The 55670-nt window shown below is 73.9% G+C and carries 50 protein-coding genes, 2 pseudogenes and 1 riboswitch (1 of these 53 running past the window's edge); of the genes and pseudogenes, 26 read left to right on the forward strand and 26 right to left on the reverse strand.

All coding sequences use genetic code 11. The features are described from left to right. Positions 1-61: the end of a C40 family peptidase gene (locus tag ACZ7DL_RS26080; RefSeq protein ID WP_470777520.1), read on the forward strand. Its footprint begins 1661 nt before the window's first position; 61 of the gene's 1722 nt are visible here — the last part of the coding sequence; its start codon lies beyond the left edge, outside the window; the stop codon is at positions 59-61. A gap of 237 nt (positions 62-298) precedes the next feature. Continuing rightward, entirely contained in the window at positions 299-1663 is a 1365-nt protein-coding gene (locus ACZ7DL_RS26085) for an FAD-dependent oxidoreductase (RefSeq protein ID WP_470777521.1), read from the forward strand. Positions 1664-1828: 165 nt separating this feature from the next. Here the strand turns inward: ACZ7DL_RS26085 and ACZ7DL_RS26090 are convergent, their stop codons facing one another. Further along, on the reverse strand, positions 1829-2833 hold the full coding sequence (locus ACZ7DL_RS26090) for a hypothetical protein (RefSeq protein ID WP_470777522.1): 1005 nt from the start codon (positions 2831-2833) through the stop codon (positions 1829-1831). After that, positions 2830-3225: a PadR family transcriptional regulator gene (locus tag ACZ7DL_RS26095; protein ID WP_470777618.1), complete on the reverse strand. Its 396-nt coding sequence runs from the start codon at positions 3223-3225 to the stop codon at positions 2830-2832. Before ACZ7DL_RS26095 ends, ACZ7DL_RS26090 begins: the two co-directional genes overlap by 4 nt. Positions 3226-3774: 549 nt before the next feature. On the opposite strand from ACZ7DL_RS26095, the gene ACZ7DL_RS26100 reads away from it, so the two are divergent. After that, entirely contained in the window at positions 3775-5085 is a 1311-nt protein-coding gene (locus ACZ7DL_RS26100) for a hypothetical protein (protein ID WP_470777523.1), read from the forward strand. A gap of 26 nt (positions 5086-5111) precedes the next feature. Next, complete coding sequence (locus ACZ7DL_RS26105) at positions 5112-5399, forward strand: DUF1232 domain-containing protein (RefSeq protein ID WP_470777524.1); 288 nt, start codon at positions 5112-5114, stop codon at positions 5397-5399. 156 nt (positions 5400-5555) lie between these two features. Here ACZ7DL_RS26105 and ACZ7DL_RS26110 read toward each other — a convergent pair whose 3' ends face one another. After that, positions 5556-6809, reverse strand: coding sequence for a hypothetical protein (locus tag ACZ7DL_RS26110; RefSeq protein ID WP_470777525.1), 1254 nt, complete (start codon positions 6807-6809; stop codon positions 5556-5558). Positions 6810-7115: 306 nt separating this feature from the next. Between ACZ7DL_RS26110 and ACZ7DL_RS26115 the strand changes: the two genes are divergently transcribed. Together ACZ7DL_RS26115 and ACZ7DL_RS26120 are read left to right on the forward strand one after the other, a co-directional pair. After that, on the forward strand, positions 7116-9605 hold the full coding sequence (locus tag ACZ7DL_RS26115) for a SpoIIE family protein phosphatase (RefSeq protein ID WP_470777527.1): 2490 nt from the start codon (positions 7116-7118) through the stop codon (positions 9603-9605). Between the two features lie 173 nt (positions 9606-9778). Further along, positions 9779-12517, forward strand: coding sequence for a SpoIIE family protein phosphatase (locus ACZ7DL_RS26120; protein WP_470777529.1), 2739 nt, complete (start codon positions 9779-9781; stop codon positions 12515-12517). A gap of 180 nt (positions 12518-12697) precedes the next feature. Here ACZ7DL_RS26120 and ACZ7DL_RS26125 read toward each other — a convergent pair whose 3' ends face one another. Both ACZ7DL_RS26125 and ACZ7DL_RS26130 read right to left on the reverse strand, forming a co-directional pair. Continuing rightward, positions 12698-12934, reverse strand: a complete 237-nt coding sequence (locus ACZ7DL_RS26125) for a hypothetical protein (RefSeq protein ID WP_470777531.1) — start codon at positions 12932-12934, stop codon at positions 12698-12700. A 160-nt stretch (positions 12935-13094) separates the two neighbouring features. Next, a complete protein-coding gene (locus ACZ7DL_RS26130) occupies positions 13095-14930 on the reverse strand; it encodes a glycoside hydrolase family 15 protein (protein ID WP_470777533.1) in 1836 nt (611 codons plus the stop codon). Positions 14931-15172: 242 nt separating this feature from the next. Here ACZ7DL_RS26130 and ACZ7DL_RS26135 point away from each other — a divergent pair, with 242 nt between their 5' ends. Next, positions 15173-15379, forward strand: a complete 207-nt coding sequence (locus tag ACZ7DL_RS26135; RefSeq protein ID WP_470777535.1) for a hypothetical protein — start codon at positions 15173-15175, stop codon at positions 15377-15379. A 121-nt stretch (positions 15380-15500) separates the two neighbouring features. Here the strand turns inward: ACZ7DL_RS26135 and ACZ7DL_RS26140 are convergent, their stop codons facing one another. The 5 genes and pseudogenes from ACZ7DL_RS26140 to ACZ7DL_RS26160 form a co-directional block, all read right to left on the reverse strand. Beyond that, complete coding sequence (locus ACZ7DL_RS26140) at positions 15501-15989, reverse strand: DUF5709 domain-containing protein (RefSeq protein WP_470777537.1); 489 nt, start codon at positions 15987-15989, stop codon at positions 15501-15503. Positions 15990-16072: 83 nt separating this feature from the next. Then, positions 16073-16264 (reverse strand): hypothetical protein, encoded by a 192-nt coding sequence (locus tag ACZ7DL_RS26145; RefSeq protein ID WP_470777623.1) that lies wholly within the window; start codon positions 16262-16264, stop codon positions 16073-16075. Continuing rightward, a pseudogene (locus tag ACZ7DL_RS26150) lies at positions 16250-16370 on the reverse strand (proteasome subunit beta); the annotation flags it as partial. The gene ACZ7DL_RS26145 and the pseudogene ACZ7DL_RS26150, both read right to left, overlap by 15 nt. 106 nt (positions 16371-16476) lie before the next feature. Further along, a complete protein-coding gene (locus ACZ7DL_RS26155; RefSeq protein ID WP_470777539.1) occupies positions 16477-17424 on the reverse strand; it encodes a lysylphosphatidylglycerol synthase domain-containing protein in 948 nt (315 codons plus the stop codon). Continuing rightward, positions 17421-19001, reverse strand: coding sequence for a hypothetical protein (locus ACZ7DL_RS26160; RefSeq protein ID WP_470777541.1), 1581 nt, complete (start codon positions 18999-19001; stop codon positions 17421-17423). The genes ACZ7DL_RS26155 and ACZ7DL_RS26160 overlap by 4 nt, the downstream gene beginning before the upstream one ends. A 167-nt stretch (positions 19002-19168) precedes the next feature. Here ACZ7DL_RS26160 and ACZ7DL_RS26165 point away from each other — a divergent pair, with 167 nt between their 5' ends. Next, positions 19169-19552 (forward strand): BlaI/MecI/CopY family transcriptional regulator, encoded by a 384-nt coding sequence (locus tag ACZ7DL_RS26165; RefSeq protein ID WP_470777543.1) that lies wholly within the window; start codon positions 19169-19171, stop codon positions 19550-19552. Positions 19553-19733: 181 nt separating this feature from the next. Here the strand turns inward: ACZ7DL_RS26165 and ACZ7DL_RS26170 are convergent, their stop codons facing one another. Both ACZ7DL_RS26170 and ACZ7DL_RS26175 read right to left on the reverse strand, forming a co-directional pair. Next, on the reverse strand, positions 19734-22106 hold the full coding sequence (locus tag ACZ7DL_RS26170; protein ID WP_470777545.1) for a glycoside hydrolase family 65 protein: 2373 nt from the start codon (positions 22104-22106) through the stop codon (positions 19734-19736). After that, a complete protein-coding gene (locus ACZ7DL_RS26175; RefSeq protein ID WP_470777546.1) occupies positions 22103-22843 on the reverse strand; it encodes an HAD family hydrolase in 741 nt (246 codons plus the stop codon). Before ACZ7DL_RS26175 ends, ACZ7DL_RS26170 begins: the two co-directional genes overlap by 4 nt. A gap of 85 nt (positions 22844-22928) precedes the next feature. On the opposite strand from ACZ7DL_RS26175, the gene ACZ7DL_RS26180 reads away from it, so the two are divergent. From ACZ7DL_RS26180 to ACZ7DL_RS26205, 6 genes are all read left to right on the forward strand, one after another. Next, on the forward strand, positions 22929-23591 hold the full coding sequence (locus ACZ7DL_RS26180; RefSeq protein WP_470777548.1) for a nucleoside/nucleotide kinase family protein: 663 nt from the start codon (positions 22929-22931) through the stop codon (positions 23589-23591). Positions 23592-24153: 562 nt separating this feature from the next. Beyond that, entirely contained in the window at positions 24154-24438 is a 285-nt protein-coding gene (locus ACZ7DL_RS26185; RefSeq protein WP_470777550.1) for a hypothetical protein, read from the forward strand. Positions 24439-24530: 92 nt separating this feature from the next. Next, positions 24531-26366: an ArnT family glycosyltransferase gene (locus ACZ7DL_RS26190; protein WP_470777552.1), complete on the forward strand. Its 1836-nt coding sequence runs from the start codon at positions 24531-24533 to the stop codon at positions 26364-26366. Between the two features lie 77 nt (positions 26367-26443). After that, positions 26444-27361, forward strand: a complete 918-nt coding sequence (locus ACZ7DL_RS26195) for a MurR/RpiR family transcriptional regulator (RefSeq protein ID WP_470777554.1) — start codon at positions 26444-26446, stop codon at positions 27359-27361. Positions 27362-27762: 401 nt separating this feature from the next. Further along, positions 27763-28143, forward strand: coding sequence for a hypothetical protein (locus ACZ7DL_RS26200; RefSeq protein ID WP_360737813.1), 381 nt, complete (start codon positions 27763-27765; stop codon positions 28141-28143). Between the two features lie 270 nt (positions 28144-28413). Then, positions 28414-30813 (forward strand): SpoIIE family protein phosphatase, encoded by a 2400-nt coding sequence (locus ACZ7DL_RS26205; RefSeq protein WP_470777619.1) that lies wholly within the window; start codon positions 28414-28416, stop codon positions 30811-30813. 173 nt (positions 30814-30986) lie between these two features. Here ACZ7DL_RS26205 and ACZ7DL_RS26210 read toward each other — a convergent pair whose 3' ends face one another. Together ACZ7DL_RS26210 and ACZ7DL_RS26215 are read right to left on the reverse strand one after the other, a co-directional pair. Further along, a complete protein-coding gene (locus ACZ7DL_RS26210; protein ID WP_470777556.1) occupies positions 30987-31517 on the reverse strand; it encodes a flavin reductase family protein in 531 nt (176 codons plus the stop codon). A gap of 487 nt (positions 31518-32004) precedes the next feature. Then, positions 32005-32847, reverse strand: coding sequence for an ATP-grasp domain-containing protein (locus tag ACZ7DL_RS26215; protein ID WP_470777558.1), 843 nt, complete (start codon positions 32845-32847; stop codon positions 32005-32007). Positions 32848-33055: 208 nt separating this feature from the next. Here ACZ7DL_RS26215 and ACZ7DL_RS26220 point away from each other — a divergent pair, with 208 nt between their 5' ends. Next, on the forward strand, positions 33056-33262 hold the full coding sequence (locus tag ACZ7DL_RS26220) for a hypothetical protein (RefSeq protein ID WP_470777560.1): 207 nt from the start codon (positions 33056-33058) through the stop codon (positions 33260-33262). Between the two features lie 19 nt (positions 33263-33281). On the opposite strand, the gene ACZ7DL_RS26225 is transcribed toward ACZ7DL_RS26220, so the two are convergent. Beyond that, complete coding sequence (locus tag ACZ7DL_RS26225) at positions 33282-34391, reverse strand: substrate-binding domain-containing protein (protein WP_470777562.1); 1110 nt, start codon at positions 34389-34391, stop codon at positions 33282-33284. A 200-nt stretch (positions 34392-34591) separates the two neighbouring features. Here ACZ7DL_RS26225 and ACZ7DL_RS26230 point away from each other — a divergent pair, with 200 nt between their 5' ends. The 3 genes from ACZ7DL_RS26230 to ACZ7DL_RS26240 all read left to right on the forward strand — a co-directional run bounded on the left by ACZ7DL_RS26230 (position 34592) and on the right by ACZ7DL_RS26240 (position 39120). Further along, positions 34592-35344: a TetR family transcriptional regulator gene (locus ACZ7DL_RS26230; protein WP_470777564.1), complete on the forward strand. Its 753-nt coding sequence runs from the start codon at positions 34592-34594 to the stop codon at positions 35342-35344. Between the two features lie 167 nt (positions 35345-35511). Next, a complete protein-coding gene (locus ACZ7DL_RS26235) occupies positions 35512-35928 on the forward strand; it encodes a Zn-ribbon domain-containing OB-fold protein (protein ID WP_470777566.1) in 417 nt (138 codons plus the stop codon). A gap of 426 nt (positions 35929-36354) precedes the next feature. Next, positions 36355-39120 carry a hypothetical protein gene (locus ACZ7DL_RS26240; RefSeq protein ID WP_470777568.1) on the forward strand — a complete coding sequence of 922 codons (2766 nt, stop codon included), beginning with the start codon at positions 36355-36357 and terminating at the stop codon, positions 39118-39120. A 21-nt stretch (positions 39121-39141) separates the two neighbouring features. Here ACZ7DL_RS26240 and ACZ7DL_RS26245 read toward each other — a convergent pair whose 3' ends face one another. After that, positions 39142-39528, reverse strand: a complete 387-nt coding sequence (locus ACZ7DL_RS26245; protein ID WP_470777570.1) for a PPOX class F420-dependent oxidoreductase — start codon at positions 39526-39528, stop codon at positions 39142-39144. Positions 39529-39634: 106 nt separating this feature from the next. Then, a complete protein-coding gene (locus ACZ7DL_RS26250; RefSeq protein WP_470777572.1) occupies positions 39635-40813 on the reverse strand; it encodes a MalY/PatB family protein in 1179 nt (392 codons plus the stop codon). An 82-nt stretch (positions 40814-40895) separates the two neighbouring features. Between ACZ7DL_RS26250 and ACZ7DL_RS26255 the strand changes: the two genes are divergently transcribed. From ACZ7DL_RS26255 to ACZ7DL_RS26265, 3 genes are all read left to right on the forward strand, one after another. Continuing rightward, positions 40896-41159 carry a hypothetical protein gene (locus tag ACZ7DL_RS26255; RefSeq protein ID WP_470777574.1) on the forward strand — a complete coding sequence of 88 codons (264 nt, stop codon included), beginning with the start codon at positions 40896-40898 and terminating at the stop codon, positions 41157-41159. A gap of 112 nt (positions 41160-41271) precedes the next feature. Beyond that, on the forward strand, positions 41272-42102 hold the full coding sequence (locus ACZ7DL_RS26260; RefSeq protein WP_470777576.1) for an SAM-dependent methyltransferase: 831 nt from the start codon (positions 41272-41274) through the stop codon (positions 42100-42102). A 125-nt stretch (positions 42103-42227) separates the two neighbouring features. Beyond that, positions 42228-43613, forward strand: coding sequence for a S1 family peptidase (locus ACZ7DL_RS26265; RefSeq protein ID WP_470777577.1), 1386 nt, complete (start codon positions 42228-42230; stop codon positions 43611-43613). An 81-nt stretch (positions 43614-43694) separates the two neighbouring features. On the opposite strand, the gene ACZ7DL_RS26270 is transcribed toward ACZ7DL_RS26265, so the two are convergent. From ACZ7DL_RS26270 to ACZ7DL_RS26280, 3 genes are all read right to left on the reverse strand, one after another. Beyond that, the gene (locus tag ACZ7DL_RS26270; RefSeq protein WP_470777580.1) at positions 43695-43880 is read right to left on the reverse strand and encodes a hypothetical protein; all 186 of its coding nucleotides are present in this window, start codon (positions 43878-43880) and stop codon (positions 43695-43697) included. 168 nt (positions 43881-44048) lie between these two features. After that, positions 44049-44744, reverse strand: coding sequence for a L,D-transpeptidase family protein (locus ACZ7DL_RS26275; RefSeq protein WP_470777582.1), 696 nt, complete (start codon positions 44742-44744; stop codon positions 44049-44051). 225 nt (positions 44745-44969) lie between these two features. Further along, complete coding sequence (locus ACZ7DL_RS26280) at positions 44970-46367, reverse strand: aminotransferase-like domain-containing protein (protein ID WP_470777583.1); 1398 nt, start codon at positions 46365-46367, stop codon at positions 44970-44972. A gap of 76 nt (positions 46368-46443) precedes the next feature. Here ACZ7DL_RS26280 and ACZ7DL_RS26285 point away from each other — a divergent pair, with 76 nt between their 5' ends. Further along, positions 46444-47832 (forward strand): pyridoxal phosphate-dependent decarboxylase family protein, encoded by a 1389-nt coding sequence (locus tag ACZ7DL_RS26285; RefSeq protein WP_470777585.1) that lies wholly within the window; start codon positions 46444-46446, stop codon positions 47830-47832. 4 nt (positions 47833-47836) lie between these two features. Here the strand turns inward: ACZ7DL_RS26285 and ACZ7DL_RS26290 are convergent. The 4 genes and pseudogenes from ACZ7DL_RS26290 to ACZ7DL_RS26305 form a co-directional block, all read right to left on the reverse strand. Further along, positions 47837-48324, reverse strand: a pseudogene (locus ACZ7DL_RS26290) (SDR family NAD(P)-dependent oxidoreductase); the annotation flags it as partial. 19 nt (positions 48325-48343) lie between these two features. Beyond that, positions 48344-48469, reverse strand: coding sequence for a hypothetical protein (locus ACZ7DL_RS26295; protein ID WP_470777586.1), 126 nt, complete (start codon positions 48467-48469; stop codon positions 48344-48346). A gap of 80 nt (positions 48470-48549) precedes the next feature. After that, a complete protein-coding gene (locus ACZ7DL_RS26300; protein WP_470777588.1) occupies positions 48550-49179 on the reverse strand; it encodes an MBL fold metallo-hydrolase in 630 nt (209 codons plus the stop codon). Continuing rightward, entirely contained in the window at positions 49179-50267 is a 1089-nt protein-coding gene (locus ACZ7DL_RS26305) for an S-(hydroxymethyl)mycothiol dehydrogenase (RefSeq protein WP_470777590.1), read from the reverse strand. Before ACZ7DL_RS26305 ends, ACZ7DL_RS26300 begins: the two co-directional genes overlap by 1 nt. A gap of 203 nt (positions 50268-50470) precedes the next feature. Here ACZ7DL_RS26305 and ACZ7DL_RS26310 point away from each other — a divergent pair, with 203 nt between their 5' ends. The 3 genes from ACZ7DL_RS26310 (at position 50471) to ACZ7DL_RS26320 (ending at position 52756) form a co-directional block, all read left to right on the forward strand. Beyond that, positions 50471-51238, forward strand: a complete 768-nt coding sequence (locus ACZ7DL_RS26310) for an acyltransferase domain-containing protein (RefSeq protein ID WP_470777591.1) — start codon at positions 50471-50473, stop codon at positions 51236-51238. A gap of 110 nt (positions 51239-51348) precedes the next feature. Further along, positions 51349-51714: a nuclear transport factor 2 family protein gene (locus ACZ7DL_RS26315; protein WP_470777593.1), complete on the forward strand. Its 366-nt coding sequence runs from the start codon at positions 51349-51351 to the stop codon at positions 51712-51714. An 87-nt stretch (positions 51715-51801) separates the two neighbouring features. Then, positions 51802-51881: riboswitch (ZMP/ZTP riboswitch) on the forward strand. A 26-nt stretch (positions 51882-51907) separates the two neighbouring features. Continuing rightward, a complete protein-coding gene (locus tag ACZ7DL_RS26320; RefSeq protein ID WP_470777594.1) occupies positions 51908-52756 on the forward strand; it encodes a bifunctional 5,10-methylenetetrahydrofolate dehydrogenase/5,10-methenyltetrahydrofolate cyclohydrolase in 849 nt (282 codons plus the stop codon). Positions 52757-52759: 3 nt separating this feature from the next. On the opposite strand, the gene ACZ7DL_RS26325 is transcribed toward ACZ7DL_RS26320, so the two are convergent. Both ACZ7DL_RS26325 and ACZ7DL_RS26330 read right to left on the reverse strand, forming a co-directional pair. Then, positions 52760-53749, reverse strand: a complete 990-nt coding sequence (locus ACZ7DL_RS26325) for a CU044_5270 family protein (protein ID WP_470777596.1) — start codon at positions 53747-53749, stop codon at positions 52760-52762. Next, on the reverse strand, positions 53742-54305 hold the full coding sequence (locus ACZ7DL_RS26330; protein WP_470777598.1) for an RNA polymerase sigma factor: 564 nt from the start codon (positions 54303-54305) through the stop codon (positions 53742-53744). The genes ACZ7DL_RS26325 and ACZ7DL_RS26330 overlap by 8 nt, the downstream gene beginning before the upstream one ends. 106 nt (positions 54306-54411) lie before the next feature. Between ACZ7DL_RS26330 and ACZ7DL_RS26335 the strand changes: the two genes are divergently transcribed. Continuing rightward, the coding region (locus tag ACZ7DL_RS26335) for a cbb3-type cytochrome c oxidase subunit I (RefSeq protein ID WP_470777600.1) at positions 54412-55670 on the forward strand (1259 nt) is incomplete at its 3' end.

The following is a 55670-nucleotide window of genomic DNA, read 5'->3' on the forward strand; positions in this document are numbered from 1 at the left end:
CGAGGAGTCGATCTACGGCGCCGGGGAGTCGGCCATCCACCGGATCATCCGTCCGGCCTGACCGCGACCGACACCCCCGGGACGACCGCCTCCGGCGGCTTGGCGTGTCCGCCTACCCCGCCCACCCCCCGCCGGCCCGCACCCGGCCCCGGCCCACCGGGGGCGGTATAAGCAAGTCACAGGAAGGTCATAAGAGCAGCTTATGAGGTCATAGAGCAGACCCCCGTACCAACTTAGGTGTGCCTTAGCTTAGGCTTCCTGATCAAGTCGCCCATTCGCGTTCGAAGGGAACCTGATCATGCCGCGCCCCCTGCGGGTAGCCATCGTCGGAGCCGGTCCCGCCGGGATCTACGCCGCCGACGCCCTGCTCAAGTCCGAGGTGGCCGCCGACCCCGGCGTGTCCATCGACCTCTTCGAGCGGATGCCCGCCCCGTTCGGCCTGATCCGGTACGGCGTCGCGCCCGACCACCCGCGCATCAAGGGCATCATCACCGCGCTGCACCAGGTGCTCGACAAGCCGCAGATCCGTCTGTTCGGCAACGTCGACTACCCGACCGACCTCAACCTGGACGACCTCCGCGCCTTCTACGACGCGGTGATCTTCTCCACCGGCGCGATGGCCGACCGCGCACTGTCCATACCCGGCATCGACCTGGACGGCTCCTACGGCGCCGCCGACTTCGTGTCCTGGTACGACGGCCACCCGGACGTGCCGCGCACCTGGCCGCTGGAGGCCGAGAAGGTCGCGGTGCTCGGCGTCGGCAACGTGGCCCTCGACGTGGCCCGCATCCTCGCCAAGACCGCCGACGAACTGCTGCCGACCGAGATCCCGCCGAACGTCTACGACGGTCTGAAGGCCAACAAGGCCGTGGAGATCCACGTCTTCGGCCGCCGTGGCCCGGCGCAGGCGAAGTTCAGCCCGATGGAACTGCGCGAGCTGGACCACTCCCCCAGCATCGAGGTCATCGTCGATCCCGAGGACATCGACTACGACGAGGGCTCGATCGAGACCCGGCGCGGCAACAAGCAGGCCGACATGGTCGCCAAGACCCTGGAGAACTGGGCGATCCGGGACGTCGGCAACCGCCCGCACAAGCTCTTCCTGCACTTCTTCGAGTCGCCGACCGAGATCCTCGGCGAGGACGGCAAGGTCGTCGGCCTGCGCACCGAGCGGACCGCCCTGGACGGCACCGGCAACGTCAAGGGCACCGGCGCCTTCAAGGACTGGGACGTCACGGCGGTCTACCGCGCGGTCGGCTACCTCTCCGAGAAGCTGCCCAAGCTGCCCTGGGACATCGAGTCCGGCACCGTCCCGGACGAGGGCGGCCGGGTGATCGAGGAGGGCGGCACCCACCTTCGGTCCACCTACGTCACCGGCTGGATCCGGCGCGGCCCGGTCGGCCTCATCGGCCACACCAAGGGTGATGCCAACGAGACCGTGGCCAACCTGCTGGACGACTTCGCCAACGGGCGGCTGCACACCCCGGACGCGCCCGAGCCGGAGGCCGTGGACGCCTTCCTCGCCGAGCGGAACATCCGCTTCACCACCTGGGAGGGCTGGTACAAGCTGGACGCCGCCGAGCGCGCCCTGGGTGAGCCGCAGGACCGCGAGCGCGTGAAGATCGTCGAGCGTGAGGACATGCTGCGGGAGAGCGGGGCGTAAGTCCCGGACCCGACAGGGCCCCAGGGGGCCGGCGCCGATGCGCCGGCCCCTTCTCCGTTCAGCCCTGCGCCGCCTGGACCGGGGGCCGGTCGGAGCCTGGACCGGGGGCACACCCGGTGGGTGGTCGGTTCAGCGCCGGTTTCAGCGCCGGCTTCAACGCTGGCTTCAGCGCCGGACGAGGTCGCGGCCGGCGACCACCGCCAGGGCCGCTGTCAGCAGGACGAGGGCCGCCGTCTGACCGAGGCCGCCGCCCAGGACCACACCGGCTCCGGGCACGTGCAGCCAGGGGTAGAGGGCCGCGATCCGCACCGCCAGGACGAGCAGGCCGAGCACCGCCAGGGCCAGGGCGGCCCCGGGAGGCGTGCGGTCCGTGCGCCGGGCGTGCCACAGCAGCCAGCCGAGGGCGACCACGACAAAGCAGGTGCCGGGCGCCCAGACCGTGTCCGCGACGGCGGGCAGCAGCACCACGGAACCACCGGTCACCACGCAGCCGGCCAGGAAGACCAGTCCCGGGGTGCCCGCGGGCAGGCGGGCCGGAGGCGCGTCCCGGTGCTGGGCGGCGCACAGCGCGAGCGCCGGCAGCCAGGCCAGCAGCGCGGCGGAGGTGTCGTACCACGGTATCCACGGCGCGGTTGCGTCTCCGGTGAGCGCGCCGGTCAGGGGCCACAGCGTGGGCAGGGCCGCGCCGAGCGCGCCGTACCGGGCGAGCCGGCGGTGGTCGTGGAGCAGGGCGAAGTAGGCGACCGTCCACAGCAGGGGCAGCGCCCAGGTGAGCACGGCGACGACCGTGTCGGTCGTGGTCCGTCCGGTGAACCCGCTGAGGAACATCTGCCGCCCCCGCGCACCGTGGGTGAATCCCCAGGTCAGCTCAAGGGCACGGTCCACGACCGCGGTGACGGCGTGCAGCAGCACCGCGAAAACGGCGAAGAGGCGGACGACGGAGCCGAGGAACGCGTACCCGCGGGGTGCCCCGGGCGCACCGAGCCGGCAGCGCAGGGCGAGCGCCGCGATGCTGGCCACCTCGCCGACTGTGGGCCGGCTCTGGTCCTGGGCGTCGCGGTCGAGGCCCCACAGGTACGTCTCGACCATCTCCTCCTCCCGCTCACGCCGGTAGTAGGCGGGGAGCAGGCGCAGGACGGCGCGGTAGCGGGCTTCCAGCAGCGTGGTCATGCGTAGCCTCCCGCGAGTCCGGGTGTGGTGGGGGGTTCGAGGCCGGCCGGGCCCTCGGCGGCGGGGCGGGCCGGGGCGCCGGCCCGGCGGCCGGCGGCGATGCGCCGCTTGGCGGCCCCGGCGCCGGCGGCCATGCGCTCGGCCTCCGCGTCGAGCGCCGCCACGCCCTCGTCGGTGAGCCGGTAGTAGCGCCGCAGCCGGCCCTGCTGCACCTCTTCCCGGTCCAGCACGATCAGGCCGTCCGCGGTGAGCCGGTCCAGCACGCCGTACAGCGTGCCGACCCGCAACTGGACCTCCCCGTCGGACAGTTCCTCCACCTCGCGCAGGATGCCGTAGCCGTGCCGCGGCTGGTCGGCGAGCGCGGTGAGGACGAAGAACGCCGCCCGGGTCATGCTCTTCGGTGTCATGGAGCCATGATATATCGGCTGCCGATATATATCGCGGGAGTGGTACGGGTGGGACGGGTCGGCGTGTCATGGGGTGCGCCGGCTGTCCCGGGCGGGGCGGGTTCGTTCGGGGCGCGCATGGGGAGCGAAGAGCGTTCGGGACGTATGGAGGGTGAAGCGGATCCGCAGGCGCGGGGGGAAAGCGGATCCCGCAGGCGCGGGGAGGGGAAGCGGATCCGGCAGGCGCGGGGGGTGAAGCGGATTCGTGAGGACACGGGGAGGGGGCGAAGCGATCCGGGGGGTGAACGGGGTCCGCCCCTAGCGGATGGACGGGCGGGCCCCGTTCGCCGGACCATTGTGGGTCCGCGTGCGGCGGGCGGGCACGGGTGAACCGCGGTCACCTGATGCGCAGCGCGCACGCCCCGGGCGTGCGGCGCGCACCCCGTGCGCTGGACGCACACCCGGACGACGCGCGGGGCCGGGCCCCGGCCGACGGATCGGCCCGCCGAACGGTGATACTGGGAGACGCACCCGCCCCCATCAGCAGATTGGCTCATGTCGAACTCCGCCACCGACCACGCCACCATCCCGCAGACCCTCTGGGCGGCCCGGGGCCGCCACACGGGTCCCGCTCCCGAGGACGTCGTCCGCCGCACCCTGCGCCGGCGCAAGGAGAACGGGGACATCGACGACTTCGCCGAGCCGCCCGCGGCCGGGGACCCGGCCCCGCAGATCTTCGAGGCACGCTGGCGGGCCGGCGGCACGGTGACCGTGCGGGCCCGGCTCACCCTCGTACCGCGTCGGGACCGGCCGCAGGGGCACGAGTGGCGGCTGGTCGCGGAGGCGGAACAGCCGTGGGACGACGCGTGGCCCTCTCCTGCAACCCTGTTCTGGCCCGAGGGCGGCTCGGGCGAAGGCGACTCGGGCGAGGGCGGCGACGGCTTCTGGGACCATCACGCCACGGTCGCCGGTCTGCGCTTCCGGCAGGTCAACGCGCTGCCCCAGGACGACAAGGAGATGCGGCGCCGGCTGCGGGACGCGGCCCGCGAGGCCTGGTGCGTGAACGTCGTCGTGCACGAGGCGATGACGCCGGACGAGCGGGGCCGGCTGCCGCTGACGGGTCTGCTGCCGGCCGGCCTGAGGCACCGGGTGATCGAGCACCGGGCCGCCCCGCAGCAGCTGCGCGCCGTCAACTGGGCGCTGAAGGACCTCGGCGTGGAGGTGCCGCGCGGCGGCGCGGTGCTGCTGCCACCGGATCCGGCGCCGGAGGACTACGACGGCCGGGACCACAGCGTGCGCAACGTCTTTCTGGACGGCACCGAGCCTGCCGAACTCGTCGCGGCCCTGCGCAACTTCGTCGCCCTGTCCCGACCCCTGCCGCGGGACGCCGAGGAGGCACTGACCGACCTGCGCGAGAACTGGACCCTGTTGACCCTTCAGGAGCAACTGGAGCGCGAGCGGCGGCTGGTCGCCATGTACGCCGAGGCGCTGGAGGCGATGACGAAGTCGCGGGACCTGTACAAGCAGGCCGCCGAGCAGGCGCTGGAGGCGCTGGCCGCCTACCGGGACGTCCCCGCGCCCGCCGTGCCGCAGCAGCGGCCCGGCTCCCGGACACCGGGCGCGCTCCAGCAGCTGACGCGGACGTTCGAACGGCTCAAGCTCACGGCCAAGAGCCGGCAGCAGCCGGCGTCCCCGTCGGACGCCTCGCCGCACGCCACACCGGCCGGCGACGCGCGGGAGAACGACGTGCGGAAGGACGACGCGCGCGAGGACGACGTGCGGAAGGACGACATGCGGGAAGACGACGTGCGGGAGGACGACGGCACGGGCGCCGCCGGCGGCGAAGCGGAGGACCGTTCGGCGTAGCGCTCCGGCACGGAGAGGGAGCCAGGATGGACACGACCACGACTCTGCTGGTGATCGGGGCCGTCGTCGCGGCGGTGCTGCTCGCCGTCGCCGTCGGTCTGCTGGTACGGCTGGTGCGGGCCCGGCGGACGCTGCGGCAGGCCGGGCTGCCGACGGGGCCGCGGTGGGTGTTCTGGGGTGCGGTCGCGTATCTGCTGCTCCCCGTCGACCTGCTGCCCGACCCGGTCTACCTGGACGACATCGGCGTCCTGCTCCTCGCTCTGCGCAGCCTGCGCGCCGCCCGGCCGCTGCCGCGGGAGACGACCGCGCCCTGACCGGCCGCCGCCGCATCCTGGTGCGCTGCGGTGGGTGTTCACCGGCATCCCCGGTTCCCCGACGACCCGGGACGCGACGCGGTCGTCGACGTGATGCGCCGGCCCCGCCCCTCCCGGCCGGGCCGGGCCGAGCCGAGCCGAGCCGCAGTGACGGTCTCAGCGGCCGTCGCCCGCACGGGTGCCACGCCTCGTCAGCCCGGTGCACAGGACCGTCAGGGCCGCGAGCGCCGCTGCCGCGGCCACCGTGCCGGCGAGCCAGGGCGGAGCCAGGGCCGCCGCCTCCAGCCGGGCCGTGGCCGGCAGGCCGAACCGTCCGCCGAGCATCTGCCCGGCGGCCAGCACCGCGGTGACCCCGACGGCGGCCGTCGCCGCGACGAGCCGGGCCGACGCCGCCCGCGAGGTGAGGGCGAGGGCCAGCAGACCGCAGAGCGCCGAGGCGAGCAGGGTGGCCCCGAAGGCACCGCGGGACAGCCCGGCCCAGTAGCGCGGGGCGTGGGCCACCCCGCACAGGACCATCAGCAGCGCGGCACCCCGGCCGTCCCACACGCACACCGCCGGAGCCAGGCCGTCCGCGGCCCGCCTCCGATCCGCCGGCCGCTCCTTGCGGTTCCGCTTCCTGGTGGACCGGACATCGGCGAACCGGACATGGGAGGGCCGGACATCGGCGGGCTTGTCCTTCGCGGGCCGGACCTGTGGGCTCGGCGCCGCCGCTGCCGCTGCTGCCGTCGCTCCGGCCTGGGGCGCGGACCACCCGTCGGCGGGCTCCGGGCTCGCCGGCTCGGGCGGCGGGCGCTCGCTGCTCGCCCGGTCCGCGGCCAGCCGGGTGATCAGCTCGGCGAGTTCCTCGACGGGCCGGTGGACGGCCACCGCCCGCACCGCCGCCTCCCCGCAGTGCGGTTGCACCGGGTTGCGGTGCAGCAACTGCATCAGCCGGGAGACGTCCTCCAAGGGGCGGCGCTCGGCGGCGGCCCGGATGGCCTCGTCGGCGCTGCCGGTGTCCCGCGGCGGCCTGGTCAGCAGGGTCACCAGGCGGGTGACGTCCTCCACGGACCGGTCGACCCCGACCGCGCGCAGCGCGTCGGCCGTGGTCCGTGCGTGCTCGGGTGAGCGCTCCAGCAGGGTGATGAGCCGGATGACGTCCTCCAGCGGCCGGTCGGCTACGGCCGCGCGGACCAGGCCGTGCAGAGGATCGCCGTGCAGGGGACCGCCGTGCAGGGGACCGCCGTGCAGGGGACCGCCGTATGAACTCTCCTCCGCGGGCTTCTCCGCGGGGGAGGTGTCGGGAGGTTCCCCGGCAGGCCGCAGCGGCAGGGTGAGGAGCTGGGGGGACGGGGTGGGGACGCCGGTGGCGGCGGGTGCCGGAGGTATCAGCGAGTCGTCGGGACGGGAGGACGAAGAGCGGGTGGTCATCTCGGCTCCAGGAGAAGGGTGCGGCCGCACCTGCGCCCCCGTATGCGGCCGCGGCATTACGCAGTCCATTACTAGGAGCGGGGCCGGGGCCTCGCCACTCGGGCGCGGCACTGGTGTGAGGCGATCCGGTGGCGATCCGGCGGCCCCTCCCCCGCCTCCCACCACCGGCACCCGTTGCGCACCCTCGGGCCCGCGCCCCTGCGGCCCGTGCCCTCGTCGCCGCCCCTCCCAGGTGCGTTCCGCGCGTCCGGAGGCGCATTCTTGCTGTGTCATCCACCCTGAGGCGCACGGGACGAGGTAGGGCCGATGGCGGGGAGCGGCGAGCAGGGGGGTCGCGCGCAGGCCCAGCTGGCCGCGCTGCTGACCGACGCCTGCACCGGTGCCCTCGGCGCGGCCGGCGGCCGGGTGGCGGGGGTGTATCTGCGGTCCGGCACCCCGGGACTGCTGCGTCTGGCGGTGATCGTGGGGCTGCCCGGCCCGCTGTTCAGGCCCTGGTGGCGGCTGCACGTCGACCGTCCGTTCCCCGTCGCCGACGCCTACCGGCTCGGCGTCCAAGTCGTGCTCCCGAACGCCACCGAGACCATGCGCCGGTATCCGCAGTTCGCGGCCGGTCTGCCGTTCCCGTTCGGGTCCGTGCACGTGCCGGTGCCGGGCGGTACCGAGCCGCTGGGGGTGCTCACCGTGCTGTGCCCGGCGGGGACGGACAGCGCCGACGAGTTCCCCGACCGGGAACGGCTCGCCCGGCTCGCCGAGGGGCTGGGCGCGGAACTGCTCGGCCTGGTCGACGGCGACGAGAGCGCGGTCTTCTGGGAGGGGGAGCCGCAGTGCGTGCGGCCGCCCGCGAGCCGGCCCGCGCGGGCCGCCCTGGGACGGTTCAGCTGGGACCCGGCGACCTCCGCGGTGCGCGCCGACGACCGGCTGCACGCACTCCTCGGTCTGCGCCCGGGCGAGTTCGCGGGGACGGCTCGGGCGCTCGCGGACGCCGTGGCCCCGGACGACGCGCACCGCGTCCTGGCCGCGCTGCGCGACGCGGCCGCCGGGGTGCCGCCCGGCGCGCCGCTGAGCCTGCGGGCCCAGGACGGCACCCCGCGGCTGCTGGACCTGTGGCCGGCCGGTGCCGACGCCGTCGGTCCGGCGGTGGGCGGGGTGGTGTTCGACCCCGGTCCGGCCGTCTCCGCGGACGGTGCGGCCGACCTGCTGCCCCAGGGCGTGTTCTGCCTGGACCGGATGGGGCTGATCGTGTACGTCAACCCGGCCGCGGCCCGGCTCGCGGGCCGGGAGCGGGAGTGGCTGCTCGGACGCCCGCTGTGGGAGGCGATGCCCTGGCTGACCGGGCCGCCGTACGACGATCACCTGCGCGGCGCCCTGCTCTCGCCCGAGGCGGTGCACTTCCACGCACAACGGCCGGCCGAAGGCCGGGACGCACCCGGTGAGGGCGACTGGCTGGCCGTGTCGGTGCATCCCGGCACGGACCTGCTGACCTGCACACTCGTCCCGGCCACCCGCATGGATCCCACGGCGCAGCCGGTCACCGACGCGCACGTCCCGGAGGAGGGCGGCCGTGCGATCGCGCCGCTGTACCGGCCGATCGCGCTGGCCATCGCGCTGACGGACGCGGTGACCGCCCGGCAGGTGTCGGCGGTGGTCATGCAGGAGCTGCTGCCCGCGTTCGGGGGCCGGCGGCTGGCCATCTACCTGCTCCAGGACCGGCATCTGTACCTGGCCTGGGAGACCGGGTTCCCGCAGGGCTTCCTCGCGCCGTTCGACGGCGTCGGCCTGGACGCGCGCATCCCGGGCGTGGAGACCCTGACCACCGGCCGGCCGCTGTTCTTCGAGTCCATGCAGCAGATCGCGGCGTCCTATCCGGGCCTCGCGCTCGACGCCCACGAGGGGGCCCGTGCCTTCCTGCCGCTGATCGCCTCGGGCCGGCCGGTGGGCTCCTGCATCCTCGGCTTCGACCGCCCGCGCAGCTTCAGCACGGAGGAGCGTACGGTCCTCACCGCGCTCGCCGGGCTGATCGCGCACGCGATGGAGCGGGCGCGCCGCTACGACAGCGAGGCGGCCCTGGCTCGGGGGCTCCAGCAGGCTCTGCTGCCGCGCCGGCTGTCGACGCACCCGGGGGTGGAGACCGCGGGCCGGTATCTGCCGGGCACCCAGGGCATGGACGTGGGCGGCGACTGGTACGACGTGGTCGGGGCCGGGGACGGGCTCGCGCTGGTCATCGGTGATGTGCAGGGGCACGGGGTGCAGGCGGCGGCCACCATGGGCCAGCTGCGCAGCGCCGTCCGGGCGTTCGCGCTGGGCGACCGGCCGCCGGACGAGGTGCTGAGCGGCACGAACCTGCTGCTCATCGACCTCGACCCCGGCCAGTTCGCCAGCTGCTGCTATCTGCGCCTGGACCCCGCGACCGGCCTGGCGCGGATCGCCCGGGCGGGTCATCCGCCGCCGGTGCTGCGCTGCCCCGACGGCCGGACCCGGCTGCTGGACATCCCGGGCGGTGTCGTCCTCGGCGTGGACCCGCAGGCCCGGTACCCGGTGACCGAGCTGCTGCTGGAGCCGGACGCGATCCTCGCCCTCTACACCGACGGCCTGGTGGAACGGCCCGGCGCGGACATCGACGAGGGCATCACGGCGCTGCGGCTGGCGCTGTCCGGGGCCGGTGCCGCCGCCGGCCGGCCCGGCGGACGGTCCCTGGCCGACGTCGCCGACCGGCTCACGGCGACCGCCCGGCAGGCCGCCGACCGCCCCGACGACGTGGCCCTCCTCCTCGCCGCCCGCCGCACGGCACCCGCGTGACAGCCGGTGACCGCGCCTGACCGCACCCGGCCGTGCCCGGCCGCCCCGCAGCGGCGGACGGCAGGGGGCAGGCCGCCGCAGCGGCGCGGCCGGCCCCCTGCCGTCCGATCGGCCGTCGCCCGCCTCGGGCGACGGTCTCGCCGGATGGAGCCGGGCAGTGTAGACATGGGCTCATGGTGCGACTGCCCGGCCGGCCCGCGACTAGGCCGCTCCGTTCCCTCGGGCACCCGCGCGCACCGCACGTCCCACCGCGGCTGGAACGCGGTCCGGGCGCCAGCCGGCCGGGGGTGCTGCGGTCGGCGGTGACCGGGCGCAGCGTGGCCGGGCAGGTGTTCCTGCTCCAGGTGGTCATCGTGCTGCTGCTGGTCGTGTCGGCCGCGGTGGCCCAGGTGCTCCAGGTGCGGCACGACAGCGATGTCGAGGCCACCAACCGCTCCCTCGCCGTGGCCGAGACGTTCGCCAACGCGCCCGGCACGGTCGCGGCGCTGCGCTCCGCGCATCCGACGGCCCTGCTCCAGCCGAAGGCGGAGGCCGCCCGCAAGGCGACCGGCGTGGACTTCATCGTCGTGATGAACACCGACGGCATCCGCTACACGCACCCCAAGACCGACCGCATCGGCAAGAAGTTCGTCGGCACCATCGCCCCGGCCCTGGCCGGCGGCACGGTCACCGAGCACATCACCGGCACGATCGGCCCGCTGGTGCAGGTCGTGGTGCCGGTGAAGGACGCGGCCGGCAAGGTGGTGGGCCTGGTCTCGGCCGGGATCACCACCGCCCACGTGGGCGGCGCCGCCGACCAGCAGCTGCCGCTGCTCCTCGCCGCGGCGGCCGCCGCGCTCGCCCTGGCCACCGCGGGCACGGCCCTGGTCAGCAGACGGCTGCTGCGCCAGACGCGCGGGCTCGGGCCGTACGAGATGACCCGGATGTACGAGCACCACGACGCGGTGCTGCACGCGGTCCGGGAGGGTGTGCTGATCGTCGGCGGTGACGGCCGGCTGCTGCTGGCCAACGACGAGGCGCACCGGCTGCTGGACCTGCCCGCGGACGCCGAGCGGCGCAACGTGCTGGAGCTGGGTCTGGACGACGAGACGGCGGGGCTGCTTGCCTCGGGGCGGGTCGCCACGGACGAGGTGCACCTGGTCAAGGACCGCCTGCTGGCGATCAACCAGCGGCCCACGGACCTGCGCGGCGGCCCGCCCGGCAGCGTCACCACGCTGCGCGACTCCACGGAGCTGCGCGCCCTGTCCGGCCGCGCGGAGGTGGCCCGGGAGCGATTGAACATGCTGTACGACGCCGGGGTGGGCATCGGCACCAGCCTGGACGTGACCCGTACCGCGGAGGAGCTGGCACGGGTGGCGGTGCCCCGGTTCGCGGACTTCGCGACCGTGGACCTGTTCGACGCGGTGCTGAGCGGTGAGGAGCCGCGGCCGGGGACGGCGCTGCGCCGCTCGGCCTGTGTGGGCGTCCGCAAGGACGCCCCGCTGTACCCGGTCGGCGAGCGGATCCGGTTCGTGGCCACCTCGCCGCAGGCCAGGGCGCTGACGACCGGGCAGTCGGTCGTGGTGCCGCGGCTGCGGGAGGAGCCCGGCTGGCGGGCGCAGGATCTGGAGCGGACCGACCAGGTGCTGGCGTACGGCATCCACTCGCTGGTCACCGTGCCGCTGCGGGCGGGCAGTCTGGTGCTGGGCGTGGCGAACTTCTGGCGGGGGGAGAAGCCGCAGCCGTTCGACGCCGAGGAGCTGGCCCTCGCGGAGGAGCTGGTGGCGCGGGCGGCGGTGTCCATCGACAACGCCCGCCGGTACACCCGCGAGCACAGCATGGCGGTCACCCTCCAGCGCAGTCTGCTGCCGCGTTCCCTGCCCGAGCAGGGCGCCCTGGAGATCGCCTACCGCTATCTGCCGGCCCAGGCCGGGGTGGGCGGCGACTGGTTCGACGTGCTGCCGCTGTCCGGTGCCCGGGTGGCCCTCGTCGTCGGCGATGTGGTGGGCCACGGGCTGCACGCGGCGGCGACGATGGGCCGGCTGCGCACGGCCGTGCACAACTTCTCGTCGCTGGACCTGCCGCCGGACGAACTGCTCGGCCTGCTGGACGAGCTGGTCGGCCGGATCGACCAGGACGACACCCCGGCCGAGGAGGCGGCGGTGGTGACGGGCGCGACCTGCCTGTACGCGATCTACGACCCGGTGTCCCGGCTGTGCACCATGGCCCGGGCCGGGCATCCGCCGCCCGCGCTGGTGGGTCCGGACGGCGGTGTGGACTTCCCGGACGTGCCCGCGGGTCCGCCGCTGGGCCTGGGCGGGCTGCCGTTCGAGACGGCGGAGCTGGAGCTGGCGGAGGGCAGCCGGCTGGTGCTGTACACCGACGGGCTGGTGGAGGACCGGGAGCGGGACATCGACGAGGGGCTCGGCCTGCTGTGCGACGCCCTGCGCCGGACGCCGGGCGCCTCCCCGGAGGACACCTGCCGTACCGTGCTGGACCGGCTTCCGGCACGGCCGAGCGACGACGTGGCGCTGATCGTCGCCCGTACCCGGGTGCTGGGCGACGACCGGGTCGCGCAGTGGCAGGTGCCGTCCGATCCGGCGGCCGTGTCGGAGGTGCGGGCCTCGGTGACCCGGCGGCTGGCCGACTGGGATCTGGACGAGCTGGCGTTCACGACGGAGCTGATCCTGAGCGAGTTGGTCACCAACGCCATCCGGTACGGGCGCGGCCCGATCGGGGTACGGCTGCTGCGCGACCGCACCCTGATCTGCGAGGTCTCCGACCGCAGCACGACCTCGCCGCATCTGCGGTACGCGGCCGGCACCGACGAGGGCGGCCGGGGACTGTTCCTGGTGGCCCAGCTCGCCGGGCGCTGGGGCACCCGGTACACCCCGCACGGCAAGGTGATCTGGGCGGAGCAGTCGCTGCCCTGAGCGGTGCGGGACCGGCCGGCGCCGGGAGGCTCAGGGCATGACGCGGGGCCCGGCGGGCGCGGACGCGCGGTCCGCCGTGCCGGCCCGCTGCCCCTCAGGGTGCGTGGTCGGACGGCGGCCGGACACGCCCGGTCCGCCGGGCCCTTCCCGGAGTTCCCGGTTCGCCTGAGCGAGGCGGAATCAGCCGCCGTTCAGCCGCGAGCGCAGCAGCTGCTTGCCCAGTTCGGCGCCCTTGCGGCTGTCGGCCTGGGCCTTGCGGAACAGGTCCGCGACTTCGCTGTCCTTGTCTCGCTCGGCGTCCTGGATGTACTGCTCCAGTCGCAGGGCGTTGCTCAGGCACGCCTCGACGTACCAGATGAGGTTGTAGTCCTTGTCGCGGGTGCCGGTGACGTCGCCGGTCTCGCTGGTGCTGGTCATCCGGGGTCTCCTCCTTCTGTCGACCCTGTGCCGATTCGCTTGGGCCCCCCGGGTACCCGTGCGACCTGCGGACACACCGACCGATCGGGGGACAGTCGGCCACTCGTCGGGCACCGCGCCGAAGCGGGCGCCGGGGGCGGGGCGGGACGGGTGGGAGGATTCAGCCGAGGGCGCGGTCGAGGTTGAACGCGGCGCTGATGAGGGACAGGTGGGTGAACGCCTGCGGGAAGTTGCCCTGTTGTTCGCCGGTGCGGCCGATCTCCTCGGCGTACAGGCCGAGATGGTTGGCGTAGGTGAGCATCTTCTCGAAGGCGAGCCGGGCTTCGTCGAGCCGGCCGGCGCGGACGAGTGCCTCGACGTACCAGAAGGAACAGATGGAGAAGGTGCCTTCGTCGCCGCGGAGTCCGTCGGGGCTGGCCTGCGGGTCGTAGCGGTAGACGAGGGAGTCGGAGACGAGGTCCTCGGTGAGGGCGTCCAGGGTGGACAGCCACTTGGGGTCGGTGGGGGCGATGAACTTGGCGAGCGGCATCATCAGCACGGAGGCGTCGAGGACGTCGCTGTCCTCGTACTGAACGAAGGCGCCCCGGCGCTCGGACCAGCCGCGGTCCATGATCCGCCGGTAGATCGCGTCCCGGGCCTGGCGCCAGCGCCGGTGATCGGCGGGCAGCCCGCGGTGGTTGGCGAGGCGGATGGCGCGCTCGATCGCGACCCAGCACATCAGGCGCGAGTACAGGAAGTTCTTGCGGCCGCCGCGGGTCTCCCACACGCCCTCGTCGGGCTGGTCCCAGTGGTCGCAGACCCACTCGACCAGGCGGCACACGTCGTCCCACTGTCCGCTGGAGATGGGCTGCGCCCACTTGTCGTAGAGGTAGATGGAGTCGATCAGGGCGCCGTAGATGTCGAGTTGGAGCTGGTCCACGGCGGCGTTGCCGACCCGGACGGGTGCGGAGCCCTGGTGCCCTTCCAGATGCGGCAGATCGCGTTCCGGCAGGTCGGTGCGGCCGTCGATGCCGTACATGATCTGAAGCGGGGCGGGGGCGGAGCCGTCGCAGGGGGTGATGTGCGTGGTCACGAACCTCATGAACCCCTCGGCCTCGCCGCTGAAGCCGAGCCTGAGCAGTGCGTAGACGGCGAAGGCGGCGTCGCGCACCCACACATAGCGGTAGTCCCAGTTCCGCTCACCGCCGAGCTGCTCGGGCAGGCTGGTGGTGGGCGCGGCGACGATGGCGCCGGTGGGGGCGTAGGTGAGGAGCTTCAGGGTGAGGGCGGAGCGGTGCACCATCTCGCGCCAGCGGCCCCGGTAGCGGGACTGGTGCAGCCATCTGCGCCAGTAGACGACGGTGGCGTTGAACTCCTGCTCCGCCTCGGTGTGGGCGCAGCCGCGGGGCCTCACCTCGTCGTCGAGCTGGTCGACGGCGAAGACGGCCGTCTCGCCCTCGCTCAGCTTGAAGTCGGCCCGCGCGTCGCGGTCGTCATTCTCCATCGCGATGGTGGAGGTGAGCGCGAGGGACCGCTCCGGGGACTCGAACAGGATCACGCCGTCCAGGGAGCGCAGGGTGTGCGGGTCGGCGCCGTAGTTGAAGCGCGGGGCGATCAGGGCCCGGAACGGCACGGTTCCGCGGACGCACACCACACGCCGGATCAGCCGGTGGCGGCGCACCTCGCCCGGGCTTTCGCAGCAGACGGGCATGAAGTCCTGCACCTCGCCGACGCCGTCCTCCGTGAAGAAGCGGGTGATCAGCACGTTCGTGTCGGGGAAGTAGAACTGCTTGGTGCGCGCCGGTACGGAGGCGGCCAGCTCGAAGCGGCCGCCGCGCTCGGCGTCGAGGATCGCCGCGAAGACGCTGGGGGAGTCGAAGGAGGGGCAGCAGTACCAGTCGATCGTGCCGTTGGTCCCGACGAGGGCGACACTGCGCAGGTCGCCGATGAGTCCGTGCTCGGCGATGGGCAGGTAGCGGGCGCTGGGGGCGTCCTGGGCGAACGGCGTCGCAGCCATCGGCGACCTCCCGGTGGTTTTCCCTGCTTGCGGCGGGTTTATCCGCTTGCGAGGCGTTTTCCAGTGTGCGGGGTGTTTTCCAGCTTAGAAGCGAGTGGTTTCCTGTGGCGTGGGAAGGCGCTCGTCACCCGCCCCCGAGGCGCTTCCGGATGCAGGGTGCGCCGCGGGGGGCAATGGTGAGAGTGTGCCCCGTTCGGCGGCACCGGCACGGATGCGGTCATCCGGACCGAGGAGGAGGCATCATGTCGACATCCACACCTGGAGAGTCCCGTATGGCGGACGACGTCTGCACCCCGGACGCCCTGCTCCACTCCGCACCCTCGAGGGATGTCACCCCCGAGGACCTGGTGATGGCGGCGGGCAGGGACGTCACACCGAAGACCCTCGACTGGGCGCGGCGCAAGCTGGAGTCGGAGGGCCCGGCGGCCATCGAGAAGCTGCTGCCCTAGGGCGATCCGGGGAACGACAGACGTAAGCGAACGGGGAGACCGGCCGGGCACGAGCGTGCCCGGCCGGTGTCGTACCCGCTCGCCGTCGCTTCGTCCGCGGGCCCGGCCCTGCGGGCTCGGTCTACTCGGGCAGGGCCGTCTCGTCCGGTACGACATGGACCGCCGCTTCCTCCGCCCCGGCCGCTCCCCCGTCGATGCCCACGTCCTGGGCGATCTCTTCCTTGACGGTGTCCGTGTGGGCGCCCTCGTCCGGGGCGACCAGGCGGCCGGCGCGGGACTCGCCCGCCTCGGGGTCGACCGGTTCGCCCTCGCCGCCGGGCAGGTCACCGACCTCGTCGCCGGCCGGTGGGGTCACGTCCGGGATCTCCTGGCCGAGCCGTTCGTCCAGGGTCTCCCCCGCGTGCTGCTCGGCTGCGGTGGTGCCGTACTTGGTGACGCCCAGGGGGCGTTCGGGCGGGGAGTAGCCCTCGTCCAGCATGTCGTCGTAGGTGCGTTCGTCGAGCGCGTCCTGGAGATCCAGGGGGCCGGCGTCCTCCTGCTCCTCGTTGGTTCCGGTGGGCTGGTAGGCGTCGTCCGCCATCGGCGTCTGCTCCGGCTGCTGGTCGCTCATCGTCGCCTCCTTCTCGGCTCGCGGGCGGTCCCGATCCGCGTTTCCCGTGGCCGGATCGTTAACCCCGCCCAGCCGCGAACGGATCAGTCGGCGGACTGCTCGGCCAGGTACGCCGTCCACTTCTCCTCGGCACGGCCCGTCTTGCGCACCGGCAGGGCGACGGCCGCGGACCGGGAAAGCCCGGCCCGGTCCGGGTCAGACGGTGGCGTGCGGTCCGTCCGGGCGGTCGGCGCGCCGGCGGACCGTCTCGCGGCTGAGTTGTAGAGCCGCACCATGTCGAGGGCGAGCCCGACGGTGCCGGCGAAGGCGACCGGTGTGCTCGTCGGCGGGGTGCACCTTCTCCAGATCGCGCTGGGCGATCAAATTGCCCCTCGTGGCCCGGCTCGGCAGGCCGGCGCTGTCGTGTCCCGAAATGGCTCCCCCTCCTGTCTCCCCTGTCCGTATCCGACTCCTACCTGAACCGGGCGGCCGGGAAGTTCTCCGGCCCTCACAGGGCCTTGCGCCGCACCAGCACCCAGAGCACCAGCAGACCGGGAAGCAGCGGCAGCCACACGGTCAGCAGCCGATAGCCGAGCACCGCTGAGGCGGCAGCGGCGCCGGAGGTGCCGGCGGCGGTGAGGGCGAGGGCGAGCGCGGCGTCCAGGGAGCCGAGGCCGCCCGGGGTGGGCAGCAGGGCGGCGGCGCTGCTGGCGGCGAGGTACAGCAGGGCCACCTGGAGCGGGGCGAGCGGCAGCCCGACGGCCCGGGTGACGGCGATGAGGACCAGCGCGTGCAGCGCGGCGAAGGCCAGCGAACCGCCCCACAGGGCCGCCGCGCGGGCCGGACAGGCGTGCAGCGCGCGGATGTCGGCCAGTACGGCACCCAGCCCGCGCCGGCAGCGCGGCCACCAGGGCGTGACGAGCAGGACCGCCACGAGTGCGGTGGCGCCCAGGGCCGCGGCGAGTGCCGTCGGCGGGACGTGCGGGACGCGGAGCAGTCCCGGGCAGACCGGGGCGAGCAGCGCGATCAGCGTCAGCCGGACGGCGGCGCCCGCGGTCGCCTTGACGGCGAGGGCTGTGGCCGCGCGCCCGGCCGACAGCCCGCAGCGCATCAGGAACCGCAGGTTCACCGCGCCCGCGCCGATTCCCGCGGGCAGCAGGTGGTTGGCGGCGGAGGCGGCGAACTGGGCGGCCGCCAGCCGGGGGCCGGGCAGTCTCGCCACGACGGCGCCCTGCTGGGCGAGCGCGGAGGCCGCCCAGGTGCCGACGGCCGCCGTCGCGCCGACCAGCAGCCAGCCGTGGTCGGCGACCGCCAGCCGCCCGGCCCCGCTCTCCACGGCGGGCCAGTGCCGGCGGGCCAGGTACAGCACGCCGAGCAGCACGGCGAGGCAGACACCGGCGTGCCAGTAGGCGCGCCGCCGGCCGAGGGCCGCGGTGAGTTCCGCCGGGGAGGTCATGAGCCGGTGTCCGGTACGACGTAGTAGAGCCGCACCCGGCCGACGGGTACGGAGGCCCAGTCGCGGGCGTATCCGGGTGGCCCGGCGCCCGTCGGCACCAGCGTGGCGACCGGCATCCGCCGGGCGGCCCGGGTGATGCCCTCGTCGGTGGTGTTGGCGTTGGGCCCGGCCGTCGCGGCCGAGGAGCAGCCGGCGGCGAAGGCGACCGGGATGGCCTCGTGACCGGTGAGCAGGCAGGGCGGCCGGACGCCGTGGCGGTGCAGCTCGGCCACGGTACGGGACCAGGACCGGTGGGCGATGTCGGCGTTGCGGACAGTCCGCAGGACGACGGCGAGCTGCACGGCGAGGTGGGCGACGAGCCCGGCGCAGACCAGCGCGACGACGATCGGGCGGGGGACGGCACGCCGGGCCGGGCGGGGAAGCGTGCGCCGGCCCTGGTGCGCGACCGGGTGCCGAATACGGTGCCGGGCCGGACGACCGGCCGAAGGCTGTCCCGGACTCCCGGCCGGACGCCGGGCCGTCAGCAGGTGGAGCAGCGCGTCGGCGGCCGGGATGGCGAGGAGGGCGTAGGCGGGGAGCAGGAAGCGGGGGGCCGCGTAGCCGATCAGGAACAGGTAGGGGAAGGCGGCGGTCGCCGCGCAGGCGAGCGCCGTCGCCGTGGCCGCCGTACGCCGGGCGCGGACGGCGACGGCCAGCGCGAGGCCGGCGAGCAGCGGCAGCGCGAACCACCAGACGCTGAGCACCGGGTGCGGCAGGGCGCCGGTGCAGGGTCGGCACAGGGTCCGCCCGCCCAGGCTGCGCAGCTGGTCCACGACGGCGAGGTGCCAGCCGAGGCCGCCCTGGATCGCGGAGCCGTCGGACAGCCGGCGCGCCAGGCCGCCGTAGCGCGCGAACGCCTCGACGACCCACTCGGCGACACCGCCGGCGAGCCCGGCGAGCAGGACGGGAGTTGCGGGCCGGTGGCGGCGCGCCAGACCGAGGGCGAGCAGGGGCAGGGCCGCCCAGACCGCGTCCACCGGCCGCATCCACGCCATCAGGGCCGCGCTCGCCGCCAGGCCCCACAGCGCGGCGCGGTCGGTACGAGCGCGCAGGAAGCAGGCGACGGCGGCCAGGGCGCCGACGGCGACCCAGTAGTTGGGCATGGCCTGGGGGCCGTAGAACAGGGTCACCCACAGCGAGGCGAACAGGGCACCGGCAAGGGCGAGGACGCGGACGGGGAACAGACCGCGCCAGGCACGCAGCGCCAGGAAGAGGGCGAGGCCGGACAGGAGGGCGAGGTAGATCCGCAGCAGCGCCGTGGACGACGACCAGGACGCGACGGGTGCGACGAGCAGCGTGATGCCCCGTGCGCGGGGCGCGCTGAAGAAGGCCGCGGGAGCGTGTCCGCTGACCTGGCTGACGTACACGGTCTCGTCCCAGCCGAGGCCCAGGCCGGGCGGTACGAGGAGGAGTTGGGCGAGGGTGAAGATCCCGGCGACGGCCGCGAGCGGCCAAGTGGCGCGCGCGGTACCGGCGGACGTGTGGCGCGAGCGCTCACGGCTCGCCGCACCGAGTGTCGCGTGGGCACTGCCGGCCATGTCCGCCCCTCCGTCCCTACGACCCGTAGGGCCCGCTGTCCACACTGAGCCTCCAGGGCTGAGGACGGGAGCAGCGGAGAACACGGCCAAACTAACGCGAATCCCCCACCCGGGCCCGGCCGGTAGGGCCATCCGGCCGACGGCCCTACGCGCTGTAAGGTTGAGCCATGGCTGGCACAGGGGCCCGCGGCAGGGCAGAGCGGCGCAGTGCCGGGGAGCTGGAGAGCGAGGTGCTGGCCGCACTCTGGGCCACCGAGCGGCCGCTGACCCCGGCGGAGATCCAGCACGAGATCGGCGGCGGTCTCGCCTACAACACGGTCCACACGATCCTCAAACGCCTGTACGACAAAGGGCTGGTGCTGCGGGACGCCGACGGGCGGCGCGGCGCCTACCGGCCGGCCAAGAACGCGGCCGAGCTGACCGCCGAGGCGATGCACGAGGCCCTGGACCGGGGGCCGGACCCGATCGCCGCGCTCCAGCAGTTCGTCACCGGGCTGAGCGCCGAGGAGGAGCGGGCGCTGCGCGAGCTGCTGGCCGGTGGCGGCGCGTGAAGGAGCGGGCGCTGCGCGAGCTGCTGGCCGGTGGCGGCCCGTGAAGGCGCCGGGGGCCGCCGCGCCCCGCCCGGGCCTGCCCGCGGATGCGGCCCGGTCTGCCCGCGGCGGCCCGGCCGCCCGTCGAACGAGGCCCGGTGCCGACGGGCGTGTGTTCACCGGCCCGGTGCCCGGGCGTCGCTCACCCGCCCTGCGGCGCCGGGCCCGCGTTCGGCGCGCGGTGGAGCGGCTGTTCCGGGGCGGGGCTGTGGGCCAGGGGCGGTACGGCCCGCACGGCCGGCTCGTCGGTGCTGATCGTCAGCGGCTCGCCATGGTGGCGGAGCGTCAGCGGCGGGCCGTCCAGCAGCTGGTAGGTCGCCTTGTCCGCACCGATGTCCACGCGCAGCCGGCGTCCGCGGAACTGGAGGTGGAAGGCGAGGCGGCGCAGCCGCTCGGGCAGCCGGGGCGCGAACCGCAGCCGCTCGCCGTCGCGCCGCATGCCGCCGTAGCCGGCGACCAGCGCCATCCAGGTGCCGGCCAGCGAGGCGATGTGCAGCCCGTCCCGGGTGTTGTGCTCCAGGTCCTGGAGATCCATCAGCGCGGCCTCGGCCGTGTAGGCGTAGGCGAGGTCCAGATGGCCGGTCCGCGCGGCTATGACGGCCTGGCAGCAGGCGGACAGGGAGGAGTCGCGCACGGTCAGCGGCTCGTAGTAGGCGAAGTTCCGGGCGATCTGCTCCTCGTCGTACTCCTGCTCGAAGTAGTCGCCGCACGTGTACATCGCCAGGACCAGGTCGGCCTGCTTGACGACCTGTTTGCGGTAGAGGTCGAAGTAGGGGAAGTGAAGCAGCAGCGGGTACTGGTCGGGGCGGGTGCCGGCGAAGTCCCAGCGCTGGTAACGGGTGAACCCGGCATGCTGTTCGTGGACGCCGAGTTCGTCGTTGTAGGGCAGGTGCATGGCGTCGGCGGCGTCCCGCCAGGCCGCGCTCTCCTCCTCGTCCACACCGAGCCGCCGCGCCTCGCGCGGGTGGCGTTCGGCCGCGTCGGCCGCGGCCCGCAGGTTCTGGCGGGCCATCAGGTTGGTGTAGGTGTTGTCGTCGGCGACCGCGCTGTACTCGTCGGGACCGGTGACGCCGTCCAGGTGGAAGACGCCGTGCCGGTCGTGGTGGCCCAGCGAGCGCCACAGCCGGGCCGTCTCCACCAGCAGCTCCACACCGGTCTCCCGCTCGAAGTCGGTGTCGCCGGTGGCCTCGACGTACCGGAGGACGGCGTCGGCTATGCCGGCGTTCACATGGAAGGCGGCGGTGCCGGCCGGCCAGTAGGCCGAGCCCTCCGGGCCGGCGATGGTCCGCCAGGGGAACGCGGCTCCGGCGAGCCCCAGTTGAGCCGCGCGTTCCCGGGCCTCGTCCAGGGTGTTGTACCGCCAGCGCAGCGCCTCGGCGACGGCCTGGGGCGCGGTGTGGGCGAGCACGGGCAGCACGAACATCTCGGTGTCCCAGAAGGCGTGCCCGTCATAGCCGGAGCCGGTCAGTCCCTTCGCCGGGATCGCGCGTTGCTCGGCGCGGGCCCCGGCTTGAAGGACGTGGAACAGCGCGAACCGGACGGCCTGCTGGATCTCCTCGTCGCCCTCCACCTCGACGTCGGCGCGGGCCCAGAAGTCGTCCAGGCACGCCCGCTGGTCGGCGAGCAGGCCCTGCCAGCCGTCGTGCGCGGCGGCGGCGAGCGCGGCGTCGACCTGGTCGGCCATCGCGGGCAGCGACCGGGCGCCGGACCAGCCGTGGGCGACCAGCTTCTCCACCCGCAGGGTCTGGCCGGGCTCCAGCACCGAGGTGACGGTCAGCCGGGCCACGTCGATGCCGCTCTCGCTGCGGCGGGTGGTGCGCTCGGGGCCGGTGACCACGTGGTCGGCGGCCACGGCGACCCTCAGGCCGCTGCGCCGGGTGCGGTGCACCAGCCGCAACCGGTCGCCGGAGGCGAAGCCGTCCTCCTGTTCCAGCGGCGACTTCAGCGCCTTCGCCGCGCGCGGGTCGCCGTCCGGCTCCGGCAGGCTCTCGTTGGCGACCAGCTCGGACTGGATCACCACCCGGCTGCGGCTGCCGACGGCCTCCACCTCGTACGCCACCGCGGCCACCGCGCGCTGGGTCAGCGACACCAGCCGGGTGGAGCGGACCCGGACCGTGGAGCCGGCCGGGGAGGTCCACTCGCAGGTCCGCTCCAGCACCCCGCGGCGCAGGTCCAGGACGCGTTCGTGGGCGACGAGCCGGCCGTAGCGCAGATCGAACGGCTCGTCGTCCACCAGCAGCCGGATGACCTTGCCGTTGGTGACGTTGATGACCGTCTGCCCGGACTCCGGGTAGCCGTAGCCGGCCTCCGCGTACGGCAGCGGGTGCACCTCGTGGACGCCGTTGAGGTAGCTGCCGGGCAGCCCGTGCGGTTCACCCTCGTCCAGGTTGCCGCGCCAGCCGACGTGCCCGTTGGACAGGGCGAACACCGACTCGCTCTGGGCGAGGACATCGAGATCGAGGGCGGTCTCCCGGACGGTCCACGGTTCGACGGCGTACGAGCGGTCGGTGATCACTGCTTGCCTCCCAGTTCGGCGAGATCCCGGACGACGATGTCGGCGCCGTGCGCGTACAGGGCGTCACGCTGGCCCACCCGGTCCACCCCGACGACGTATCCGAAGCGGCCCGCACGGCCCGCGTCCATGCCGGCCAGCGCGTCCTCGAAGACGGCCGCGCGGGCCGCGTCGACGCCCAGGTCGCGGGCGGCGGCGAGGAAGGTGTCGGGGTGCGGCTTGCCCGGCAGCTTGCGCTCGGCGGCGACCAGACCGTCGATGCGTACGTCGAAGAAGTGCTCGGCGCCCACGGAGCGCAGCACGTCCCGGCAGTTGGCGCTGGAGGAGACGATCGCGGTGCGCAGCCCCGCGGCGCGGACCGCCTCCAGATAGCGCAGCGTGCCCTCGTACGCCTCCACACCGCCGGTGCGGATCTTCGCGAGCAGCAGGTCGTTCTTGCGGTTGCCGAGGCCGTGCACGGTCCGGGCGTCGGGCGGGTCGCCGGGGCCGCCCTCGGGCAGGTGGATGCCGCGCGAGGCGAGGAAGGCGCGGACGCCGTCGGCGCGGGGGCGGCCGTCGACGTACTCGTCGTAGTCGGCGCCTGCGTCGAACGGCCGTCCCTGCTCGCCCTCGTAGTCGCGCAGGAACGCGTCGAACGTCTCCTTCCAGGCCGCCGCGTGCACGACGGCGGTCTTGGTGACGACCCCGTCGAGGTCGAAGAGACAGGCCTGGATGGTGTCGGGCAGACCGAGCTGAGTCATACCCAGGACTGTTCCCCGTCGGCGGCACTCCAGTGGGTGGCGCACGCCACACACGCGGCGCGCGGGCGGTGCCACACTCTCTCGTGTGCCGCTGACCTTCGAGGACCTTCTCACCCGCGCCCGCGCGCTGCCCCGCGACGGCCGCCGTGCCCTGCTCGGCATCGCGGGCGGGCCCGGCGCGGGCAAGACCACGCTGGCCGAGCGCCTGGTGTCCGCCCTGAACGGCGACGGCCCGGCCTGGGCCGCGCACGTGCCCATGGACGGCTTCCATCTCGCCGACGCCGAACTGGACCGGCTGGGCCGCCGGGACCGCAAGGGCGCGCCGGACACCTTCGACGCGGCCGGGTACGCGGCGCTGCTGCGGCGGCTGCGCGAGGAGACCGACGAGGTGGTGTACGCGCCGGGGTTCGAGCGGGTGCTGGAGCAGCCCCTGGCCGGCGCGATCCCGGTGCCGCCCGAGGCGCGGCTGGTGGTGACCGAAGGCAATTACCTGCTGCTGACGCGGGGCGCGTGGGCACGGGTGCGGCCGTACCTGGACGAGGTGTGGTTCTGCGAGACCGCCGAGGAGGAGCGGATCCGCCGGCTGGTCGCCCGGCACGAGGAGTTCGGCAAGGAGCACGCGGCGGCCGTGGCCTGGGTGCGGGGCACGGACCAGCGCAACGCCGACCTGGTCGCGGCGACGCGGAAGCGGGCGGACCTCGTGGTGCAGGACACCGCGCTGCCCGCGCCGCCGGTGCCGGAGCTCTGACGCTCAGGCGCTCAGGCGCTCAGGCGCTCAGGCGCTCAGGCGCTCAGCGTCCGTGCGGGTTCGCCGTGCGCGCCGCCCACCGGGTCGACCAGGTGGCGTCGGCCCTCGTCCGGGTCGCCGTAGCCACGCAGGTCGCCGTAGCCACGCGGGTCGGCGGCGAGGGCGGAGGCGGCCTGTTCCCTTCACCCGTCGCACACGCGCCGGACGCCGGATTCTCCCCGGCGGGACACGAACCGGCCCTGGATACGCACCCGTTCCCCCCTCCTCGTCACATGCCTCTCCCGGGACCGCGCAACTTCGCACCGGGGCAGGGGCGTTCCCGAAGAACCCTTTCCGAGAGGCACAGGCATGCCGTCATCTGCCGGGCACCGCTCCCCCGTACTGAACCGGCGCGGGCTCCTCACCAGGTCGCTGACCGCGTCGGCGGGGGTGCTCGCCGTGCCGGCCGTCGCCGCCTGGCTGCCGGCGGCCGACGCGAAGGCCGCGGCCGCACCGGCCGCGTTCGTGGACACCTACCGGACCGACGTCCTCGCCGACCTCACGCGTCGCCGGGCGACTGCGGGTGCGCGGCGCGTACGCCCCGCACGCGGGCACGGTGGAGGTCACCCTGCGGCCCGGCCGCAGGGCGCCGCTGGCGGTCGGGCACCGGGCCGTGCTCGGCGACGCGGCCGTGCCGGCGCTGCGGCTGGACACCGAACGGCCGCCGGCCGCGGGCAGCACCCTGCCGGTCCTGGCCGCGCCCCGGCCGGCCGGGCGGTTCGAGCGGCTCGAGGTGAACCCCGGCGGGCTGCGGTCCGTACCCGTGTACACGGCAGAAGGTCTGTCGGTACGACTCGTGCGGCGGTGACGCCCGCGGGGGCGGGAGCGGTGCGACAGTAGGGCCGTGATCCGGCCCCCGAGCCCTCCCGCCACCGCGCGGCCGGTGCCACCGAGGGACGGATGATGGCGCGCGAACAGCACCCGGTCCTCACACCCGAGGCGCCCGCCGCGGGGCCGGTGGGGCAGCTCCCCGCCGGCCTGGCCGCCGGGCTGCGCCGGCACCGGCGGTGGCTGCTGCCGCTCCTCGTCGCCGTGCTGCTGGCGCAGCTGGCCGCGGCCATGGTCACCACGGCCGTCCAGCAGACCCCCACCATCGACGAGCCGGTGTACGTCGCGACGGCCACCGACTACCTGCACGAACACCGGCTGCGCTACAACCCCGAGCATCCCCCGCTCGGGAAGCTGCTGATCGCCGCCGGGGTGGCGGTGGCGGACCCGCACTACGACCCGTCGTACACCGGCACCCAGGGCGACGTGGGGCGGCATCTGCTGTACGAGTCGGGCAACGACCCCTGGCGGCTGATGCTGTGGGCGCGGCTGCCGGTCATCACGCTGACGCTGCTGGGCGGGCTGGTCGCGTTCGCGTTCGCCCGGGACCTGACGGGCACGGCGGGCGGACTGCTCGCGCTCGCCCTGTACGCCTTCTCGCCCGATGTCGTCGCACACGGCTCGCTGGCCACGCTGGACATGGCGGCGACCGCCTTCGTCCTGACCTCGGCCTGGCTGGCCTGGCGGGCCCGGCGCCGTCCCGCCCGGTACCTGCCACTGGCGGGGGCGGCGCTGGGCGCGGCCCTGGCGACCAAGATGAGCACGCTGCCGGCGGTGCCGGTCCTGATGGCACTGGCAGCGGTGTCGACCGTGCACGCCGTGCGCCCCGGCACGGCGTCGCGGCGAACTGATCCGTTCGCACCGTCCTCCGGCGGGTGCTCGCGACGGGCCGGCCCGATCGCCCGGTTCCGGGGGGCCCGGGGATCGCGCGCGGTCCCGCGGCCGGGCCGGCCGGCGTTCCCGCAGCTCGCCGGCCGGCGGCGGACCGTGCTGGCGGCGGGCGCCGGCGCGGTGGTCGTCGCGCTGGTGGCGGTCGTCGTCGTATGGGCCGCGTACACGGCCGTCGACCCCCGGCTGCGGTTCGTGCCCGCCGAGCCGGTGCCGGACGTGGCCGGACTGCGCGGGCGGCTGGTGGAACTGCTGCCGCTGCCGCCGGCGTACCGGGCCGGGATGCGGGTGCAGTTCGGGCTGGAGGACCACCCCTGGCAGGGCTATCTGTTCGGGCACCTGTACACCGGTTCGCTCTGGTACTACCTGCCGGCCGCCCTGCTGGTGAAGACGCCGCTCGGGCTGCTGGCACTGGGCGGGGCCGGTGCCGTGGCGGTCGTGGCGCGGCGGCGCACCCGGCCCGCGGCGCCGTATCTGCTGCTGCCGCCGGCGGTGCTGCTGGCGGCGGCGATGACGGGATCGCGGGACTTCGGCACCCGGTACGCGCTGTTCGTGCCGGTGTTCCTCGCGGTGGCGGCGGCCTGCGCGCTCGCGCCGCGGCCGCGGTGGAACAGGCTCCTCACCGGCGCGCTGGTGCTGTGGGTGACGGTGAGCTCGCTGCGCACGTTCCCGTACTACCTGCCGTACGCGAACGAGGCGTTCGGCGGGCCGGCGCACACCCACCGGCTGCTGCACGACTCCAACGTGGACTGGGGACAGGACCTGGGGCGGCTCGCCGACCGGCTGAGGGAGCGGTATCCGGGCGAGCGGGTGTGGCTGGTGTACAAGGGCAGCGGAGTGCCGTCGTCCTACGGCATCCGCGCCGCCGATCCGCGGACGGTGCCGCCGGACCGGGTGCACGGGCTGCTGGTGGTGTCGGACTCGGCCGCCGCCAAGGCGCGCGGGAGGCTCGCCGAGCTGATCGCGAGCAGCCGGCCCGTCGGTGAGGTGGGCCATTCGATCGGTCTCTGGCGGCGGTGAGCCCGGCGCCTCAACCCCCTGGTCACGGCGGTCGGTGAGCTATGTTGAGTGCTCGGGCAGAAGAAGGAGGCCGACCCGTGTCCTCGCCGCAACAGGCACGCGCACAGGCATCAGCGATCACATCGGGCAAGGCGGTGCCCGAGGCCGAGGCCGCCCCGACCTCCCGGCTCCGGGAACTCTTCGACGGCCCCCGTCTGTCACCGGGACAGCGGCGCATCGCCCAGTACCTGATCGAGCACATCACCGAGGCCGCGTTCCTGTCGATCACCGAGCTGGCCGACCGGGTCGGGGTCAGTCAGCCCTCCGTCACCCGCTTCGCCGCCGCCGTCGGCTTCAGCGGCTATCCCGCGCTGCGCGAGAGGCTCCAGTCGATCGCGCTGAGCAGCCTCGCCGGCGGCCCCGGCGAGGAGAACCGGGCCAACGAGCTTCAAGCGGCCGTCGACGGGGAGATCCAGAACCTGGAGAACCTGCGGCGCGACTTCGCCGACCCCGACCGGGTCATCCACGTCGGCCGCGAGCTGTCCCGCTCCACCCCGCTGACCGTGCTGGGCCTGCGCATCTCGGTGTCGCTCGCCGAGTACTTCGGCTACGCGGCCCGCCGAATCCACCCGGACGTGCGGCTGGTGACCCGTGGCGGCAGCGTGGCCTACGACGCGCTGCTCCAGTCCCGCGAGGCCGGCGGCAGTTGGGTGCTGGCCTTCGCCATGCCCCGGCACTCCCAGGAGACGCTCAACGCCGTCCGGGTGGCGCGCGGCGCCGGTCTGAAGGTCGCGCTCGTGACCGACCTGGCGCTAGGGCCGCTGGCCGACGAGGCCGACATCGTCTTCGCGACCGGTACCGGTTCGCGGCTGGTGTTCGACTCCTACGCCGCGCCCGGCGTGCTGGCCGCGGCGCTGCTGCAGGCCATGACGGACGCCGATCCGGAGCGCACCCAGGGCCGGCTCGAGAAGTACGAGCAGCTGTCGGAACAGCACCAGTTCTTCCTGCGGGACTGAACGGCCGATCCTTCCGCCCGCCTCGGGCATTCGTGAAGATCTTGCGGTCCCCAACCGCCTGGACGGGGATCATTCACCCCATACTGCGCATGAATGTTTTCATACGTCTTGCAAACCGGTCGGCATATATAAATACTGCTCGGCGGACTCACCGCTCGCAACACCGCCCCGAGAAAGCCGACGGACCGCCCATGCGCACGCATCACCGCACGCAGCGCCGGTTCCCGGCCCCAGGGGCTCCCGCACGGACATCCCCAGCCGCCGTCCCCTACCCACGTCGGCGCCGGGGGTGTACCGGGGCGCGCCGTCTGCGCGACGCGCCTGTGGCGGTCCCGGCCATCCCCTAGGCCGGGGCCGCCCCGAATCCGTCGACACCCTCACGACGCCGCACACCGGAAGCGATGATCATGACCCTGACCAGCACGCGCATCAGCCCCGACTGGCCCTGCCAGGTCAAGACGCCGGGCTCGTACGACTGGGAGCGCTCGGCCGCCAAGTGGCTGCGCGAACTGATCCCCGCGCGCTACGCCAGCTATCCGGCGCTCATCCGGCACCCGGTTCTGCTCGCCCGGCACGCGCAGATCCAGGTGCAGCAGGAGATCCGGGTCGCGCGGACCGCCCTCCAGACCGCGCGGGCCGAACTGCCGGTGCTCGGACTGCCCGAGTCGGTGATCGAGCACACGATCAAGATGTACGCGGCCGAGGTCCTTCAGCTCCAGCACATCGCACGCAGCGTCCGGGCGGTCAGCGAGGCCCTGGCCGGCCGCGGCACGGGCCGCTGACCCTGCGGGGACCCACCCCCGGGGCCCGTCATCGCGTCGGGCCGGTTTCACGCTTCCGTACCCACTTCTTCCCCGTTCCGGGCCTGGTCGGCCCCGGTGGGCCCCTCCACCCCCGCCCCGGCGCGCCGTTCGCCCCTCTCTCGGCACCAGCCGTTCTTCACAGCCGGGGATCTTGTATGAAGGTCGTATGAAGCCTCACCCGGCAGACGAGTGATCGAACGGGGTCAGGTGTGCAATGCTCGTCGCGTGACGAGCGAGCCTCTGCCTCCGGTGGACCCCGACACCGGCGCCGATCTTGCGGCGCTGGCCAAGGTCGTGGCCCGCCAGCGCGCGGAGATGGAACGCCTGCGGGACCTGGCCGCGACCTCGGCGGTCGTGGAGCGGGCCAAGGGCGTGCTGATGGCCGTCACCGGCTGCGCCCCGGACGCCGCCCACGAGGAGCTCCTCGAGCGCGCCAGGAGCGGCAACCGCACTCTGCTCGAACAGTGCTGGCTCACCCTGGGCGCCCTGCCGCCCGGAAGGCACCCCGCCGCCGCGCCCGCGGCTCCGCTTGTGCAGGCGCCTGCCGCCGTGGGCCCGGAGAGCCCGCCCGCCGGCACCCGGGAGCCGGCCGAGGCGCTGGGACGCGTCGGCCGGGACCTGGTCCGGGTCGACTCCCCGCAGGAACTGGCCGGATGCCTGCTGGAGCACCTGCGGCCCGAGGTGGACGCCGACGCGGTGATGCTCTACGAGCGGTTGCCCGAGGGCGGGCTCCTGCTGATCGGCTCCTCCGGAGTCGACCCCACCCTCGCCGCCCAGTGGCGTCAGGTACCCCCGGTGACGGGAGTGGCGGCACTGGACGCCCTCCAGTCCGGGGAGCCGCGCTGGCTGGAGGACATCGCCGTGGACCGCACGCGGTACCTGCTCATCGGCGATCCTCCCGAGCGGTGGCTCACCCAGGCCTGGCTGCCCGTGCCCGCCGGGGAGACCGCGAGCGTCGCCTTCGGGGTGCTGCGCCGGCGGGGCGAGCCGTTCGAGCCGGGTGAGCGGGAGCTGCTGCGGGCCGTGGCCCGGCTGTGCGCGGGCCGGCTGCGGGCCTTCGACAGCCCGCAGGAGGACCCGTCCGGGGCCGTTTCCCAGACCGTGCAGGCCGTGTTCGACGCGCTGCCGGGCGCGGTGATCCTGCTGACTCCGCTGCGCTCCGCCTCCGGCGAGGTGGAGGACTACCGTATCGACGCGGCCAGCCCGGAAGCGGTCGACGTGTTCGGCCGGGCCGGACGGGGCATGGTCGGCAAGCACATCCTGGAGAGCTACCCGTCGGTCGCCGGCGAACCGCTGTGGCACGGCTATCTGCACGCGCTGGAGACCGGGGTGCCGTTCGAGGGCGAGCCGTTCGCCTACCAGGACGTGGTCGGCGAGGTGCCCGTGACCGCCACCTACACCGTGCGCGCGGCCCCGCTGGGCGAGGGCCTGGTGGTCACCTGGCTGCGGCACGACTCGACGGACCGCCAGGAGCAGCGTCTGGCCGACGTGCAGCGGCTCGGCAACCTCGGCTGGGCGAACTGGAACCTGATCACCGAGGAGATCTCCTGGGCCGCGCAGACGTACGCCGTGCTCGGCCGGCACCCCGGACAGAGACCGGTGCGGCTGGAGCGGCTGCCGGATCTGGCCCTGTCGGAGGACTCGGGGCCGCTGGCCCACGCGATCGCCGAGCTCATGTCCGAGGGCCGTCCGTTCGACGTGCCGTTCCGGATCGAGGCACCCGCCGGGGTGCGCCACCTGCGGATGGTCGCGGAGGCCGTCATGGCGCCCGACGGCAGCCCGGTCGAGGTGCACGGCTTCGTCCAGGACGTCACCGCGCAGCGCAGCGCGGAACTCGCGCTGGTGGAGAGCGAACGCGCGATGCTCCTCCAGCGCGGCATCCTCCAGGCCGAGCGGGCCCTGGCGGCCCGGCTTCAGCACGCCCTGCTGCCACTGCCCAGCAAGCCGGTGCAGCTGGCCGGGCTGCGCATCGAGGTCGCCTACCTGCCCTCGCAGGCCGGCATCCACGTCGGCGGCGACTGGTTCAGCGCCATCGAACTGCCCGGCTCCGACGCCCTGTTCGTGGTCGGCGACGTGGCCGGCCACGGCATCGACGCCGTGGCCACCATGGCCCAGCTCAGGTTCACCGCGAAGGGCATGGTCAGCACCGGTTCCTCGCTCACCGGGGCGCTGGCGCGGCTCAACCAGCTGCTGCTGCACTCCCGGGACGGCCAGATCACCGCCACCATGGTCCTGGCCCGCTACGACCCCGGCCGGCAGGTCCTGGCCTGGACGCAGGCCGGGCACCCGCCGCCGCTGCTGGTGCGCCGCGGCGAAGTGCACTACCTGGACCGGCCCGGCGGCATGCTGCTCGGCGCGACGGCAGCCCCCGAGTACGAGTCGCTGGAACTCCGCCTGGAGCCCGGGGACCGGCTGCTGCTCTACACCGACGGCCTGGTCGAACGCCCCGGCGAGGGCCTCGACGCGGGCTTCGCCCGGCTGGCCGAGGCGGTACGCACCCACGGCTGCGGCGAGTCCGGCTCCCTGGACGCGCTCCTCGCGGAGATGCTGCCGGACGAGCGGCGGGACGACGTGTGCGTGCTGGACATCCGGATGCCACTGGAGGATGTGCAGGACGCGACGGGGGCTGCGGACCAGGCGGAGTCCTAGGGCGCGCGACGTGGCTGCGGGCGGTCGACGGGCCGGCAAGGCGCGTTCGCGGTCGGCCGGCGGGGCGGTACGGCCAGTTCGCAGCCGGTCGGCGGGGCGGTACGACCCGTTCGCGGTCGGTCGGCGGGGCGGTACGACCGGTTCGCGGTCTGCCGTCAGGGTGGCGTGCATGGTCAGTCGACGGGGTGGCCGGCGTCGATGGTGACGGCGTCGGAGAGCCGTAGCAGCGGTCCGTCCCGCCCCGGGCCCCACTGGACCGGGTCGAGCACAAAGCCGACGTGGTCGCCGCCGTCGGTGCGGTGGAGGATGGTGCCGACGAACCAGGCCGCCGTGTCCGCCAGGACGGCGGCGCCGCCATGGCCTTCCCGCCAGTCGAGTCCGGCGAACTTGTCGACCTCGTCGCCCGTCTCGCCGCCGAAGTGTTCCGCCAGGTCCCGCTGGTCGCGGGTGAGCAGATGGACGGCGAGGCACTGCGCGGCCCGGGCGACCCGGTAGGTGCGGTTGACCTTGGACAGCCATACGGCGAACCGGGGCGGCCGGATGGAACACTGCGAGGCGAAGCCGACCAGGCAGCCGGCGCGCTCGCCGTCCGCCACGGCGGTGACCACGCACATGTCGGGGTCCAGCCGGTCGAAGAAGCCGTCCGGGCCGGCCTCCGTGCCGCCCGCGCCCCCCGCGTCCTGCGTGCCGCTCACATCCGTCATGCCGTTCCGCTCCCGTCCGCCGCCGCTCGGTCCCGGCCCGCGCCGGCCGTGGCAGGCGCGGGTGCGGCCGTCGCCCCGAGCCCGGTCGACCCGGTGTCTCGCTTGTCCGGCCTGTTCCCGGGGTGCCCGGCGGGCCGCTCATGAATCGTCGCCGAAGCCGGTGCGGGACTCCAGCGCGCGGCGCGTGTCGCGTCCGGGCGGCGGCTGTTCGGGGTCGGGCGGTGTCGGCACCTGCTCTCCTTGTGTCCCGCGGGGATCCGGGGGGCGCGGCCCCGTGCGGAGATACGGCGCCCGTCGGCGTCGCGTTCAAGGCAGCACCGCCCTCGCGAACGATCGAAACGCTCAACTCGATGAGAATTTTTGAGCGTTTGAGCAAGTGCGGGCTAGAAACCGGGCGTAATGCAGCCGGGCACCGGCCTGACCGGCGACCCGGGCCTGGCGTTCGGCGATCTGACCGGGACGGCGGGGGCCACGCAGCGGATCACGGTCAGGCTGGGTTGAGTGCCCCCTGCACGAACCGGTTCAGAGACGCCGTGAACGCGGCGACGAAGGCGTCCCTGTCCTCCTCCGGCAGCGCGTCCAGGGACAGATAGGGGTTGAGGTCCTCCAGTTCGACAAGCAGCAGGCCGCCGTCAAGGGCGCGGCAGGCGTCGACGCGCTGGATGCCGTGCCCGAGGTCGTTCCAGTCGATGAACCGGCGGGCGAACTCCAGGTCGGCGGCGGTGGCCGGGTAGGGCTTGAGCTCCCAGCGGCGCTGCGGGTCGGGGGCGTACAGGGCGTACTGGAAGTCGTCGTCCATGAAGTAGAAGGACACCTCGTGGAGGAAGTCGATGCGGGGCTGGATCAGAACGTCGCCGGCGGCGTGCTCGGCGAGCCGGCTCTCGGGGACGATGCGCAGGCCGAAGGAGTCCGCGCCGAGCTTCGGCTTGACGACGTACCGCGTGGCGGACGGCAGCCGGTCCAGGTCCTCGACGCGGTCGACGGTCGGGATGACGGGGAAACCGGCGGCGGTCAGGTCGACCAGGTACTGCTTGCCGACCATGTCCGCCTTCCCGGTGAGCGGGTTGTACACCCGGGTCCCGGCGGCGAGCGCCCGGGCGCGGAAGGAGTCGTACGCGTGCTGGTGGTCGAGGACGGGACCGCTGTTGCGGACGACGACGGCGTCGAAGCCGTCCATCAGGGCCGCCGCGTCCAGCAGATGGCACAGGGCCAGGTCGAAATGGGCGCGCAGTCGGGAGGTGAGGTGGATGTCCTCGTCGCAGTAGCGGCGCCCGCGAGCCTGGTACGCCAGGTCGGTGACGTAGAGCAGGCGGGGGCGGGCGGTGGACATGGGGACTCCTCGGGGCGGTACGGGGCTGGTCGCCGGGGCCGGCGCCCGGCGACGGTGGAGAAAGGTTACGTCGCAGGGTACGGGCACCTTCGGCCACCCCCAGACGGCGTCGGTGGCGTGGTGCTTGACGGAGCCGGCCGTGTGGACGACGGGCTCGCAGCCGGGGCATGCGGTTGAGCGCGTCCTCGGTGAGCGGGGGTGCGCCCCAGTGGGTGAAGAGCACGTCGGCGTGGGTGAGGCGGGCGGTGTGCGCCGGGTCGGTGTCGGTGAGCGTGGTGATCGTCGTGGTCGTGTCGACGCGGGCGATCGTGCGGAGCCGGTCGAGATGGCCGTCGGCGAGCAGGGTGCGGTGGATGTCGGTGCCCATCGCGAAGAGGATGCGCGGGCGGGGGATCGGACGGCGCTCATTCGGTGAGCGCTTCGCGCGGGGTGCGTCAGGAGGCCCCGGCCGCCGGTCGGCCGCCGCAGGAGTTGCGGATCCTCAACTCCGGAAGGAGGTCCAGGTGTTGGCGGGGGCCGGCCGGTCGGTCGCCGGCCCGTTCGGCGATGCGGCGCAGCAGGAGCCGGGCGGCGAGGTCGCCCACCGCGTGCGTCGGCGGGGCGACGGCGGTGAGGGGGACGTCGGCGAGCCCGGCGACCTGGTCGTCGTAGGCGATGAGGGCGAGGTCGTCGGGGACGCGGACGCCGCGTGCCTGGAGCCGGGGCACGAGCACGATGGCGTCCTCGTCGCTGTGCACGAGGGCGGCCGTCACGCCGCGCTCGCGGACCGCGTCGACCAGGTAGTCGACGGAAGCCTCGTAGTCGCCGTGCTCGCGCGCGCTGGGAGCGCCGCGGTCGGCGTCGATGCCGCGGGCGCGGACGGCGGCCTCGAATCCGGCGCTGATCCGGGCGGCGTGCGGGCCTTCCTGGAGCGCGGCGGTGATGCGGCGGTGGCCGAGGGCGGCGAAGTGGCCGACGGCGGCCGCGGCGCCGTGGGCGCGGTCGGTGCGGACCCGGTCGAGCTCGGCGGCGGGGTTGCCGGGCGGGGCGGAGCGCTCCACGAGGACGGTGGGCACCCCGCACTCCACGAGCCACTTCTCCTGCCCGCCCTCGGGGACGCCGCCGAACCAGCTGGGCGCCGCCAGCAGGCCCTGCGCGCCACCGGCGACGAGGCGTTCGGCCTGTACGGAGTCCTCGGTGTCGACGGAGACGCCGAGGACGAGGCGGCCGCCGTGCGTGCCGACGGCCTCGCGGGCGCCGCGCACGATGTCCGCGAAGATGGAGAGCGTGCTCGGCACGATCATGCCGATCACGGCACCTTCGGCGGTCTCGGTGCGCCTGCCGCCGGCCCCGGCCGGGGCGGTGGCCCGGGTGCGGTCGCCCGGCCAGACCACCGCTCCGTGCAGCCGCTGGACCCGGCCCTGGGCCGCGAGGGTCTCCACGTCGCGGCGCAGGGTGACGGCGGAGACACCGAGTTCGGCCGCCAGTTCGGCCACGCGGAGGCTGCCGCGCTCCCGGACGAGTTCGAGCACCCGCTCGTGGCGCTGGTCGACGTGCAGTCGCATGGGGCTCCCCCTGGCGCAGTGGTTCCGGGCACGGTGATCCGGAGTCGCTTACTCTACGCGCACCATCGTATCGATCGATTCCAATCAATTCGATCGCTCCGGTGTTCGGACGGCCACCTCGACAGCACTCAGTTCCCTCAAAAAGGGGCTCGGGCTGCACTGAGTGTCACTCGTCCCTTCCGGGTGCTACGTTCCCGTCCATGAGCTCCAGCAGCGCGGTGCCGACCGAGAAGCCGCCGATCCGGGACGCCCTGGTGGCGGCGGCCTTCCGGCTCTTCCTGGAACGCGGGTACGAGCAGACCACCGTGGACGACATCGTGGCCCTGGCCGGGGTCGGCCGGCGTTCGTTCTTCCGGTACTTCCCCTCCAAGGAGGACGTGGTCTTCCCGGACCACGAGCGCTGCCTGGCCGACATGACCGCCTTCCTGGCGGCGGGCGGCCCGGAGCACGAGCCGGTGCGGCGGGTGTGCGACGCGGCGCGGCTGGTGCTGCGGATGTACGCGGAGAACCCGACCTTTTCCGTGCAGCGTTACCGCCTCACCAGGCAGGTACCGGGCCTGCGGGCCTACGAGCTGTCGGTGGTGTGGCGCTACGAGCGCGCGCTCGCCGCGTACCTGCGCGCGCGGTTCGCGGGGCGGCCCGACGGGACGCTGCGCGCCGACGTGATCGCGGCCGCGGTCGTCGCCGCGCACAACAACGCCCTGCGGTCCTGGCTGCGGTCGGAGGGCGAGGGCGACGCGGGTACGGCGGTGGACCACGCGCTGGGATACGTGCAGCGGACGTTCGGCCGGCCGGCGGACGCCCCGGCGGCGCCCGTCTGGGCCGGCCCGGCCGGCGCCGACGCCGACGCCGAGGTGAGGTCTCCCGAGGACGTGGTGGTGCTGGTGTCCCGCCGGGACACCCCGCTGTGGCGGATGGTGCAGGAACTGGAGACGGCGCTCGACCGCGGCTGACCCGCGAGGGTGGTCGACGGCGGGAATCTGGGGTACCGAGTGCCTTTACGAGTGACACTCAGTGCCATATCCTGTCGGCGTGCACGGTGGCACGGCAACCGTGCGCATGCGTGCGCGGTTCGCGCCGGGCACGCGGGATTTCCGGCCGAGCGCAGGGAGTTGACAGCGTGTACCACCACTCAGCAGGCATCTCGCATTCGGCGGCCGGTTCCGCGGCGGGTGTTCTCGAGCCCGCCGCCGCGGACTCCAAGGACGCCATCCTCTTCCAGCGCTGCACCTGGTGCGGCACCGCGATGTACCACCGGCTGCTGTGTCCGGTGTGCCAGGGCAGCGAGCTGCGCACGGAGCGCAGCGAGGGCGTCGGCACGGTCCGCCACTCCACGGTGGTGCACCGCAACACTCCGGCTGCGCGCAACGTGTCCCTGATAGAGATGGCCGAGGGGTTCGTCGTCCGGGGCCGGGTCATGGGCCCACCGGTCGGGATCCACAGCGGCGACCGGGTCCGGTTGTCCACCGCCAAGGACCCGGTGCGCGGTGAGCCGGTCTTCCAGCTGATCGACGAGCCGTACCGCGCCTGGACCTGACGGCGGTACACCTCCGCTCACCCGGCCGGCCCCCCGCGTCACCGCCGCGCCACGGCCGGAATCGACGCGGCACGTGAGGCGGGGCCGTCGCGACGCCGGCCGGCCCCGCACCGACCCGGCCGCCAGGAGAGCCGAGCGGAACGCCACCCTGCCCGGATGAGGCGGCCACCCTGCCCGGACGGCCCCCTCCACGACACGCCGTAGCCACCCAGAGCTCGCCACCGCACAGGAGCTGCCGTAACCGAGCGGCTCCCAGCCCCCGTTGGGCTGGAAGCGCCCTCGGAGCACCCCTCTTCCCCCTCACCCCCGGGTGTGATCCGACACCTGCCCTGCACAGGCAACCCACAGCCCCCGCTTTCCATCCTCCGGTAGCGAGGGGCGCCCGGATGGGCCGGGACGCCCGATGTCGGGGTTCGAGGAGGAACTGTGGTCCGTGCCCGGCGCATATGGGTGACCGCCACCGCGTTGCTCGCGGTGGCGGGAGCGTCCCCGGGGGTGGCGGTCGCCCACTCTCAACCGCTCAGCGGGGAAGGAGTGTGGGCGGCCGGTGACGACACGCCGCTGCCGCCGGGGTGGCGGCTGGCCGGCGGAGGCCCGGCGCCGCAGCTGGTGTGGCGGTCGGACCGGGCGGTGCCGATGGGTGACGCCCGGGTCGAATTCCACGCCGGGGGACAGCTGTTGGGCGTGCCGCGGCCAGGTGCGGACGGGCACACTTTCCGGTTGCCGCTCGACGGGCGGCGGGCAGCGGACCTGCGCGGGCTGGAAGTCTGGTCCGGCGGGCGCCGGCTGGACGCGCGGGAGGCCGGCGGTGCCGTGGCGGCGGCCCGGTTGCCGGCCCCGCTGCCGGCGAACGGCGTGGACCCGGGCAAGCCGGGTGCGTACCGCACCAAGACGGGCGAGTACGGACTGAAGTCGGTGCGGCTGCCCGGCTTTTCGAAGCCGGTCGAGATGCGCGCGGTGGTCGTCGCGCCGGTCGGCGCCGCCGGCAAGCGTCCCGTCGCGCTGTTCCTGCACGGCCGTCACTACACCTGTTACAAGGGGCGCGAGGACATCTCCGGTGACTGGCCCTGTCCGGCCGGCACCAAGCCGGTGCCGAGTCACCGCGGATACCTGCGGGACCAGAAGCTGCTCGCCTCCCAGGGCTATGTGACCGTGTCCGTCTCGGCCAACGGCATCAACGGGCAGGACTTCGCGGCGGAGGACGGCGGCGCGCAGGCGCGGTCCTCGCTGGTGCGGCTGCACCTGGCCCGGTGGGCCGACTGGGCCGACCACCCCGAGACGGCCCCGAAGGTGGTCCGCGAGGCGCCCCGGGCCGATCTGTCGCGGGTGCTGCTCGTCGGGCACTCGCGGGGCGGCGAGGGCGTCAACCGGGCCGCGCTGGACAGCATCACCCCGCCGCCCGCCGACCAGGACGGCTATCACGGGCCGGTGCGCTGGCACGTCCGGGGCACGGTCCTGATCGGCCCGACCGTCTTCGGTCAGAACCCGGTGCCGGACGTGCCGTCGGTGAGCATCCTGCCGGGCTGTGACGGTGACGTCTCCGACCTCCAGGGCGAGGTGTACGTCGACGGGACCCGCGCGGTCGGCAACGGCAGCGCGCTGCACAGCGCGGTGTACGTGATCGGCGCCAACCACAACTTCTTCAACTCCGAGTGGACACCGGGCCAGGCGGCGGCGCCCGCCGAGGACGACTTCTCCGACGAGCCGCAGCACCACGACCCGGTGTGCGCCAAGCGGGCCGCGACCCGGCTGACCGCCGACCGGCAGCACCGGGCCGGTTCGACCTACATCGCGGCGGCGGCACGGCTGTTCCTCGCCGGTGACGACCGGGTGCGGCCGCTGCTGGACGGATCCGGCAAGCGGGCACCGTCGGCGGACCCGGCGCGCGTGCTCAGCCACGCGGTGGGTGCCCGCCGGGGCGGCGGTTTCCTGCCGGACGGCGGGGTGTCGGTGACCGGCGGCAAGCTGTGCGCCGCGGTGGACCCGCGCCCGGCCACGGCATGCCTGGGTACGGGTGCGAAGGGCGCGTCGCCGCACTTCGCGCAGTGGGAGACCGACCGGGAGGCCGGCCGGCGCGCGATCGCGCTGCGCTGGACGCGGGCCGGCACCCCGGCGCGGGTGAGTGCCCGGCAGCCGGTGTCGCTGTCCGGGTCCACGGCGCTGGCGCTGCGGCTGTTCGTGCCGCCGAACTCGCGGGGTGCGCAGCTGGACGTGTCCCTCACGGACGCCTCCGGCCGGAAGGCGAAGCTCGGCCGGGTCCGGATGGACGGGCTGCCCGGCAGTGCGCGGACGGCCTCGTACTGGGCGCAGGAGGTCCGGGTGCCGCTGGCGGCGGCCACCCGCGCCGGGCTGGATCTCGGTTCGGTCAAGTCGCTTGAGCTGACACCGCGTTCGGCGTCGGGACGGGCCTGGCTGATGGACGCGTGGGGCTGGCGGTCCGGGACGCCGACGGTGCGGACGGACGCGCTGCCGCGGGTGGACCTCGGCCGGACGACCGTGGACGAGGGTGACTCCGGCGTGCGCACCTACCGGGTGCCGGTGCGGGTGACGGGCCGCGGCGGCAGCGGTCAGGTCCGGGTGTACGTCCTCGACCCGGTCACCGGCAAGGCGAAGGACCGGCTGGTGACGGTGCGTCCGGGCGCCCAGGACATCGACGTACCGGTCGAGGTGAAGGGCAACACGCGGTACGGCACCGATGTGTCGTACGACGTCCTGGTCAAGGCGGTCCGCGGTGCGGTCGTCGGCTCCTACCGGGGCGGGATCACCGTCCACGACGACGACCCGGCGCCGAAGATGACCGTCACCCCCGTCGCCGGCAAGGTGACCGAGGGGAAGTCGCTGAAGTGGCGGGTGTCGCTGTCCGAGGCGGTGGACGTGGACATGAGCGCGCTGTTCGGGGTCGCGCGGGCCACCGCGCCGGAGCTGTCGACCAAGGACGTCCCGGCGCGCTGGCTGCGGGACATGACCGGGGAGAAGCCCGATCCCGAGCGTGCGCTGTCGAAGGTGGGCGGACTCTACCTGTGGGCGGACATCCCGGCGGGCCGCACCAGCGCCGACCTGACCCTGCCCACGGTCAAGGACCGGGTCCGGGAGGGCACGGAGAAGGTGCGGTTCCAGCAGGCCGACCTGAGCACCGGGGAGCCGCGGGCCGGCGGCCTGGAGCTGTCGGGGTCGGTGCTGAACGCGTCGTAGGACGCCGGTTCCGGGTGGCCCTCACGCGCCGAGGGTCACCCGGATGCCGACCGTGCCGTCCAGGCCGCGCCGGAGCCGGCTGCCCAGGAGGGTGAGGCGGCCGAGGATGCCGTACTTGCGGGCGATGAGGCTCCGGTAGCGGGCGGTGGTGGCCGGGTCGACGATCTCGGCGGTGGCCGGCAGCTGGTCCCCGGTGGGGTTGCCGCGCAGGTCGCAGGGGCCGACGAGGACGTCGGGGCGGCGCCGGATCCGCTTGACCTTCCAGCTGTCGGCGGCCGTCCACACGCCGAGGGTGCCGCCGTCGCGGACCACCCAGACCGGGGTGGCGACGGGGGTGCCGTTCTTGCGGTAGCTGGTCACCAGCAGGTACTTGCCGGAGCCGAGCCGGTCCAGCCGCGTGTCGTCCATGTGCGCAGTCTAGGATCCGGGCCGGTGCCAGGAGGCGTCGAAATCGGGCCCGGAAACCAGGCACGCGCACCGACGCCCGACGCCTGATCGCCCGACGTCCGCGCGGTCAGCCGACGGCCGCCGCCATCCGCCGTACCGCCTCGGTGAGGATCTCGGGCGAGGTCGCCAGGTTCAGGCGTACGTGCCCCGCGCCGCCGGTGCCGAAGAGCAGCCCGGAGCTGAGGGCGACCCGGCCGCGGTCGAGGAAGACGCGGGCGGGGTCGTCGCCGAGGCCGAGGGCACGGCAGTCGAGCCAGGCGAGGTAGGTGGCCTCGGCGGGGTGCGGGCGGATGCCGGGCAGTTGCTCGGCGAGCAGGCCGGCGAGCAGGCGCCGGTTGGTCTCCAGCCCGGCCAGCAGGGCGTCGAGCCAGCCGGTGGCGTCACGCAGGGCGGCGGTGTGCGCGATGACGCCGAGGTGGCTGGGGCCGTGGCTCACCTCCTCGGGCAGCCGGGCGAGGTCAGCGGCGGCTGCGGATCCGGCGAGGGCCAGCGCGGCCTTGAGGCCGGCCAGGTTCCAGCCCTTGGAGGCCGACATCAGGGACAGGCCGCGCTCGGCGCCGGGCACGCTCAGGTAGGGCACGAAGGGCACGCCGGGGGTGACGAGCGGGGCGTGGATCTCGTCGGCGACGACCCGGACGCCGTACCGTTCGGCGAGGCGGGCGACGGTGGCGAGTTCGGCGGCGGTGTGCACGGTGCCGGTGGGGTTGTGCGGGCTGCACAGCAGGTAGGCGGCCCGGCCGCCGCGCGCGGTCGCCGCCCGGAACGCCTCCTCCAGGGTGCCGGGGTCGAGGCGCAGTCCGGCACCGAGCGGGACCTCGATCACCCGGCGGTCCATGTGCGCGATGAACTGGAAGAACGGCGGATACACCGGCGGGTTGACGATCACCGGGTCGCCGGGCTCGGTGACCAGTTTGAGCATTTCGACCACACCGAGCATCACGTCCGGGACGATCGCGGTCCGCTCCGGGACGATCCCGTGCCAGTTCCAGCGTGTGACGGCGAAGGCGACGAGTGCCTCGGCGTAGGCGGTGCCGGCGGGGTACCCGGTGTCGCCGAGGGCGAGTGCGTCCGTGACGGCGTGGACGACGGGTTCGGCGAGGGGGACGTCCATCTCGGCCACCCACAGGGGCAGCACGTCCTCGGGGTAGGTGCGCCATTTCATGCTCGTACGACGTCGCAGCCGCGTCAGGTCGAGCGCGCGCAGCGGATCCGGTTCGCCGGGTGTGTCGTGCGGGATGCTGGTCATGGGGCTCAAGATAGGGGGCCTCGGGGTGAGCCGGAACGGTGTTTGTGGGCCGGGCGGGTGTGCGGAGGCGGCGGAGGGCCGCTTGCGGGAGGTGGCCTGCGACGAGTCGGGGCGGCTGGTCGACTCCCGGGACGACGCCCGGGCGCAGATCGCCGACTTCCCGGCCGGGATCGCGGGCCAGCTCGGCTCCGACGAGCTGGCCGGCACCGGTGACCCGGAGCCGGCCGCGTGCCCGCGGCCGTACGTGGGGGCGGAGTCGGTGCGGGGCGATGCCCGCAGCTGGGCCCGGCTCGCTCCGGCCGGGGATGGCCGGGGCCGTGCGGCGCCGATCAACTCGGGCGTCTAGATTGCGTCTTGCACGGTGTATCCCTGTTCCGTCTCGCACGGTGTATCTCTGTTCGTCTTGCACGGTGAATCTCTCGTCCGGCATCTCATCAGGTACTCAGGAGCTGACCCACGTGACCGACAACCCGGCAGCCACCAACGACGTGGCCGTGTCGCTGCGCGCTCGTATCAACACCGGCCAGCCGCACACCGCCCGGATCTGGAACTACTGGCTCGGCGGCAAGGACAACTACGAGGTCGACCGCGCGGCCGGTGACCAGATCCGGCAGCTGCACCCGGGTATCGGGGAGTACGCGCGCGCCGACCGGCTCTTCCTCGGGCGTGCCGTGCGTCACCTGGTGGGCGAGGTCGGCATCCGGCAGTTCCTGGACATCGGAACCGGGCTGCCCACCGCCGACAACACGCACGAGGTGGCGCAGCGGACCGCGCCGGAGTCCCGGATCGTGTACGTCGACAACGACCCGCTCGTCCTCGCCCACGCGCGTGCCCTGCTGACCAGCACGCCGGAGGGCCGTACCGACTATCTGGACGAGGACCTGCGCAATGTCGACGCCATCCTCGAACATGCCGCGAAGACGCTGGACTTCAGCGAACCGGTGGCGCTGATGCTGCTCGGCGTGGTCATCTTCATCGGCGACGACGAGGACCCGTACGGTCTGGTGCGGCGGTTGACGGACCGGCTGCCGGCGGGCAGCCATCTGGTGCTGTCGCACACCGTCACCAGCCCGTCGATGCCGGATGTGGACGAGGCGGTGAAGTTCTGGAACGAGCACGGCACTCCGAAGCTCACGCAGCGCACGCCCGAGGACGTGGCCCGGTTCTTCGACGGCCTGGAGCTGCTGGAGCCGGGTGTGGTGTCGTGCTCGCGCTGGCGGCCGGAGCACGGCCACGGGGCCGAGCCGGAGGAGGTCGCCATGTTCGGCGGGGTGGCCCGCAAGAGCTGACCGCCGCCGGCGGTGAACGCCGCCGCCCCGGGCGCCGTATGGAGGAGCGGGCCCTCGGCGATTCCAGGGCCCCGCGGTGCCGGTTGGGGCAGCGCGCGTTTCGGGTTCGGCTTCGGGAGCCATGCATGCGGCACGCACGACGACGGGTCGTCCGGCGAGTGACACGGCTGGCGGCGGTCGGCGGACTCCTCCTGGGCGGCGCGATGGTCGCCCAGGCGGCCATGGCGAGCGAGACTCCGCCGGCCTCCGCCAGACCGCTCGCCTCCGCCGGTGGCGCCGGGGACACGGGTGCCGCGATGGTGGCACGGCTCGGCACCGCCCGTACGGCGGGCAGCTGGATCGGCGCCGACGGGCGGCCGGTCGTGGCGGTGACGGACGAGGCGGCGGCGCGGGTGGTCCGGCGGGCCGGCGCCACGGCGAAGGTCGTGCGGCACAGCATGAACGAGCTCAAGTCGGCCACCGCCACGCTGGGTTCGGCGCCGCGGGTGCCGGGCACGGCGTGGGCGGTGGACTACCGGACCAACCGGGTCGTGGTGCGGGCGGACCGCACGGTGTCGGCGGGCGACTGGTCCCGGCTGACCGGGGTCGCCGCGGAGATCGGCGGTTTCGTGCACATGGAGCGCACGAAGGGCACCTTCACCACGCGGCTGAACGGCGCCCAGCCGATGCTGTCGACGGGCGGCCGATGCTCGGCGGGGTTCAACGTCACCAACGGGCAGTCCGACTTCATCCTGACCGCGGGTCACTGCGGGCCCGCCGGGTCAACCTGGTTCGCCGACAACCAGGGCGACCGGCAGCTGGGCTCCACCGTGAACAGCGCCTTTCCCGGCAGTGACTTCTCGCTCGTGCAGTACGCCGGCGGGACGGCCGGTGCGGGCGCCGACGTGGTCGCGATCGGCGGCGGCAAGGGGGTGCGGATCACCGGGGCCGCCGATCCGGCGGTCGGGCAGCGGGTGTTCCGCAGCGGCAGCACCAGTGGTCTGCACGACGGCCAGGTCACCGCGCTGAACGCGACCGTCAACTACCCGGAGGGCACGGTCACCGGGCTCGTCGAGACGAACGTGTGCGCCGAACCGGGCGACAGCGGCGGCCCGCTGTTCTCCGAGGGCATCGCACTCGGCGTCACCTCGGGCGGCAACGGGGACTGCACGACGGGCGGGACGACGTTCTTCCAGCCGGTGACCAAGGCGCTGTCGGCGCTCGGGGTCCGGCTGATCGTGTCGGCGCAGAACGCGGGCGGCGCGCAGGGCGCCGGGGCCTCCCCGGCGCCGTCGGCCACGGCGTCCCAGGGCGGGATGGCGCCGAGCGCTGCCTCGCCGGGCTCGGCGGCGCCGGTCACGGGCGGCGAGGAGGGCAGCACCCTGCTGGCGCGGCTGACGGACACCCGGAACGTCGGGCCGGGGCTGCTGGTCATCGCGGGCAGTCTGATCGCGCTGGTGGCGACCCGGTTCATCCGCGCCGAGCAGGACCGCAAGGCGTATCAGCGGTACTACTCGGCGACCTGGGGCTGAGCGGGCCGGGGGTACGACGAGAAGGGCACCCGTGCGGTCACGGGTGCCCTGGGTGGTTCTGGTGCGGTGTCCGCGGGTCGGTCAGGCCGCCCGGTGCGGCTGCGGGGTCGCGGCGGCCCACTCCATCACGAGGCGCTGGTACTCCGCGCGCTGCTCGGTGGTCAGTGTCCCGCCCGACCGGCGCCACAGGGCCCGGATCTCCTCGTTGACCTCCGCGGCCGATCGCTCGGAGACGGCTTCAACAGTGGTGGACATGCTGTGAAGCATATGCCGGGAGAGGTGAAGGCTCCGTGAGTAAGTACGAATGATTCGGACATTTCAGACCGTGTTGCTCATCACGTCAATGCGTCAACCGGAACCGGGAGTTCACTGCTCGGCAGTGCCCTCCCGGCAGCTCCCTCCCCGGTCCGGCCGGTCCACGGGACCGCCCGGGGCTCAGGTGCCCGGCTTGCGGCCGTAGACGAAGACGTCGTCGCCCGTCCTCAGCAGCGACCAGTACTTCTTGGCGTCCGTGGTGGTCATGTTCACGCAGCCGTGCGAGCCCGGCGGGTTCCACATGCTCAGGCCCACCGAGTGGAAGGCCTGGCCGCCGTCGAAGAACTGGGAGTAAGGCATCGGCACGTCGTAGACGGTCGAGACGTGGTCGATGTCCCGCCAGTAGACCTTCTTCAGGCCGGTGCGGGTCTCGTAGCCGTCACGGCCGGTGCGCACCGGCACCGGGCCGTAGACCAGCTTGTCGCCGTCCTGGATCCAGCTGAGCTGGAGCGTGAGGTTCACACAGGCGATCCGGCCCTTGTTCACCGGGCACTTGCCGTCCTTGTTCGGCTTGTTCCCGACGGCCTTCTGCTTGTTCATGAGATCCATCACGCCCCAGGTGACCGGCCCGGCGTAGCCGATGGCGGGCGTGATGCCGTGCTTGTTCTGGAACGCCTGGACGGCCTTGCAGTCGGCGCCTGACTGCTTGCCGTCGACCGGCCGGCCCAGGAACTTCTCCACCTGCTTCTGGTACGGCCCGGCCTGCGTGGTGCAACTCGCGGCCTGAGCCGGCGCCGCGGTGAAGGCGAGCGCGAGCGGCGCCACCAGTCCCGTGACGCCCAGCGCGATGACACCTCGTCGGCGTATGTCCCCCATAGCGGATTCCTCCCCTTCTCCCCTTTTTCCCCGGAGACTCCCCCGGGTGCTCTTCTGCGCGATTCCCGCGGCTTCCGACTGCTAGACCCGTCCGGGCGGGCCATGGTTGCAGTTCCGGCCAGACTGTGACGAAATGACGAACTTCGTCACCGCGCAGCCGGTCGTCGCCGAAACCCGCGGGCGGCATGTCCTCGGCCCGCTCCGCAAGGGCATGCACGGCCCGGGCTAGACGGCCGTGCTCCGGGCGCACTCCCGCAGTAGCCCGACGGCGCGGGTCAGCGTCTGCGGTGTCGCCGTGAACGGCAGGCGGAGATGGTGGGTCAGGGTAGCGCGGTCCGCGGCGAAGTGCGGGCCGGGAGTGATCGCGAGGCCCCGGGCGGCGGCCCGGGCCGCAAGATCGGTGGCGTTCGGGCCGTCGTCGCCGAGGCGCAGCCAGAGGGTCAGTCCGCCGGGCGGGACGGTGTACGTCCACCCGGTGCCGGCGAGCAGCTCGGCGAGGTGATCGCGCTGGGCGCGGAGCCGGGCGCGGCGGTCGGCGAGCAGGGCGGGGAGCGGTTCGCCGAGGAGTTCGGCGGCGATGAGCTGCTCCAGGGGCGGCGGCGCGAGCTGGGCCTGCAGCGGGCCCCGGCGCAGCTGTCGGACGAGGTCCGCGGTGGCCCGGATCCAGCCGACCCGGAGGCCGCTCCACAGGGTCTTGCTGGCGGAGCCGATCTGGATCACCCGCGCCCCGGCGAGGTGAGGTTCGCCACGGGGCGGGGTGCGCAGGTCCAGCTCGCGCATGGTCTCGTCGGCGATCAGGGTCAGTTCATGGCGGTCGGCGAGGGCGGCGAGGGCCCGGCGGGCCGGTGCGTCCATCTGCGCGCCGGTCGGGTTGTGGAAGTCGGGGACCAGGTAGGCGAGCCGGGGGCGGTGCCGGCGTACGGCGGCGGTGAGGTGGTCGGTGTCCCAGCCGTCCCTCGGTGACACGGCGACCGGCAGCAGACGGGCCCGGCGGGCGCGCAGGACGGCGAGGGCGCCGGGGTAGGCGGGGTTCTCCACGACCACGGGTGCCCTGCGGTCGGTGTGCAGATGGTCCAGGAGCAGGGTGAGGGCGGCCTGGGCGCCCGCGGTGACCAGGATCTGCTCGGGGCGGGTGGCGAGGCCGGCCCGGGTGTAGCGGTCCGCCAGCAGCTCGCGCAGCCGGGGCAGGCCGGCCGTGGCGACACCGGAGTCCACGAGCAGGGGCGCGCTGCGCTCGGCGGCCCGGGCGACGGCGGCGCGGTAGGCCTCGTGGGGCGCGGCGGTCACCGCGAGGGTGAGGTCCAGGTCGGCGTCCGGGGCGCCGCCCCGGTCCAGGGACCAGGGGGTGGTGCGCTCGGTGAGGCGGGCGGGCAGGCGTACGGCGCTGCCGCTGCCGTGCCGGGTGTGCAGCCAGCCGTCGGCGCGCAGCACGTCGAGCGCGGCGACCACCGTGCCCCGGCTGAGGTGCAGGGTGCGGGCCAGTTCCCGTTCCGAGGGCAGTCGGGTGCCGGCCGGGATCCGGCCGTCGACCACGGCGTCGCGTACCGCCGCCGCCAGGGTGCGGGCGAGGGGGCCGGGCCGGGTGCGCCAGTCGCCGAGCGCGGCGACGAATCCAGTGTCCACCGGTCCAGTGTCCCTGGTCCAGTTCCCGCGAAGTGGACCAGGCGCGGGGTGGCCGCTCCTGTCTAGGCTGCGGCGCATGCACCGTAGCCTCGCCGACGATCTCTCCCGGCTTCCCGAACTGCTCCAGTCCGCCCGTGACGTCGCCGCCCGGGAGGTGGCGGGGCTGGCCGAGCGGCCGGTCGCCGCGCCCGGCCCGATGCCCCGGCGTGCCCCGCTCCCGGCCGACGGCGTCGGCGGCGACGGCGCCCTCGCGCGGTTCACCGAGCGGTGGGCGCCCGGCTTCTCCGGCTCCGCCGGCCCGCGCTACCTCGGCTTCGTCACCGGTGGCGCGACGCCCGCGTCCGTCGCCGGTGACTGGCTGACGTCCGCGTTCGACCAGAACCTGTCCGGGGCGGGCGGCTCCTGGGCGCAGGAGCTGGAGCGGGAGACGGTGGCCTGGCTGCGCGAGCTGTTCGGGCTGAGCGAGGCGCACAGCGGGGCGTTCGTGACGGGCGCCACGATGTCCAACACGGTCGGGCTGGCGATCGGCCGGGAGTGGGTCGGCGAGCGGCTGGGCGTGGACGTCTCCCGGGCGGGCGCCGCCGCGCTGGGCTCGGTCGACGTGCTCTCCGGCAGCCCGCACTCCAGCATCACGAAGGCGATGTCGGTGCTGGGCATCGGCCGGGACCGGCTGCGCCGTGTGCCGCTGCTGCCCGGGAACCGGGAGGCCGTGGACGTCGCCGCGCTGGAGACGGCGCTCGCCGAGGCGGACGGCCGGCCGGTGATCGTCGTGGCGAACGCGGGCACCGTGAACACCGTCGACTTCGACGATCTGCGGGCGATCGCCGCGCTGAAGGAGCGGTACGACTTCTGGCTGCACGTGGACGCCGCGTTCGGCGGCTTCGCCGCCCTGTCCCCCGGGTACGCCGCGCTGGTCGACGGTCTCGACGCGGCCGACTCGGTCTGCGTGGACCTGCACAAGTGGCTCAACGTCCCTTATGACGCGGCCATCCAGTTCACCCGGCGCCGCGATCTCCAGGTGGCGGTGTTCCACAACGCCTCGCCGTATCTCGGCCTGCCCGTCGGGGAACCCGACTTCCTGCATCTCACCCCGGAGAACTCACGACGGCTGCGCGCCCTGCCGGCCTGGTTCTCGCTGGCGGCGTACGGGCAGGCCGGGCACCGGGAGATCGTGGAGCGGAACGTGGCCCTGGCCCGCGGGCTCGGCGAGGGCGTCGACGCGCTGCCGTGGCTGCGGCTGCTGGCCCCGGTGCGGTTCAACGTCGTCTGCTTCACGCTCGCCACGGACCCCTCCCAGGAGCGGGTGGCCGCGCTGGCCGAGGCGGTCGCCGCGTCCGGGGAGGCGTATGTGACCCCGACGGTGTACGGCGGGGTGCCCGGGCTGCGGGCGGCGTTCAGCAACTGGCGCACCACCGAGGCCGACACCGACCGGGTGCTGAAGGCGCTGGCGGCGGCCTCGGCCTGAGGGGTCAGCAGGGGCGCCGTACGGCCGCGTGGAAGCCGGTGTCTACGGCGGTGAGGCCGCCGTCGGCCACCAGGGCGGTCGCGGTGATCCAGGCGGCGTCGCGGGAGGCGGGGAAGGCGACCGCGGCGGCGATGTCCTCGGGCTCGCCGACCCGGCCGAGCGGGTACAGGACGCGGACGGCGTCGAGTTCGCCGTCGCGTCCTGCCCACGCCGAGGTGCGGACCGTGCCCGGCGCCACCGGGTTGACCCGGACGCCCCGGGCCGCCGCGTCCCCGGCGAGGGCCCGGGTGAGGGAGCCGAGACCGGCCTTGGCGGCGCTGTACCCGTGGTCGCCGAAGTCCTGGAGGCCGTTGACGGAGCCGATGCTCACGATGGCCCCGGCCCGGATGCGGCGAGGTGCGGCAGGGCGGCGCGGCAGCAGCGGTAGGCGCCGGTGAGGGTGACGTCGATGTCGCGCGCCCAGGCGTCGTCGCGGTCGTCCTCGAAGAACGGGACGTGGCCCCTTCACCGGTCAGGCGCCCTGCCACCGGTCAGGCGCCCTGCCACCGGCCGGGAACCCCTCGACGGCGATGCCCCGGCCGGCGCCCCGGGCCGCCCCGGCGACCAGCGCGACCTTGCCTTCCAGCGGTCCTGACATGTCCTGACTCCCGTGTGGTGCAAGTGCTGTCGTGCTCCACTGTGACCGGGAAGCCGGACATCTTCTGTCTGCTTTTACGCTCAGTGGCCGCGGGCGATCCACTCCTCCAGGTGGGGTGCCTCGGCGCCGATGGTGGTGGAGTCCCCGTGGCCGGTGAGGACCTTGGTCTCCGGCGGGAGGGCCAGAAGGCGGTTGCGGATGGAGTCGATGATGGTCGGGAAGTGGGAGTAGGAGCGTCCGGTGGCGCCGGGTCCGCCCCGGAAGAGGGTGTCGCCCGTGAAGACGGTGGCGAGACCGGGGTCGTACAGGCAGACGGCGCCCGGGGCGTGCCCGGGGGTGTGCAGGACGGTCAGGTCGGCGCCGGCGGCCTCGATGACCTGGCCGTCGAGGAGATGCCGGTCGGGGTCGCGGTGCGGGTGGGTCTGCTTCCACAGCGACAGGTCGTCGGGGTGCAGCCAGATGGTGGCGCCGGTGCGGTCGGCGAGTTCCGGTGCCACGTTGACGTGGTCGTTGTGGGCGTGGGTGCACACGATGGCGATGAGGCGCCGGTCGTCGACGGCACGGGCGATGGCCTCGGCGTCATGGGCGGCGTCGATGACGATCACCTCCCGCTCGTCGCCGACGATCCACACGTTGTTCTCGACGTCCCAGGTGCCGCCGTCGAGGCTGAACTGTCCGGAGGTGACGAGGCGTTCGATGCGCACGGTCATCAGAGCACCACCACCGAACGCAGCACGTCCCCGTGGTGCATCCGCTCGAACGCCTGCTCCACCTGGTCCAGTCGGACGGTCTCGGTGACGAACGCGTCCAGCGGCAGCCGGCCCTGGAGGTGGAGGTCGATCAGCATGGGGAAGTCGCGGGTGGGCAGGCAGTCGCCGTACCAGGAGGACTTCAGGGCGCCGCCGCGGCCGAAGACGTCCAGCAGGGGCAGTTCGAGCTTCATCTCGGGGGTGGGGACGCCGACGAGGACGACGGTGCCGGCGAGGTCGCGGGCGTAGAAGGCCTGCTGGTACGTCTCCGGGCGGCCGACGGCCTCGATGACGACATCGGCGCCGAACCCGCCGGTCAGCTCGCGGATCGCGGTGACCGGGTCGGCCTCCTTGGAGTTGACGGTGTGGGTGGCGCCGAGCGTGCGGGCCGTCTCCAGTTTGCGGTCGTCGATGTCCACGGCGATGATCCGGGCCGCGCCGGCCAGCCGGGACCCGGCGATCGCCGCGCCGCCGACGCCACCGCAGCCGATGACGGCGACCGAGTCACCGCGGCCGACACTCCCGGTGTTGATCGCGGCGCCGATTCCGGCCATCACCCCGCAGCCCAGCAACCCGGCGACCGCCGGGGAGACTGCCGGGTCGACCTTGGTGCACTGACCGGCCGCCACCAGCGTCTTCTCCGCGAAGGAGCCGATACCGAGGGCCGGGGAGAGTTCCTGCCCGGTGGCGGCGAGTGTCATCTTCTGCCGCGCGTTGTGGGTGTTGAAGCAGTACCAGGGCCGGCCGCGCAGGCAGGCACGGCACTGCCCGCACACCGCCCGCCAGTTGAGGATGACGAAGTCGCCGGGAGCGACGTCGGTGACGCCGTCGCCGACCGACTCCACGACGCCGGCGGCCTCGTGGCCGAGCAGGAAGGGGAAGTCGTCCGAGATGCCGCCCTGCTTGTAGTGGAGATCGGTATGGCAGACCCCGCAGGCCTGGACGCGTACGACGGCCTCGCCGGGCCCCGGGTCCGGCACCACGATCGTCTCGACCCGTACGGGCTCGTCCTTCCCCGGTGCGATCACGCCGCGTACTTCCTGCGCCATGGTCTGTCCCTTCCTTCGGTTGCCTTCGCCGCCGACCCTACGCGCGACCGATCGACAGCGGGATTGACCACGAGGGTGATCGTGGATCTTTCCGCCACACGGAGACGTGACCGGATGACGCCATTCCATGATGGCAATCTTTTTGCTGGCCGCGGGGGTTTGTCCGGTGTCTCCGCCCGGCCCGGGCGTGCCTCAATGGAGGCATGCCCCCTGACGGCAGCAAGGGACCTACCGCGTTCCTGTTCTCGGCCGGTGTCCCGCCGCGCCCCGGGACGGCGCGGGAACTCCGGGCGGCCTTCCCGGTGTTCGCGGAGGCTCTGGACGACCTGTGCGCGCGTCTCGATCCGTATCTGGAACTCCCGCTCGGCAGCGTGCTCTTCGCGGCCGACGGCACGCGTGTGTCGGCGCTGCTGGGCCGGGCCTCGTTCGCCGGTCCGGCGGTCTTCGCCCTCCAGATGGCGCAGTACCGGCTGCTGCGCAGCTGGGGTGTGCGGCCGGACGTGCTGTTCGGCCAGGAGGCCGGGCGGATGGCCGCCGCGTACGCCGCCGGGGTGTTCTCCCTGGCCGGCGCCTGCCACGCGGTCGGCACCCTGGCCCGGCTGCTGGGCGGCCGCCCGGGCCCGGCACGGCGCTCGCCCGACCCGGCCGGGATCGCCGCCGCGTACGGCCGTACGCTCGCCACGCTGCACCCTCGTGTCCCGCGCCTGCCGCTCGTCTCCGACGTCACCGCCCGGCCGGTGACCGGCGAGACGGCCGAGCCGGAGTTCTGGGTGACGCCGGGCCGGCCGCGGTTCGCGGACGCGGTCGGCCGGATGCACCGGGAGGGGGTCCGCAGATGGCTGGAACTGGGCCCCGGAGACGGGCTCACCAGCCTGCTCCCCGGCTGCCTCCCGGGCGACGGCACGGCTTCGGCGTACGCCCTGGCCCGGGACTGGCCGGCCCTGCGGGCGGCGGGCCGCGCTCACCCGTGAGGCGGAGGCGCCGGCTGCGCTTGCCGAGGCCGCCGGGGCGGAGGAGTCTCTGAGGTGGGGCCCGTGCGGCCCGCTTCCGGACGGGCCGCGGGCGCCTGAAGGAGGTCACCATGGGTACCGCGACGGGGTCCGCTTTCGACACCGAGACACTGCGCCGGGGCATCGAGGGGAACACCGGCAACAACCTGCTGTCGCTCTACGCGGACGACGCGGAGATCCGTATCGTCGACCGCAACAACCAGCCCAGTCACCCCACGGTCCTGCACGGCCGGGGCCAGATCGCCGAGTTGCTGGACGACATCTACAGCCGCGACATGACGCACAAGCTGGAGCAGTGCGTCGTCCAGGGCGACCACGCCGCCTACAGCGAGTCCTGCGAGTACGAGGACGGCACCCGGGTGCTCGCCGAGTCGATGGTCACCCTGCGGGACGGCAAGATCGCCGATCAGCTCATCGTCCAGGTCTGGGACGAGTAGGACCCGGCCGGGTGTGCCGGACGCCGGAAGGAGGGTCGCGCAGGTCCAGGTCACCTTGCGGCCGGCCTGGACCTCTCGGTTACGCTGTGCGCGGGCCGTGACTGGCGCTGAGGTGGAGTACCACCGGGGAGCGGTCCGTGGTCGTGCCGCGCGCCTGGGCGAGGAGAGTCGATCCAGCTCAGGAGTGTGCAGCATGACCCAGGCCCGTCTCATGGACGGCACCGCGCTCGCCCGCCGCACGGTCGAGGAGACCGCGCGGAAGGCCGCCGACCTCACCGAGCGCACCGGTACCGCGCCCTGCCTCGCGACCGTGCTGGTCGGCGAGGACCCGGCCTCCGTGACCTACGTCCGCATGAAGCAGAACCGCTGCCGCAAGGCCGGTATCGAGTCCCGGCACGTGGCGCTGCCCGCGGCCACCACGACCGCCGAACTCGTCGGGGTGCTGCGGGAGTTGTCGGCCGACCCCGGCGTGCACGGGATTCTGCTCCAGCACCCGGTGGGCGACCACATCGACGAGCGGGCCGCGTTCGAGGCGATCGCGCCCGAGAAGGACGTGGACGGCGTCACCTTCGCCTCGTTCGCCACGATGAGCTTCGGGCTGCCCGGCTTCGTCTCCTGCACGCCCGGCGGCATCCTGCGGCTGCTGGACGAGTACGACGTGGACCCGGCCGGAAAGCGGGCCGTGGTGGTCGGCCGCAGCGCGATCCTCGGCAAGCCGGTCGGCATGCTGCTGCTGGCCCGGGACGCGACCGTGACGTACTGCCACTCTCGGACCCGGGACCTGTCGGCGGCGGTCCGGGAGGCCGACATCGTCGTCGCCGCGGTCGGCCGCCCGCGGCTGATCCGCGGGCAGGACGTCAAGCCGGGCGCGGTCGTGATCGACGCCGGTTACAACCCGGGGAACGTCGGTGACGTCGACTTCGACTCGGCCGTGGAGCGGGCCGCGCTGATCACGCCGGTGCCGGGCGGGGTCGGTCCCATGACCATCGCCACGCTGCTGGAACAGACCGTGGCGGCCGCCGCCCGGCAGTTCGGGGCGTAGGGATCAGCGCAGCCAGGCGCTGTACTCCATGACGTCCCCCGCCCCGACCCCGTACTCGGGCTGGTTGCGCGTGAAGGTGGTCTCCAGGCCGAGGACCGCACCGGTGCGCGGATCGAGGATCAGCATCCGGCGGGCGCCGCCGGGGACGTCGTACACGTACGCCTGCCCCGGTCGCCCGAGCCGGTCCGTGACCTGCCCGGCGGGCCGCAGGTCCCGGGCGTCCGCGAGGACCCGGACCAGGGCCGCGGACTCGCGGGCGCCGAGCGTCCAGTGGTCCAGCAACTCCTGGAGGCCGTCGAGAAGTTCGCCGGTGTCCGGGGTGCCGGCGCGGACCGTTTCGGCCAGGTAGGCGCGCAGGGCGGAGGGGGTGTGCGGGGGGCGGGCCTCGGGCGGGGCGTCGCTCCAGCTCGGCGGGTAGGTGCGCCGGCTCAGCACCTGCCCGTCGGCCACCAGGCGCGGGGCACCGCCCGCGTCGGTGAGGACCGGGCGGCCGGGGTGGCGGGGGTCGGTCGCCACGACCACTTCGGTGTGGCTGTCGTCCGCCCGCCAGCGCACCACGCGCTCCTCGGGCAGGGTCACGGGCGGCTTGTCGTCACTCATGCCGAGGCTCCACGACTGCACGTGCGTGCCCCTGCGCAGCGGTGGCGAGCCGTCGGCGGCGGCCGCCTCGGCGAGGTCGGCCAGCTGCGTCAGCGGTACGGGCACGGAGTGGGCGCGCACGGTCAGTGGCCGGGGCGCGGCGAGGGCGGGTCCGCCGGCGGGGCCGGCGAGGAGCGCGGTGAGGACGGTCGCGAGGACGACACCGGTGGCGGCCAGGGCCCACAGCGGCCGGGGGCGGGGCGCGCGGCGGAGCCAGGGGCGGCGCGCCGGGGGCTGGTGCAGCAGGCGTTCCAGCTGCCGCTCGGCACGGTGGTCCAGCGGGCCGTCGCCGAACCGGGGGCCGTCGTCGGGGACCGGGTTGGCGTGGCGAAGGAGGTCGAGTTCGTCAGGCATGGCGGGGGTCCTTGAGGGGGGTGGCGTCGGCCGGGTGCGCGGGCTGCGGGGCCGGGGGCCGCAGCCGGTCGACCTCGGCGCGCAGCCGGCGGCGGGCGCGGTGCAGGCGCATCGCCGCCGCGCGCCGTCCGCAGCCGAGGGCGACCGCGATCTCCTCGGCACCGAGCTCCTCCCAGGCGGCGAGGCGCAGCACCTCCTGGTCGGCCGGGGTGAGCCGGTCCAGGGCCTCGTGCACCCAGGCGCCCGGTTCCTCGGCGTCCGGCCCGGCGGCGATGTGCCGGCCGTGCGCGGCCTCGTCGTTGCCGAGCCGGTCCACCAGCCGGCGCCGGCGCCCGTAGCCGCGTACCGCGTTCGCCAGGCAGTTGCGGGCCACCCCGTACAGCCACGGCAGCGGCACGGCCGGCAGGTCGGCCCGGCGCCGCCAGGCGACCGTGAACACCTCCGCCACCACTTCCTCCACCTCGTCGGCCCGCCCCTGAAGTCGCCTCGCGACATAGCGGCTGACCGCCCAGTAGTGCGCGCGATAGGCAGCGGCGAAGATCTCGTCGTTGCTCATGCTCGGTTCGTGTCCGGCATTCCCCGGATCGTCACACCCTTCTTCCGTGATGCTCCTCGCGTCGTCCGAGTGTGACGGGCGGGCCGGGCGCGGACACAGGCGGGGCGTGAAGAGGATCAGAGACACCAGGGCCGTGCAGTGGCTCACCAGCACCGACCACAAGACGATCGGCACGCTGTATCTGGCGACGTCGTTCGCGTTCTTCCTGATCGGTGGCGTGATGGCGCTGCTCATGCGCGCCGAGCTGGCCCGTCCGGGCCTGCAGATCATGTCGAACGAGCAGTTCAACCAGGCGTTCACGATGCACGGCACCGTGATGCTGCTGATGTTCGCCACGCCGCTGTTCGCCGGTTTCGCGAACTGGATCATGCCGCTTCAGATCGGTGCGCCGGATGTGGCGTTCCCGCGGCTGAACATGTTCGCCTACTGGCTGTACCTGTTCGGCTCGCTCATCGCGGTCGGTGGCTTCCTCACCCCGGACGGCGCGGCGGACTTCGGCTGGTTCGCCTACTCCCCGCTGTCGGACGCGGTCCGCTCGCCGGGCATCGGCGCCGATATGTGGATCATGGGTCTGGCCTTCTCCGGCTTCGGCACGATCCTCGGCTCGGTCAACTTCATCACCACGATCATCTGCATGCGTGCCCCGGGCATGACCATGTTCCGCATGCCGATCTTCGTGTGGAACGTGCTGCTGACCGGTGTCCTGGTCCTGCTCGCCTTCCCGGTCCTGGCGGCCGCGCTGTTCGCTCTGGAGGCGGACCGCAAGTTCGGCGCGCACATCTTCGACGCGGCCAACGGCGGAGCCCTGCTGTGGCAACACCTCTTCTGGTTCTTCGGCCATCCAGAGGTGTACATCATCGCGCTGCCGTTCTTCGGCATCATCTCCGAGGTCATCCCGGTGTTCTCCCGTAAGCCGATGTTCGGCTACATGGGTCTGATCGCGGCGACCATCGCGATCGCCGGTCTGTCCGTGACCGTGTGGGCCCACCACATGTACGTCACCGGTGGTGTGCTGCTGCCGTTCTTCTCCTTCATGACCTTCCTGATCGCGGTACCGACCGGTGTGAAGTTCTTCAACTGGATCGGCACGATGTGGAAGGGCTCGCTCTCCTTCGAGACGCCGATGCTCTGGGCGACCGGCTTCCTGATCACCTTCGTGTTCGGCGGGCTGACCGGCGTCATGCTCGCCTCACCGCCACTGGACTTCCACGTCTCCGACAGCTACTTCGTGGTGGCGCACTTCCACTACGTGGTCTTCGGTACGGTCGTCTTCGCGATGTTCTCCGGCTTCCACTTCTGGTGGCCGAAGTGGACCGGCAAGATGCTGGACGAGCGCCTCGGCAAGATCACCTTCTGGACGCTGTT

It is taken from the genome of Streptomyces sp. NPDC036984 (assembly GCF_055607665.1).

Coding starts and splice junctions, on each gene's coding strand:
- ACZ7DL_RS26085 (WP_470777521.1), top strand. CDS start 299: ATGCCGCGCCCCCTGCGGGTAGCCATCGTCGGAGCCGGTCCCGCCGGG.
- ACZ7DL_RS26090 (WP_470777522.1), bottom strand. CDS start 2,833: ATGACCACGCTGCTGGAAGCCCGCTACCGCGCCGTCCTGCGCCTGCTC.
- ACZ7DL_RS26095 (WP_470777618.1), bottom strand. CDS start 3,225: ATGACCCGGGCGGCGTTCTTCGTCCTCACCGCGCTCGCCGACCAGCCG.
- ACZ7DL_RS26100 (WP_470777523.1), top strand. CDS start 3,775: ATGTCGAACTCCGCCACCGACCACGCCACCATCCCGCAGACCCTCTGG.
- ACZ7DL_RS26105 (WP_470777524.1), top strand. CDS start 5,112: ATGGACACGACCACGACTCTGCTGGTGATCGGGGCCGTCGTCGCGGCG.
- ACZ7DL_RS26110 (WP_470777525.1), bottom strand. CDS start 6,809: ATGACCACCCGCTCTTCGTCCTCCCGTCCCGACGACTCGCTGATACCT.
- ACZ7DL_RS26115 (WP_470777527.1), top strand. CDS start 7,116: ATGGCGGGGAGCGGCGAGCAGGGGGGTCGCGCGCAGGCCCAGCTGGCC.
- ACZ7DL_RS26120 (WP_470777529.1), top strand. CDS start 9,779: ATGGTGCGACTGCCCGGCCGGCCCGCGACTAGGCCGCTCCGTTCCCTC.
- ACZ7DL_RS26125 (WP_470777531.1), bottom strand. CDS start 12,934: ATGACCAGCACCAGCGAGACCGGCGACGTCACCGGCACCCGCGACAAG.
- ACZ7DL_RS26130 (WP_470777533.1), bottom strand. CDS start 14,930: ATGGCTGCGACGCCGTTCGCCCAGGACGCCCCCAGCGCCCGCTACCTG.
- ACZ7DL_RS26135 (WP_470777535.1), top strand. CDS start 15,173: ATGTCGACATCCACACCTGGAGAGTCCCGTATGGCGGACGACGTCTGC.
- ACZ7DL_RS26140 (WP_470777537.1), bottom strand. CDS start 15,989: ATGAGCGACCAGCAGCCGGAGCAGACGCCGATGGCGGACGACGCCTAC.
- ACZ7DL_RS26145 (WP_470777623.1), bottom strand. CDS start 16,264: ATGGTGCGGCTCTACAACTCAGCCGCGAGACGGTCCGCCGGCGCGCCG.
- ACZ7DL_RS26155 (WP_470777539.1), bottom strand. CDS start 17,424: ATGACCTCCCCGGCGGAACTCACCGCGGCCCTCGGCCGGCGGCGCGCC.
- ACZ7DL_RS26160 (WP_470777541.1), bottom strand. CDS start 19,001: ATGGCCGGCAGTGCCCACGCGACACTCGGTGCGGCGAGCCGTGAGCGC.
- ACZ7DL_RS26165 (WP_470777543.1), top strand. CDS start 19,169: ATGGCTGGCACAGGGGCCCGCGGCAGGGCAGAGCGGCGCAGTGCCGGG.
- ACZ7DL_RS26175 (WP_470777546.1), bottom strand. CDS start 22,843: ATGACTCAGCTCGGTCTGCCCGACACCATCCAGGCCTGTCTCTTCGAC.
- ACZ7DL_RS26190 (WP_470777552.1), top strand. CDS start 24,531: ATGATGGCGCGCGAACAGCACCCGGTCCTCACACCCGAGGCGCCCGCC.
- ACZ7DL_RS26200 (WP_360737813.1), top strand. CDS start 27,763: ATGATCATGACCCTGACCAGCACGCGCATCAGCCCCGACTGGCCCTGC.
- ACZ7DL_RS26210 (WP_470777556.1), bottom strand. CDS start 31,517: ATGACGGATGTGAGCGGCACGCAGGACGCGGGGGGCGCGGGCGGCACG.
- ACZ7DL_RS26215 (WP_470777558.1), bottom strand. CDS start 32,847: ATGTCCACCGCCCGCCCCCGCCTGCTCTACGTCACCGACCTGGCGTAC.
- ACZ7DL_RS26225 (WP_470777562.1), bottom strand. CDS start 34,391: ATGCGACTGCACGTCGACCAGCGCCACGAGCGGGTGCTCGAACTCGTC.
- ACZ7DL_RS26230 (WP_470777564.1), top strand. CDS start 34,592: ATGAGCTCCAGCAGCGCGGTGCCGACCGAGAAGCCGCCGATCCGGGAC.
- ACZ7DL_RS26245 (WP_470777570.1), bottom strand. CDS start 39,528: ATGGACGACACGCGGCTGGACCGGCTCGGCTCCGGCAAGTACCTGCTG.
- ACZ7DL_RS26250 (WP_470777572.1), bottom strand. CDS start 40,813: ATGACCAGCATCCCGCACGACACACCCGGCGAACCGGATCCGCTGCGC.
- ACZ7DL_RS26265 (WP_470777577.1), top strand. CDS start 42,228: ATGCGGCACGCACGACGACGGGTCGTCCGGCGAGTGACACGGCTGGCG.
- ACZ7DL_RS26270 (WP_470777580.1), bottom strand. CDS start 43,880: ATGCTTCACAGCATGTCCACCACTGTTGAAGCCGTCTCCGAGCGATCG.
- ACZ7DL_RS26275 (WP_470777582.1), bottom strand. CDS start 44,744: ATGGGGGACATACGCCGACGAGGTGTCATCGCGCTGGGCGTCACGGGA.
- ACZ7DL_RS26285 (WP_470777585.1), top strand. CDS start 46,444: ATGCACCGTAGCCTCGCCGACGATCTCTCCCGGCTTCCCGAACTGCTC.
- ACZ7DL_RS26295 (WP_470777586.1), bottom strand. CDS start 48,469: ATGTCAGGACCGCTGGAAGGCAAGGTCGCGCTGGTCGCCGGGGCGGCC.
- ACZ7DL_RS26300 (WP_470777588.1), bottom strand. CDS start 49,179: ATGACCGTGCGCATCGAACGCCTCGTCACCTCCGGACAGTTCAGCCTC.
- ACZ7DL_RS26305 (WP_470777590.1), bottom strand. CDS start 50,267: ATGGCGCAGGAAGTACGCGGCGTGATCGCACCGGGGAAGGACGAGCCC.
- ACZ7DL_RS26310 (WP_470777591.1), top strand. CDS start 50,471: ATGCCCCCTGACGGCAGCAAGGGACCTACCGCGTTCCTGTTCTCGGCC.
- ACZ7DL_RS26315 (WP_470777593.1), top strand. CDS start 51,349: ATGGGTACCGCGACGGGGTCCGCTTTCGACACCGAGACACTGCGCCGG.
- ACZ7DL_RS26320 (WP_470777594.1), top strand. CDS start 51,908: ATGACCCAGGCCCGTCTCATGGACGGCACCGCGCTCGCCCGCCGCACG.
- ACZ7DL_RS26325 (WP_470777596.1), bottom strand. CDS start 53,749: ATGCCTGACGAACTCGACCTCCTTCGCCACGCCAACCCGGTCCCCGAC.
- ACZ7DL_RS26330 (WP_470777598.1), bottom strand. CDS start 54,305: ATGAGCAACGACGAGATCTTCGCCGCTGCCTATCGCGCGCACTACTGG.